At 56.0% G+C, this 55,104-nt stretch carries 55 protein-coding genes (1 of these 55 running past the window's edge); 26 read left to right on the forward strand and 29 right to left on the reverse strand.

Annotation, left to right across the window (positions count from 1 at the left end; genetic code table 11):
* Nucleotides 1-173 carry the final stretch of a LysR family transcriptional regulator gene (locus AC1RSM_RS18040; RefSeq protein ID WP_492933951.1) on the forward strand. Its footprint begins 712 nt before the window's first position, so the window shows 173 of its 885 coding nt (coding positions 713-885); its start codon lies beyond the left edge, outside the window; its stop codon occupies nt 171-173.
* 106 nt (nt 174-279) lie between these two features.
* Nucleotides 280-1,527, forward strand: coding sequence for a D-amino acid dehydrogenase (locus AC1RSM_RS18045; protein WP_492933952.1), 1,248 nt, complete (start codon nt 280-282; stop codon nt 1,525-1,527).
* A 76-nt stretch (nt 1,528-1,603) separates the two neighbouring features.
* Here AC1RSM_RS18045 and AC1RSM_RS18050 read toward each other — a convergent pair whose 3' ends face one another.
* On the reverse strand, nt 1,604-2,614 hold the full coding sequence (locus AC1RSM_RS18050; protein WP_492933953.1) for an acyltransferase: 1,011 nt from the start codon (nt 2,612-2,614) through the stop codon (nt 1,604-1,606).
* Nucleotides 2,615-2,875: 261 nt separating this feature from the next.
* Between AC1RSM_RS18050 and rmuC the strand changes: the two genes are divergently transcribed.
* Complete coding sequence (gene rmuC / locus AC1RSM_RS18055) at nt 2,876-4,243, forward strand: DNA recombination protein RmuC (protein WP_492933954.1); 1,368 nt, start codon at nt 2,876-2,878, stop codon at nt 4,241-4,243.
* Between the two features lie 7 nt (nt 4,244-4,250).
* Here the strand turns inward: rmuC and AC1RSM_RS18060 are convergent, their stop codons facing one another.
* Genes AC1RSM_RS18060 through AC1RSM_RS18070 form a run of 3 tightly spaced genes read right to left on the reverse strand, consistent with a single transcriptional unit; the run spans nt 4,251 to nt 7,553 of the window.
* Nucleotides 4,251-4,622 (reverse strand): helix-turn-helix domain-containing protein, encoded by a 372-nt coding sequence (locus AC1RSM_RS18060; protein WP_492933955.1) that lies wholly within the window; start codon nt 4,620-4,622, stop codon nt 4,251-4,253.
* 2 nt (nt 4,623-4,624) lie between these two features.
* Complete coding sequence (locus tag AC1RSM_RS18065) at nt 4,625-4,927, reverse strand: type II toxin-antitoxin system HigB family toxin (RefSeq protein ID WP_492933956.1); 303 nt, start codon at nt 4,925-4,927, stop codon at nt 4,625-4,627.
* Between the two features lie 43 nt (nt 4,928-4,970).
* Nucleotides 4,971-7,553: an EAL domain-containing protein gene (locus AC1RSM_RS18070; RefSeq protein ID WP_492933957.1), complete on the reverse strand. Its 2,583-nt coding sequence runs from the start codon at nt 7,551-7,553 to the stop codon at nt 4,971-4,973.
* 183 nt (nt 7,554-7,736) lie between these two features.
* Between AC1RSM_RS18070 and AC1RSM_RS18075 the strand changes: the two genes are divergently transcribed.
* Both AC1RSM_RS18075 and AC1RSM_RS18080 read left to right on the forward strand, forming a co-directional pair.
* Nucleotides 7,737-8,015, forward strand: a complete 279-nt coding sequence (locus AC1RSM_RS18075; RefSeq protein ID WP_492933958.1) for an acylphosphatase — start codon at nt 7,737-7,739, stop codon at nt 8,013-8,015.
* A gap of 170 nt (nt 8,016-8,185) precedes the next feature.
* The gene (locus AC1RSM_RS18080; RefSeq protein WP_492933959.1) at nt 8,186-9,127 is read left to right on the forward strand and encodes a pseudouridine synthase; all 942 of its coding nucleotides are present in this window, start codon (nt 8,186-8,188) and stop codon (nt 9,125-9,127) included.
* A gap of 176 nt (nt 9,128-9,303) precedes the next feature.
* Here AC1RSM_RS18080 and AC1RSM_RS18085 read toward each other — a convergent pair whose 3' ends face one another.
* From AC1RSM_RS18085 to AC1RSM_RS18110, 6 genes are all read right to left on the reverse strand, one after another.
* Entirely contained in the window at nt 9,304-10,293 is a 990-nt protein-coding gene (locus AC1RSM_RS18085) for an asparaginase (RefSeq protein ID WP_492933960.1), read from the reverse strand.
* 61 nt (nt 10,294-10,354) lie between these two features.
* On the reverse strand, nt 10,355-11,038 hold the full coding sequence (locus AC1RSM_RS18090; protein ID WP_492933961.1) for an ABC transporter permease: 684 nt from the start codon (nt 11,036-11,038) through the stop codon (nt 10,355-10,357).
* The gene (locus AC1RSM_RS18095; protein WP_492933962.1) at nt 11,035-11,748 is read right to left on the reverse strand and encodes an ABC transporter permease; all 714 of its coding nucleotides are present in this window, start codon (nt 11,746-11,748) and stop codon (nt 11,035-11,037) included. Before AC1RSM_RS18095 ends, AC1RSM_RS18090 begins: the two co-directional genes overlap by 4 nt.
* Before the next feature lie 18 nt (nt 11,749-11,766).
* A complete protein-coding gene (locus AC1RSM_RS18100; protein ID WP_492933963.1) occupies nt 11,767-12,576 on the reverse strand; it encodes a transporter substrate-binding domain-containing protein in 810 nt (269 codons plus the stop codon).
* An 89-nt stretch (nt 12,577-12,665) separates the two neighbouring features.
* Nucleotides 12,666-13,445: an ABC transporter ATP-binding protein gene (locus tag AC1RSM_RS18105; protein ID WP_492933964.1), complete on the reverse strand. Its 780-nt coding sequence runs from the start codon at nt 13,443-13,445 to the stop codon at nt 12,666-12,668.
* A 159-nt stretch (nt 13,446-13,604) separates the two neighbouring features.
* Nucleotides 13,605-14,894 carry a Glu/Leu/Phe/Val family dehydrogenase gene (locus AC1RSM_RS18110; RefSeq protein ID WP_492933965.1) on the reverse strand — a complete coding sequence of 430 codons (1,290 nt, stop codon included), beginning with the start codon at nt 14,892-14,894 and terminating at the stop codon, nt 13,605-13,607.
* 193 nt (nt 14,895-15,087) lie between these two features.
* Between AC1RSM_RS18110 and AC1RSM_RS18115 the strand changes: the two genes are divergently transcribed.
* Both AC1RSM_RS18115 and AC1RSM_RS18120 read left to right on the forward strand, forming a co-directional pair.
* A complete protein-coding gene (locus AC1RSM_RS18115) occupies nt 15,088-15,792 on the forward strand; it encodes a YggS family pyridoxal phosphate-dependent enzyme (RefSeq protein WP_492933966.1) in 705 nt (234 codons plus the stop codon).
* 133 nt (nt 15,793-15,925) lie between these two features.
* Entirely contained in the window at nt 15,926-16,894 is a 969-nt protein-coding gene (locus AC1RSM_RS18120; protein WP_492933967.1) for a Bug family tripartite tricarboxylate transporter substrate binding protein, read from the forward strand.
* A gap of 29 nt (nt 16,895-16,923) precedes the next feature.
* Here AC1RSM_RS18120 and AC1RSM_RS18125 read toward each other — a convergent pair whose 3' ends face one another.
* On the reverse strand, nt 16,924-17,610 hold the full coding sequence (locus AC1RSM_RS18125; RefSeq protein WP_492933968.1) for a Crp/Fnr family transcriptional regulator: 687 nt from the start codon (nt 17,608-17,610) through the stop codon (nt 16,924-16,926).
* Between the two features lie 176 nt (nt 17,611-17,786).
* On the opposite strand from AC1RSM_RS18125, the gene AC1RSM_RS18130 reads away from it, so the two are divergent.
* The 8 genes from AC1RSM_RS18130 (at nt 17,787) to AC1RSM_RS18165 (ending at nt 27,523) form a co-directional block, all read left to right on the forward strand.
* Nucleotides 17,787-19,754, forward strand: a complete 1,968-nt coding sequence (locus AC1RSM_RS18130; protein WP_492933969.1) for an AMP-dependent synthetase/ligase — start codon at nt 17,787-17,789, stop codon at nt 19,752-19,754.
* Nucleotides 19,754-20,554 (forward strand): ABC transporter ATP-binding protein, encoded by an 801-nt coding sequence (locus AC1RSM_RS18135; RefSeq protein ID WP_492933970.1) that lies wholly within the window; start codon nt 19,754-19,756, stop codon nt 20,552-20,554. Before AC1RSM_RS18130 ends, AC1RSM_RS18135 begins: the two co-directional genes overlap by 1 nt.
* An 11-nt stretch (nt 20,555-20,565) precedes the next feature.
* Nucleotides 20,566-21,495 carry a branched-chain amino acid ABC transporter permease gene (locus AC1RSM_RS18140; RefSeq protein WP_492933971.1) on the forward strand — a complete coding sequence of 310 codons (930 nt, stop codon included), beginning with the start codon at nt 20,566-20,568 and terminating at the stop codon, nt 21,493-21,495.
* Between the two features lie 12 nt (nt 21,496-21,507).
* Nucleotides 21,508-22,572, forward strand: coding sequence for a branched-chain amino acid ABC transporter permease (locus AC1RSM_RS18145; protein ID WP_492933972.1), 1,065 nt, complete (start codon nt 21,508-21,510; stop codon nt 22,570-22,572).
* 137 nt (nt 22,573-22,709) lie between these two features.
* Complete coding sequence (locus AC1RSM_RS18150) at nt 22,710-23,978, forward strand: ABC transporter substrate-binding protein (protein ID WP_492934012.1); 1,269 nt, start codon at nt 22,710-22,712, stop codon at nt 23,976-23,978.
* A 50-nt stretch (nt 23,979-24,028) separates the two neighbouring features.
* Complete coding sequence (locus AC1RSM_RS18155; protein ID WP_492933973.1) at nt 24,029-24,862, forward strand: ABC transporter ATP-binding protein; 834 nt, start codon at nt 24,029-24,031, stop codon at nt 24,860-24,862.
* A gap of 273 nt (nt 24,863-25,135) precedes the next feature.
* Nucleotides 25,136-26,416 carry a phenylacetate--CoA ligase family protein gene (locus tag AC1RSM_RS18160; RefSeq protein ID WP_492933974.1) on the forward strand — a complete coding sequence of 427 codons (1,281 nt, stop codon included), beginning with the start codon at nt 25,136-25,138 and terminating at the stop codon, nt 26,414-26,416.
* 90 nt (nt 26,417-26,506) lie between these two features.
* Nucleotides 26,507-27,523, forward strand: a complete 1,017-nt coding sequence (locus AC1RSM_RS18165; protein WP_492933975.1) for an amino acid ABC transporter substrate-binding protein — start codon at nt 26,507-26,509, stop codon at nt 27,521-27,523.
* Nucleotides 27,524-27,717: 194 nt separating this feature from the next.
* On the opposite strand, the gene AC1RSM_RS18170 is transcribed toward AC1RSM_RS18165, so the two are convergent.
* The 3 genes from AC1RSM_RS18170 to dprA form a co-directional block, all read right to left on the reverse strand.
* A complete protein-coding gene (locus AC1RSM_RS18170; RefSeq protein ID WP_492933976.1) occupies nt 27,718-28,185 on the reverse strand; it encodes a hypothetical protein in 468 nt (155 codons plus the stop codon).
* Nucleotides 28,185-29,105 carry a hydroxymethylglutaryl-CoA lyase gene (locus tag AC1RSM_RS18175; RefSeq protein ID WP_492933977.1) on the reverse strand — a complete coding sequence of 307 codons (921 nt, stop codon included), beginning with the start codon at nt 29,103-29,105 and terminating at the stop codon, nt 28,185-28,187. The genes AC1RSM_RS18170 and AC1RSM_RS18175 overlap by 1 nt, the downstream gene beginning before the upstream one ends.
* A 104-nt stretch (nt 29,106-29,209) precedes the next feature.
* Nucleotides 29,210-30,364 carry a DNA-processing protein DprA gene (gene dprA / locus AC1RSM_RS18180; protein ID WP_492933978.1) on the reverse strand — a complete coding sequence of 385 codons (1,155 nt, stop codon included), beginning with the start codon at nt 30,362-30,364 and terminating at the stop codon, nt 29,210-29,212.
* Nucleotides 30,365-30,531: 167 nt separating this feature from the next.
* On the opposite strand from dprA, the gene def reads away from it, so the two are divergent.
* Together def and fmt are read left to right on the forward strand one after the other, a co-directional pair.
* Entirely contained in the window at nt 30,532-31,050 is a 519-nt protein-coding gene (gene def / locus AC1RSM_RS18185) for a peptide deformylase (protein WP_492933979.1), read from the forward strand.
* Between the two features lie 5 nt (nt 31,051-31,055).
* Complete coding sequence (gene fmt / locus AC1RSM_RS18190) at nt 31,056-31,997, forward strand: methionyl-tRNA formyltransferase (protein WP_492933980.1); 942 nt, start codon at nt 31,056-31,058, stop codon at nt 31,995-31,997.
* Nucleotides 31,998-32,003: 6 nt separating this feature from the next.
* Here fmt and AC1RSM_RS18195 read toward each other — a convergent pair whose 3' ends face one another.
* From AC1RSM_RS18195 to AC1RSM_RS18230, 8 genes are all read right to left on the reverse strand, one after another.
* Nucleotides 32,004-32,942 carry a DMT family transporter gene (locus AC1RSM_RS18195; RefSeq protein WP_492933981.1) on the reverse strand — a complete coding sequence of 313 codons (939 nt, stop codon included), beginning with the start codon at nt 32,940-32,942 and terminating at the stop codon, nt 32,004-32,006.
* 69 nt (nt 32,943-33,011) lie between these two features.
* Complete coding sequence (locus AC1RSM_RS18200; protein WP_492933982.1) at nt 33,012-34,367, reverse strand: amidase; 1,356 nt, start codon at nt 34,365-34,367, stop codon at nt 33,012-33,014.
* 42 nt (nt 34,368-34,409) lie between these two features.
* Nucleotides 34,410-35,093: a DUF2848 domain-containing protein gene (locus AC1RSM_RS18205; protein ID WP_492933983.1), complete on the reverse strand. Its 684-nt coding sequence runs from the start codon at nt 35,091-35,093 to the stop codon at nt 34,410-34,412.
* 34 nt (nt 35,094-35,127) lie between these two features.
* A complete protein-coding gene (locus tag AC1RSM_RS18210) occupies nt 35,128-36,411 on the reverse strand; it encodes a TRAP transporter large permease (protein WP_492933984.1) in 1,284 nt (427 codons plus the stop codon).
* Entirely contained in the window at nt 36,408-37,028 is a 621-nt protein-coding gene (locus tag AC1RSM_RS18215; RefSeq protein ID WP_492933985.1) for a TRAP transporter small permease subunit, read from the reverse strand. Before AC1RSM_RS18215 ends, AC1RSM_RS18210 begins: the two co-directional genes overlap by 4 nt.
* A gap of 128 nt (nt 37,029-37,156) precedes the next feature.
* Nucleotides 37,157-38,203 carry a TRAP transporter substrate-binding protein gene (locus AC1RSM_RS18220; protein ID WP_492933986.1) on the reverse strand — a complete coding sequence of 349 codons (1,047 nt, stop codon included), beginning with the start codon at nt 38,201-38,203 and terminating at the stop codon, nt 37,157-37,159.
* A 115-nt stretch (nt 38,204-38,318) separates the two neighbouring features.
* A complete protein-coding gene (locus AC1RSM_RS18225) occupies nt 38,319-39,122 on the reverse strand; it encodes a putative hydro-lyase (RefSeq protein WP_492933987.1) in 804 nt (267 codons plus the stop codon).
* Between the two features lie 99 nt (nt 39,123-39,221).
* A complete protein-coding gene (locus AC1RSM_RS18230) occupies nt 39,222-40,121 on the reverse strand; it encodes a LysR family transcriptional regulator (protein WP_492933988.1) in 900 nt (299 codons plus the stop codon).
* Between the two features lie 124 nt (nt 40,122-40,245).
* Between AC1RSM_RS18230 and waaC the strand changes: the two genes are divergently transcribed.
* Both waaC and AC1RSM_RS18240 read left to right on the forward strand, forming a co-directional pair.
* Nucleotides 40,246-41,247, forward strand: coding sequence for a lipopolysaccharide heptosyltransferase I (gene waaC, locus AC1RSM_RS18235; RefSeq protein WP_492933989.1), 1,002 nt, complete (start codon nt 40,246-40,248; stop codon nt 41,245-41,247).
* A 198-nt stretch (nt 41,248-41,445) separates the two neighbouring features.
* On the forward strand, nt 41,446-42,771 hold the full coding sequence (locus tag AC1RSM_RS18240; RefSeq protein ID WP_492933990.1) for a 3-deoxy-D-manno-octulosonic acid transferase: 1,326 nt from the start codon (nt 41,446-41,448) through the stop codon (nt 42,769-42,771).
* A 150-nt stretch (nt 42,772-42,921) separates the two neighbouring features.
* On the opposite strand, the gene AC1RSM_RS18245 is transcribed toward AC1RSM_RS18240, so the two are convergent.
* The 4 genes from AC1RSM_RS18245 to AC1RSM_RS18260 form a co-directional block, all read right to left on the reverse strand.
* Nucleotides 42,922-43,131 carry a cold-shock protein gene (locus AC1RSM_RS18245; protein ID WP_026483779.1) on the reverse strand — a complete coding sequence of 70 codons (210 nt, stop codon included), beginning with the start codon at nt 43,129-43,131 and terminating at the stop codon, nt 42,922-42,924.
* A gap of 254 nt (nt 43,132-43,385) precedes the next feature.
* Complete coding sequence (gene galU / locus AC1RSM_RS18250; RefSeq protein WP_492933991.1) at nt 43,386-44,216, reverse strand: UTP--glucose-1-phosphate uridylyltransferase GalU; 831 nt, start codon at nt 44,214-44,216, stop codon at nt 43,386-43,388.
* Between the two features lie 334 nt (nt 44,217-44,550).
* Nucleotides 44,551-45,387, reverse strand: coding sequence for a type III pantothenate kinase (locus AC1RSM_RS18255; protein WP_492933992.1), 837 nt, complete (start codon nt 45,385-45,387; stop codon nt 44,551-44,553).
* A 38-nt stretch (nt 45,388-45,425) separates the two neighbouring features.
* The gene (locus AC1RSM_RS18260; RefSeq protein ID WP_492933993.1) at nt 45,426-46,295 is read right to left on the reverse strand and encodes a biotin--[acetyl-CoA-carboxylase] ligase; all 870 of its coding nucleotides are present in this window, start codon (nt 46,293-46,295) and stop codon (nt 45,426-45,428) included.
* 57 nt (nt 46,296-46,352) lie between these two features.
* Between AC1RSM_RS18260 and AC1RSM_RS18265 the strand changes: the two genes are divergently transcribed.
* The 6 genes from AC1RSM_RS18265 to AC1RSM_RS18290 all read left to right on the forward strand — a co-directional run bounded on the left by AC1RSM_RS18265 (nt 46,353) and on the right by AC1RSM_RS18290 (nt 50,774).
* Complete coding sequence (locus AC1RSM_RS18265) at nt 46,353-47,003, forward strand: alpha/beta hydrolase (protein ID WP_492933994.1); 651 nt, start codon at nt 46,353-46,355, stop codon at nt 47,001-47,003.
* Between the two features lie 125 nt (nt 47,004-47,128).
* The gene (locus AC1RSM_RS18270; RefSeq protein WP_492933995.1) at nt 47,129-48,358 is read left to right on the forward strand and encodes a D-alanyl-D-alanine carboxypeptidase family protein; all 1,230 of its coding nucleotides are present in this window, start codon (nt 47,129-47,131) and stop codon (nt 48,356-48,358) included.
* A 24-nt stretch (nt 48,359-48,382) separates the two neighbouring features.
* Nucleotides 48,383-49,255, forward strand: coding sequence for a D-amino acid aminotransferase (locus AC1RSM_RS18275; protein ID WP_492933996.1), 873 nt, complete (start codon nt 48,383-48,385; stop codon nt 49,253-49,255).
* Entirely contained in the window at nt 49,252-49,524 is a 273-nt protein-coding gene (locus tag AC1RSM_RS18280; RefSeq protein WP_492933997.1) for a DUF493 family protein, read from the forward strand. Before AC1RSM_RS18275 ends, AC1RSM_RS18280 begins: the two co-directional genes overlap by 4 nt.
* 17 nt (nt 49,525-49,541) lie before the next feature.
* Nucleotides 49,542-50,204, forward strand: a complete 663-nt coding sequence (gene lipB, locus AC1RSM_RS18285; RefSeq protein WP_492933998.1) for a lipoyl(octanoyl) transferase LipB — start codon at nt 49,542-49,544, stop codon at nt 50,202-50,204.
* Between the two features lie 330 nt (nt 50,205-50,534).
* Nucleotides 50,535-50,774 carry a TonB-dependent receptor domain-containing protein gene (locus tag AC1RSM_RS18290; RefSeq protein ID WP_492933999.1) on the forward strand — a complete coding sequence of 80 codons (240 nt, stop codon included), beginning with the start codon at nt 50,535-50,537 and terminating at the stop codon, nt 50,772-50,774.
* A 71-nt stretch (nt 50,775-50,845) separates the two neighbouring features.
* Here AC1RSM_RS18290 and AC1RSM_RS18295 read toward each other — a convergent pair whose 3' ends face one another.
* A complete protein-coding gene (locus AC1RSM_RS18295; RefSeq protein WP_492934000.1) occupies nt 50,846-51,637 on the reverse strand; it encodes an enoyl-CoA hydratase in 792 nt (263 codons plus the stop codon).
* Nucleotides 51,638-51,835: 198 nt separating this feature from the next.
* Here AC1RSM_RS18295 and lipA point away from each other — a divergent pair, with 198 nt between their 5' ends.
* Nucleotides 51,836-52,840 (forward strand): lipoyl synthase, encoded by a 1,005-nt coding sequence (lipA, locus tag AC1RSM_RS18300; protein ID WP_492934001.1) that lies wholly within the window; start codon nt 51,836-51,838, stop codon nt 52,838-52,840.
* Nucleotides 52,841-53,298: 458 nt separating this feature from the next.
* Here lipA and AC1RSM_RS18305 read toward each other — a convergent pair whose 3' ends face one another.
* Complete coding sequence (locus AC1RSM_RS18305; protein ID WP_492934002.1) at nt 53,299-53,652, reverse strand: hypothetical protein; 354 nt, start codon at nt 53,650-53,652, stop codon at nt 53,299-53,301.
* A gap of 29 nt (nt 53,653-53,681) precedes the next feature.
* Nucleotides 53,682-54,476 (reverse strand): uracil-DNA glycosylase, encoded by a 795-nt coding sequence (locus AC1RSM_RS18310; RefSeq protein WP_492934003.1) that lies wholly within the window; start codon nt 54,474-54,476, stop codon nt 53,682-53,684.
* Between the last annotated feature and the right edge of the window lie 628 nt (nt 54,477-55,104).

Consider the following 55,104-nt stretch of genomic DNA (forward strand, 5'->3'; position numbering starts at 1 on the left):
TGGTCACCGCCCGCGCCATGCAAGGGCGTGGCCTGTGCTTACATCGCTTGCCAGAACCTTTGCCTATCCCTGTCAGTATTTTGACGGCCCATGACGATGCCGGCTCCGGCTCGCGTGAGCGCGTGCTGGATCACATCCGCGAGGCGCTGCTGGAATGCCGTTTTCCCGATTGAACTGACCCTGAGTCCATAACCCAGGGTTATAGACTACACCAAGTATTCATTGGCGCACTGAGGCTGCCCCCAAGACAATAGAGCTTAGTTATTGGGGGTATGTTCCATGCATGTATGTATTATTGGCGCCGGTGTCATTGGCATGAGCACTGCGTTTATGTTGCGCCAGAAAGGGGTGAAGGTCACGGTTCTGGAGGCCGGTTCCCAAGTGGCCGGGCAGACCAGCTTTGCCAATGGCGGACAACTGAGCTACAGCTATGTGGCCCCCTTGGCCGATCCTGGCGTGTTCAAGGATTTGCCTCGCTGGTTACTGAAAAACGATTCACCTTTGCGGTTCAAACCTGCTTTAAGCCCGCAGCAATGGCGCTGGCTGCTGCATTTCCTGAAGGCCTGCCGTGGCGATGTGGTTCGCCGGACGACGGCCCAGATGTTGACGCTGTCCTATTTGAGCCGCGATATTCTGCACGACTGGCAAGAGCGCTTCAATCTGGAGTTTGCCCATCAAAGCAATGGCAAATTGATTGTGTTTCGTAGCCCCGGCCCCTTCCAGCATGCCCGTGAGCAGGCGCAGTTGCAGGCCGATATGGGTTCGTCACAGCAAGTGCTGGAGGCCGCACAGGTCTTGGAACTGGAACCCTCCTTGCAGTCTTTGGGTTCGCGTTTGCAAGGGGCGATCTACACGCCTAGCGAAGAAGCCGGGGATGCGTATTTGTTCTCGATGGCCTTGCATGAGCGTATGCAAAATGACAGCGGCTATCAGCTCAAACTGAATACGCCGGTGCAGCGCTTTGTGATGGAAGGTCGTGATATTCGCGCCGTGCAAACCCCGGAAGGCGAGATTCAGGCTGATCAGTTCGTGGTGGCCAGCGGCATGGGTACTGTGCCTTTGCTGCGCCAGCTAGGTGGCCGTCCGCTGATTTACCCTTTGAAAGGCTATAGCCTGAGTTTGCCACTGGAAGGTCTGAACCAAGCAGTGCCCGCTATCAGCGTGACCGATTACGAGCAGCGCATTGTCTATGCCCGATTGGGTGAGGTGCTGCGTATGGCGGCCATGGTGGATATTGGCTTTGATGGTCTGGATATTCCTGCTGCACGCATGGCGACCTTAAAGCAACAGGTGAAGGATTTGTTTCCAGGTCTGCCGCTGGAGCAGGCGCAAACGTGGGCGGGTTTGCGTCCCGCTACTCCGTCGGGCAAGCCTGTGGTGGGTGCCAGCAAGTTGGCGGGCCGTTTGTGGGTGAATGCAGGCCATGGCGCTTTGGGCTTTACCTTGGCTTGCGGTAGCGCCGCCATTTTGGCGGCTCATCTGACTGGTGAGGCCGTACCGATCGACGATACCCCGTTTCGTCCGTAAGTCCGGGCTACGCTCTGGGGCAAAACGATAAATAAGAAATGGGCAAGCTGTTGAAGCTTGCCCATTTTCTTGCGCGTCAGACCGTGGCGCGTAGGCCGGGAGTAGCCTTGAAACCCGCAGTCAGCAGCAAGGAGGCACCGTAAATGGCCGCAGCCAGCAAGGGAATGGACCACAGGGCATTGAAGTCCAGTGCGGTGAACAAGTAGCGATACATCAAGTCGATCAACCAGGGATGGATCAGATACACGCCCAAGGTCAGCTCGGCCAGATGGGCGCTGATGCGGGAGTTGATCAAAGGCTGGTTCCAGTCCCGCAGCAACAAAATCAGGGCGATGGACATGGGGATGACGGTGATGCTCAGGTAGTCATAAAAATACCCCGCCGTTTGTCTGTCATGCGATACGGCCAGCGCGTAAAAACCCCAGGCAGTAGCCGCAATGCTGGCTACCAGCACGCTAAGTAATAAGCTGCGCGGTAGATTGACCGGCACCTTGCGCAGCACATAGCCCAGCAAGAAATAGGGCAGGTAAGACAGAAACCAAGTAAAAAACGGTGCAGAGTGCGTATTCAAATCCGGATTGCTGAGTGTGCTCAGCGCTGACAGCACAAAGGCGGCGGCGGTTAAGGCACTTAGCTGCCGCAGATTGGTTGTCTGTACCATGCGCCGTAAAAAGGGCGTGAACAGGTACAGGAACACGATCATGTACAAGAACCACAAGTGGAAATAGGGCCTGCCTTGCAACAAGCGTTCCAGGTAAGGATAGGGGTCGGCCTCCGGCGTCCACCAATGTTGCTTGAAGGCGGTCCACCCCAGATAAAACGCAGTCCAAAACAGCAGGGGCAGCAAAACCCGAGAGGCACGTTTGCGATAAAAGAGCTTCATGCCTTCCTGGGGGCGTGGCTCCAGCAGCAGTGCTCCGCTGACCATCACAAATACGGGCACGCACCAGCGGGTGGCGGCATCGTACAGATTACCGCTCCACCAATTGGCGCTGCCCAATTCGGCATTCAGTACAGCGTAGGCGGCAATATGCAGGCAGACGACAGAGAAAATCGCCACGATCCGTGCATTGCTAATCCAGTTCATGACAAGCCATAAAAGTCGCAGACCTCCCCATCCTAACCAGTAGACGTTTCTGATTTGTCCCCCAAATACGGGATTTAGCGTCCAGTTTTGACGGGATGTGTCTGTAGGCGTGGAGAAGGTGGATGATCTTGTCTTGGCAGCTTTCAGGGCCAAGTGGAAAAGGGTGTATAAAATACCAGCGTTATACGGTTAAATAGCAGGCTTACCAAGTCAGATCAACCAGGGCACTCCTGGTTTGGCTGCTGGGCAGGAGTAGGGCGGATGGAGCTGGATTTGACGGGAATGGATGTGCTGATTGCCTTGGTCGCCTTGGCGCTGGGCTTGCTGCTCGGCCTATGGCTGCGGGGGCGCATGAATGCTCCCATCGAGCGGGCATGGGAAGATCGCTGCGCACGTCTGGAGCAGGATCTGGTTCAGGCTCAGGGCCACGCCCAGGATGCTCAGGACCGAGCGGTTGAACTGGACAAGGAGCTGATCCGTCGGGACGCCCAGCTACAGGCTCAGCAGACGCGTAATCAAGCCATACAAGAGGATTTGGAACACAGCCGCGAGCAAATGCGTTTGCAGTTTGAATCCCTGGCCCAGCAGATTCTGGAGTCCAAAGGGCAGACCTTGCGGCAAGATAGCCAACGCACCCTGGACGAAATGCTGCGGCCTTTCCGTGAGCAATTGGCTGGCTTTCAATTGCGCGTTAACCAAGTGCATGACGAGTCCCTAAAAGGGCAGACCGCCCTGAGTCTGGAATTGCAGCGTATGCAAGAGATGGGGCTACGCATGAGTGCTGAGGCCCACTCCCTGGCTGTCGCTTTGAAAGGCGACAAGAAAACCACCGGTAATTGGGGTGAAACCCAGCTGGAGAGAACACTTGAAGTAGCAGGCTTGGTGCGGGGTGTTCACTTTGACACGCAGTGGCAGGCGCGCGATGAGCAAGGTCGTCTGCGTTATCCCGACTTCGTTGTGCACTTGCCGCAGGACAAGCATCTGGTGCTCGACTGCAAAGTGTCTTTAGTCGATTACGATCGCGCCATTCGAGCCGAGACCGAGCAAGAGCATCAACAAAGTCTGCAAGCCCATGTGCAGGCGCTGCGCAATCATATTGATGATCTGGCCTCCAAGGATTACAGCGCCTTGCCGGGACTGAACAGCCCCGGCTTTGTATTCATGTACGTCCCCATTGAAGCCGCCTATATGCAGGCCTTGCAGCAACAGCATGGCTTGTTTGACTACGGCTTGGCAAAGAACGTCTTGATGGTTTCGCATACCACCTTGCTGCCTATTTTGCGTACCGTGGCCAATGTCTGGATGATGGTGCGCAGCAATGAGCAGGCCCACGAGTTAAGCCAGCGAGCCGGTGATATTTATAACCAGGTGTCCATTTTGGCGGAGCGCCTGAAAAAGCTGGGTGAAACCTTGGGGCAGGCCGGCAAGCACTACAACAGCACGGTCACCGCGCTGGCTGGGCAACAAGGCCTGTATGGCAAAGTCAGTCGCTTTGCCGAGTTATCAGCACGGGCCAAACGCACACAGCCCGGCATCGAGCCTTTGCACACCGATATCGAGCACGAACGGCTGGACTGGGTGTTGCCGGAGGAGTCAGAGCCGGCTCAAAACAAAGAGCCGGATGCGTGATGGTGACTTAAACCAGTGTTTGAGGACGGATCAGGCTTTCGGCTGGGATGCCGAGTCCGGTATGCAAGCGCCAGATCATGGGTAGCGTCAGGCTGCGCTTGCGATTAAGTACCTCATAGACGCGATTGCGTTTGCCGATCATCGGTTCCAGGTCTTTGGCGGTCAGGCCACCTTGTTCCATACGAAATTTGATGGCCTCGACTGGATCTGGCAAATCAATAGGGAAGTGTTTGGCCTCATAGGCCAATACCAGTGTGGTCAAAACATCCAGCCTATCGCCGTCAGGTGTGCCTAACTCGGGGTCAGACTCCATCAACCTGGAGATTTCTTTTAGAGCCGACTTGTAATCGGCCTCTGTATGTACGGGGCGGATTTCCATGTTTACTCCATTTCAATAGTTTCGGCATCGACCTTGTCGTACTCTGCATGAGTGCCTACAAATTTTATATAAACGATGCCAAGTTTGAATGCCACTGCAACAATCAGGCGATAGCTATTGCCCTTGATGTTGAAGACAACGCGCCGATTCTTCAGAATACTGGCGCTGCGATATTGAGCTTTGATATCAGCGGGTTGCGTCCATTGCGCTTTTACTGCTTCATCCACCCATGCTTTGATGGGCTGTTCTGCATCCGGGTGTTGTTCCCAGAATTGGCGAAGGGAGCTTAGGGCTATAACTCGCATAGGTTTATGTTAGTCCCAATTTGGGACTGGTGCAATGTTGCTCTTATTCAGTCTTGGGGCCCTTGTCGCTGGAGTCAGAATCCAGGTCCCGCTGAATAACCTCCAACCATTGCTCCACCAACTGCGGGGCACAGAACAGATAGCCTTGCAGCGCATGGCAACCACGACGCAGCAAAAACGCTTTCTGCTGCTCATTCTCTACCCCTTCCGCCACAACATGCAGGCCCAGTTGGCGGGCCATGGCCAGGACGGTGCGCACGATGGCGTTGGCCTCTTGCTCCAGGGGTACGCCCAGTATCAGACTGCGGTCCATTTTCAGTTCATACAGCGGCAAGCGGCGGATGGCCGCCAGGTTCGAATAGCCCGTACCAAAGTCATCCATGGAAAAGCGGATGCCCAGGTCCTTCAGTTCGCGCATCATGCTGTTGGCCGAGGCAAAGTCTTCCATCAACACGCCTTCGGTAATTTCAAAGATCAGGCGATGGGCAGGAGCGCCGCTGCTTTCCAGAATCTGCCGAGTGCGGCGGGCAAAGTCGGGCCGACGGAACTGAATCGGGCTGACATTAATGGAAATCGGAAAGTTGGAGTCCTGGGTTTGCAGTAGCAAATCGCAGACCGAGGCCATGATCCAGTCGCCCAGCGGGGTGATCAAATCCGTACTTTCGGCCAGAGGGATGAATAGATTCGGAGTCAGCATCCCGCGCGTGGGATGCAACCAGCGCAGCAAGATCTCTGCACCACAGATACGGTCTTGTTTATCGTATTGAGACTGAACGAACAGGCGTAATTGGTCCGACCCAATGGCAAAACGCAAGTCGTGCTGCAGGTTCAGATGTTCTTCCACAGCTTCTTGCATGCCGGGTTCGTACAAGGTGATCTGATTGCGGCCGTTTTCTTTGGAGCGGTACATGGCCGTATCAGCCTGACGCATCAAGTCTTCGGACGTCAGGGTGCTGTCGGTAATCAAAGCCAGCCCGATACTGCTGCTGCTCAGGTAGGAGTGGCCCTCGATGTTATAGGGCTCTTCCAGGCGCGTGCGTACCAGTTCGGCAAATTCCAGCGCCTCTTTGTAGCACTCCCGCACGGTGCCGGGATGCAGGATTTTCAGGATCACAAACTCATCGCCACCCAAACGGGCCACGATGTCTTGGGGGTCAATAATCAAGGACAAACGGCGTGCCACTTTGCGCAGCAAGGCGTCGCCAATAGCGTGGCCGCGGGCGTCATTGATGTGCTTGAAGCGGTCCAGATCCAGAAAGTACAGAGCACCTGGACGTTTGTAAGGCTCTATGGTCTGCAAGTGGCGCTCAAGGCGCTGGAGCAGCAGGCGGCGGTTGGGCAGTTCAGTCAGCGGATCGTAAAAGGCCAGCCGGTAATTTTCAGATTGGGTGGCTTTCAGAGCCGAGATATTGGTGGAAATACAGTACAGGCTGGTTTGACGTGTCTCGGGGTCTTTGACCGGCATCTTGATGGAAAAGAAGGTGGCGCGGACATCACCCTTGCGGTCCCGCACAACTTCTTCAACGGCCAGTCGCTCGCCGCTGTACAGCACTTGCTCGTCGTTACGACGGAATTCGTTGATGGTCTGCTTATTGGCGTACAGATCTTGGTCGGTTTTTCCCACAATGCTGACGGTGGAGTAGTTCAGGTCCTCGCACAGCTTGCGGTTCGCGTATTGATAGCGGAACTGGTCGTCCTTGATGAAGACGTAGGCATCAATCGCGTCCAGCACCGTATGCAGGTGGTGTTCGGTACGCACCAGTTTCTTGCGTTGGCGACGCAGCCCAATACGCATCAGGCTCACCGTCAGCAAGGCCATCGTTAATAGCACACCCAAGATCAGCAGCGCAGGGATAATCCACGGCTTGGTGGGCTTCTCGATCAGGCGCAAACCCCATTGGTTCAGCGTTTCGGTGTAAAAGGCGTCGTTATTGTCTTGCCACTTCTTGATATGGCTATCAATGGTGGCCAGCAGGTCAAGGTGACGGTCCTTGGCGGTAACGAAGTAGGAGTGGGTGGGTTCCAGACGGATGGGGGCGGTTTTTAAACCATGCTCGCCTGCGTGACGGACCCCAAATAAATGGCCCACCACCGCTGCGTCGGCCTGCCTGTTTTGTACCAGCTTTAAGGCGCTGTATTGCGAGTCGGTAATAACCAGCTTGGAGCCCAGCTCTAGTTTCTGCAAAATATTGTAGAGCTGGGTCAATTGCAGCGTGCCAGCCATCACGGCAATGCGTTTGCCGTTCAAGTCATTGAGTGCACCGATATGGGTGGTTTTGCCCGTGAAAATTTGCGACCAATCTTCCAGTACGGCTCGGCTATGAAAGCTGTAAAGCGTCGCGCGTTCAGGTGAATAGGCCAGGCCAGGCACCAAGTCCAGCAGATCATTTTGCAAGGCATTTAAGCATTGTTGCCAGTCGCACTGCACCGCTTCCAGGGTCCAGCCTTCACGCTTGGCGATCTCCAGCAGCAGCTCGCCCATAATGCCGCCAGGACGAGCTTGGCCATCCAGCAGAAGCTTGGGCGGGTTCTCGTAGATGCCGACTCGTACAATTTTTTGTTGGGAGTGGGGAGCGGCAAAAGAGGCCGGAGACAGAAACCCCAAGGCTGCCAGCATGCCTAGCATGTATAGTGCCCTGCGCAGCGATAAAGTAAGAAGGCGGGGCAAATTCATAGTAGGGGCGTGGCAGCAAACAGGGAGTCAGGGTCGGGTGCGGTCATGCAACAATGATGCGACTAATTTAACTGAATATCGAGAGGCGGGGCGCAAGCGCAGCGCATTTCGGGAATAAATAGCAGGAGCAGGCCAATGGCGGATTGTGAAACGGTAGAGGTGTGTGTTAAAGGCCGGGTGCAAGGTGTGGGATTCAGGGCCAGCACGTTGCGCCATGCCCATCTGTATGGAGTAAAGGGCTGGGTCAGCAATGCGGCTGATGGCTCGGTGGAATTGATATTGCAGGGCAGCCCGGATGCTATCGATAGCCTTGTCAGCTGGCTGTATATCGGCCCTGAACAGGCTGTGGTGGAACAGGTAGAGATACAGCGCTCCTATACCGATAAACGCTACGATTTTTTTGAAATTCGCTAGTCCGACTGGACGCAGCCTGCCTGAGTGCCGCTCGGCTGGTCGCACCCTGACTGAACGCAGCCCGACTGGCCGTCATGCTGCCGGGCATAATACGGCTTTTCGTGTAGAAGTCCATTGATCTGGATATGTGTCGGCCCTGTGCAAGGGCCGTTTTCTGTGTGGTTCCTGTTATGACATCGATGACCCATACTCCGCCCCTGCCTTCGCGCAACGGGGTCAGCCCTAGCAAAGTGTGGTGCCCGGGCGGCCCGTGGCGCTTGCTGGAGGAGTTTTTGCTGGAGCGTTTCCCCCACCTCAGTGCGCAGGTGCTGCTTGAGCGGCTGGGTCGTGGCGATATTCTGGATCACAACGGGGTGCCCCAGCAGGCCGGTGCGCTGTATGAGCCAGATCGTTGGCTGTGGTACTTCCGCATGGTTGAAAACGAGGCCACCGTACCTTTCGATATGCCGATTCTGTACGCGGATGAACGCCTGATTGCCGTGGATAAACCACATTTTCTGGCAACGACGCCGGGCGGGCGCTATTTGTACGAAACAGCCCTGACACGGCTGCGGCGTCATTTCGGGGAAGACGGTATTACCCCCATTCACAGGCTGGACCGCGAAACCGCCGGTATCTTGCTGTTTTGCCGCGACCCGGCGTCACGAGGTGCTTACCAGTCCCTGTTTCAGCAGGCTCGTATCCAGAAAGAATATGAAGCAGTGGCTCCTTTTCAAGAAAAGCTGGCTGATGGTTTGGTCTACCGCAGCCGCATGCAGGAACTGCCGGGCCGGTTTGTGATGCAGGAAGTGCCGGGTGAGGCGAATAGCTGTACCGAGATTCTGTGCGAGCATCGTTGGCAAAGTGAGCAGGGTCAGCCCTTGGCTCTATACCGTCTGCGGCCACAAACTGGCCGTAAGCATCAGTTGCGGGTCCATCTGAGCAGTCTGGGGGCACCCATCATCAACGATGTGTTTTATCCCGAGCTGCTGCCGGAGCGGCCAGCCGATGATTTCAGCCAGCCATTGCAGTTGTTGGCCCGGCACATCGCGTTCGAGGACCCGGTGACAGGGCAGCCAAGGCGTTTCAGCAGTGAGCGGCAGCTGGAGCTGGATAGAAGCCATTTAGGCTAGCTGAGCCTGATCTGAGATGGCCGCAGCATAGTTCCGACTGACTGCCCACGAAGATAGTAGAGTCTGCCGCTTACTTTCAGCGCGTATCGCTGCTATTTCACACTTTCCTGGCAGAAATCCTCTGTGTGTCCTTGTGATTTGCTCTGGCTAGGGACAGGGACAGTAGCTAGTGATGCCTAGTACGTGCGAAATACCGCCTCTATCTCGCTGTGTTCCATTTGGGCGGCCAGACACAGCATCAATAAGACCCGCGCTTTTTGAGCGGGCAGATAATGGGCTGCAATCGTGTGATGGTCCTGATCATAAGCACTATCGCTGACTGGTCCAGCATGAATGCGGGATGCTCGTACACACACCACGCCTAGCCTGTGCGCTCGGCTGACACCTTCCAGCGCTCCCGGAGTCAGGCTGCCGTTACCCGTAGCGGCCACCACAATTCCTTGCACACCACTTTGCGCAGCGTGGCGATAGAGCTCAGCCAGTGTGTCCGGGTGGTCATAGAAGACCTGGACTTTGGGCAGGTTGGAAATGTTCCGAACATCAAATTGGCTAGCCTGGGTATGCGGTAGCAGGCAGCGCATCATGAATCTAACTTGACCTGCCGCAAGCAGCCCCAGCGGGCCCGCATCGGGCGAGCCAAATGCATTGGTCAGGGTGGTGTGCTGCTTGCTTAAAAAGCGTGCGCTGTGGATCTGATCGTTCAAAAGAACCAAGACGCCTTGGCCCCGTGCCTGCGCGCAGCAAGCCACCTGCACTGCCTGGTACAGATTTAAAGGGCCGTCTGCGCTCAGAGCAGACGCAGGCCGCATGGCGGCGACCATGACTACGGGCTTGTCGGTTTTCAGGGTCAGGTGCAGGAAAAAGGCGCTTTCTTCCAGCGTATCGGTGCCGTGGGTGATGACGGCTCCGTCTATATCCGGGCGTGCCAGTAATTCATTCAGTTTTTGAGATAGTTCCAGCACCATGCGCGAACCCATGGCACGGCTGTCCACATTGAAAACCTGGTGGCATTCCAGATCAGCCAGTTCGGTAATGCCCGGCACCGCTTGCAGCAGGGTTTGCACCCCTTGGGTGATGTCGTAATCAGTCAGGCCAGTATTGGATTGGGTGGTGGCGGCAATCGTGCCGCCCGTACCTAACAGGGCCAGTTTGGGGCGTGTCGGCATGACAGTGCTCCGCGTCCAGTCGTTGCGCTATGGGGTGCAGAGAGTCTGGGATGAGGCCGTTTTAGCGGCGCACGTTCAACCAGCGCTCGACCAGATGCACCACCGACAGCAGGGTGAAGTTGATCAGCAGGTACAGCAGACCTGCGATGACAAAAGTCTCGATGATGGCGTAGTTCTGGTTCATCAAGCGCTTGGCATGGCCTGTCAGGTCCATGACGGCAATGGTGGAGGCCAGACTGGTGCCTTTGATGGCCAGCACGATTTCGTTGCTGTAGGCCGGCAGGGCCTGGCGGATTGCCAATGGAAAGGCGACGCGACGAAAGCGCATCCAGGCTGACATGCCTATAGATTTAGCCGCCTCAATCTGGCCGACGGGCACAGCCTGGAAACCGCCACGAAACACTTCGCTGACATACGCGCCGCTATTTAAGCCAATGGCCAGGATAGCGCAGCGCACTCCATCACTAAATAACCACCACAGCGTGGGTGATTCCCTTACAAAACCCAAGGTGCCTACGCCGTAATACAGCAGGAACAATTGCACCAGCAACGGCGTGCCACGAAAAACGGTGCTGTAGGTGAAGGCAAAGCTGCGCAAGGCACGGCTGTGGGACTGACGCATCAAGGCCAAAGACAGGCCGATGAACAGCGACAGCACAATGCCCCACAGGCCGATATACACACTTAAGCCAAACCCTTTGAACAGAGTTTCGACGGTGGTCTTGAACAATTCCAGATCAATCATGCCCGGGCTCTCATGCCTTTGCCGGTGTATCGTTCGGCCAGCAAAAACAGGGCCTGACTACAGGCACCAATCAGAAAATACAGTACCCCTGCAATCAGGTACATGGCCATGGGTTCGCGCGTATTGGCGGCACCCAGGGTGGCGGCACGCATGATCTCGACCAGACCTACCAAGGAGATCAGGGCCGTGTCTTTTAGCGCGGTCTGCCAGACATTATTAGCACCGGGCAGGGCGTACCAAAACATTTGTGGCAAGACGATCCGGCGCAGGCGTTGCCAAGGAGACATACCAATGGCTTTGGCGGCTTCGATCTGGCCTTCCGGAATAGCCTGTAAGGCGCCGCGAAAGACTTCCACGCTGTAGGAACCAGCAATCAGGCCAATGGCCAAAATGCCGACCAGGGCGGGAAACCAGCGGGTCATCACATCTTCCATGCGCAGCACATCGGCCAGATCCGAGACTATTTGCACGGAACCGAAAAACAGCAGATAGATGATGAGCAGCTCGGGGATACTGCGAACAACGGTGGTGTACAGGCTGACGGGGCCACGCAGCCAGCGTGGCCCGTTGGTCTTGATGCTGGCTCCTGTAATCCCAATGACTACGCCAAGGGCCATGCCCAAAACGGAGATCAGCAAGGTCATTGCTGCTCCGCGAAGGAACATCCAGCCCCAGCCTTCGCGCAGCACATTAAAAATGGTCTCTAGCATCAAGTGGTACTTCTCGACTTATTTCTTGCAGATCTCGTAGTTGGCGATGTCGATGTCAAACCACTTTTCGCTGGCGGTTTTGACAGTGCCGTCATCAATCAGCTTGCACAGGGCAGCGTCAACTTTGGCTTTCAGTTCTGCATTGTCTTTGTGGATACCGACGGCAATGCCATAACCCAGGGTTTCAGGGTCGGACGAGCCTTTGATGACCAGTTTGGACAAGGCGAAGTTGTCTTCACCCACTTTATGCAGGAACTTGGACTGGGAGGTCAGGTCGGCAAAGGTGCCGTTCAGACGACCGGCGTCCAGATCGATTTGCATCTGATCCAGCGTTTCGTAGTTTTTGACGGTGGTCTTGGGGGCTTTTTTGCTCAGGAAGGCGCCGTGGGTGGTGCCGCCTTGAACGCCAATGGTTTTACCGGCCAGGCCATCAAAAATCGTTTGTTCGTTGTCGGCGCCAACCAGATCGCTGCTCTTGGGCAGAACGAAAATGGCGTCTTCAACGGCGTAAGGAATACTGAAATTCACACGCTTGGCACGCTCGGGGGTGTAGGACATGCCCGAGATGATCAGGTCAAAGCGCTTGGCATCCAGCGAAGGAATCAGGCTGTCAAAGGCCTGCACGATGAATTTGCAGTCGCTGCCCAGCTCTTTGCACAGCGCGGCGCCCACGTCAGCATCAAAGCCGGTGACTTTACCGGCTGCGTCCACCATGCTCCATGGTGGGTAACCGCCTTCGGTACCAATTTTCAGGGTGTCTGCCATAGCAGCCTGGGAGCCCAACAGGGCCAGGCTGGCACAGATCAGGGTCTTGCTGATGAAACTCATGGTCTGGCTCTCCTTTGTGGATTGGCTGGTGAGGGTCGTCGTGGCCCTGCAGGGGTTCCAGCCTGTATCGTATTCACGAAGCGATGATCTTACTGCATTGGTTGTAGAAACTGCTGTAGACGCTCGGATTGTGGCTTATCGAACAGGTCTTTGGGGTGACCGCTTTCTTCAACCAGCCCGTTGTGCATGAAAATCGTCTCGGAAGAGACATCACGCGCAAAGTTCATTTCGTGCGTCACCAGAATCATGGTGCGTCCTTCCTGGGCCAGTTGGCGAATCACACGCAGCACTTCACCCACCATTTCCGGGTCCAGGGCCGAAGTAGGCTCGTCAAACAAGAGGACGTCCGGGTCCATGGCCAGCGCACGGGCAATGGCCACACGCTGTTGCTGGCCGCCTGACAGCTCGGCAGGATAGGCGTCGCATTTATTGCTCAGGCCCACTTTGCCCAGCAGTTCGCGTGCATAGTCGGCTGCTTCGCGAGCAGGGCGGCTTTTAACGTGAATCGGGCCTTCGGTGACGTTTTGCAGCACAGTACGGTGCGACCACAGATTGAAGTTCTGAAACACCATGCCCAGCCGCGCCCGAACTTGCTCCAGCAGGCGGGGGTTGTCAGTCTGGCAAATCCCTTTGCGATTGCGGTGGCTGCGCAAAATGTCTGCACCGATCTGGATCTCGCCCTGATCGGGGACGACCAGGTGATTAATGCAGCGCAGCAGGGTACTTTTACCCGATCCCGAAGCGCCGATAATCGAGAGCACATCGCCTTTGTGGGCTTGCAGGGAAATGCCTTTGAGCACCTCGTTGGTGCCAAAGCGTTTGTGGATGTCGCGAACCTGGACCGCCGCGTTCAGGTCATTGTTATTCACAGCAACGTCCTTGCGGTCAAAGAGAAGGGGGGTAAGGGTTTCATACGGGTGTCATATCTTGGATGCCCCGATTCTACCGCTTTCCCCCTGTTTTTTTTGCACAAGCGCTGTATTTTGCTCATAAAAAGCGGCATAAACCGAGTACGCCGCCTTACGAGCTTAGGGATACAGGCCGCGTACCTGACGAGATTCCAGAATGCGGGCGCAGCCCACAATAAAGGCAGCCGTGCGCAAGGTGACGTTGTGCTCTTTGGCAACCGCCGCCACTGTCGTGTAGGCCGAGCGCATCATCAGTTCCAGACGGTTGTTGATTTCGTCCTCGGTCCAGAAGAAGCTGGAGAAGTCCTGCACCCACTCGAAGTAGGACACAGTCACGCCGCCCGCATTGGCCACTACGTCCGGAACAATGGTCACGCCTTTGTTGTTCAGGATGTCATCGGCTTCCGGGGTGGTTGGGCCGTTGGCGCCTTCAATCACAATGCGAGCGCGGATGCGGTCCGCATTGTTCTTGTTGATCTGGCCTTCCAGGGCCGCAGGAATCAGCAGGTCGGTTTCGATATGCCAGAAGTCTTCGTTGGAGATGGCTTCTGTATTGGGCGCGCCGGCCAGGCCTTTGTGTTGTTCCATGTGGTTCAGCAAAGCCAGCACATCCAGACCGTTGGCGTTGTAAACCGTCCCTGTGTGATCTTGCACGGCCAATATCTTGGCTCCGGCTTCCTGGAACAGGCGGGCGGCGGTGCCACCCACATTACCGAAACCTTGCACGATCACGCGTGCACCATTCAGATCAATACCCGCGTCGCGAGCCGCTTCACAGCCCACGGTATAGACGCCGCGGCCGGTGGCTTCCACGCGGCCCAGGCTGCCGCCCAGAGAAACGGGCTTGCCGGTGACAACGCCAGTGCTGGTGCCGCCCACGTTCATGGAATAGGTATCCATCATCCAGGCCATGGTCTGGGCGTTGGTATTCACATCCGGGGCAGGAATGTCTTTATTAGGGCCGATGATCACACCGATCTCGCTGGTGTAGCGGCGTGTGATGCGCTCCAGCTCGGCCTGGGAGTGATTGCGTGGATCAATACGAATACCGCCCTTGGCACCGCCAAACGGCAGATTCACGGCAGCCGATTTAACGGACATCCAGGCAGCCAGTGCCATCACTTCGGACAGGGTGACGTCCTGGTGATAACGCACGCCGCCTTTGCCTGGGCCACGGGAAGTATTGTGCTGTACGCGGTAGCCCTCAAAGTGGGCGACGGTGCCGTTATCCAGTTCGATAGGAACATCGACAATCAGCGTGCGCTTGGGGCGCTTGAGTGTTTCAACCCATCGGGACAATTTGCCCAGATAAGGAGTGACTCGCTCCACTTGTTCTAGATAAATACCCCAGGGGCCGACGTCGTCGGCATTCAGGTATGACGGTAAAGCATGGGTGGGACGATCTGTCATGAGCTCCTCGATAAGGTTGGGAAACGGGATACGAGTACACAGTGAAGTCGCATGACTGCGTGCAGGCGCAGAACCCGGCAAACACGCTGCGGATTCGCTTAGCGGTGGCCGTGTGCACCAGTTATGCTATCGGAAATGGCCGCTGTTGTGTTTGCAGCGTTTGCGACGGTTTTATCTGGGTGCGTGTGCATTGATGGCTTCTTCTGACTCTTCCCTTTCTGGTCGTTTGGCGCAATTGCGCCACCGCATCGAACAGGCTTGCTTGCAAGCGGGCCGCCCTGCTGATGCAGTGGCCCTGTTACCAGTAAGCAAAACCTTTCCAGCGCCCGTGCTGGCGCAAGCCCTTGATCTGGGCCTGTCGCGAATGGGTGAAAACAAGGTTCAGGAAATTCGGGACAAGCAGGCTTTATTGGCCGATCGCGCGGTGCAGTGGGTGATGATAGGCCATCTACAGAGCAATAAGGCCAAAGACATCGCACGTCTGGCCAGTGAAGTTCAGTCTTTGGACCGTTTGTCTTTGGCCCAGGCCCTGGATCGGCACCTGCAAGCCGAGCAGCGCAGCCTGGATGTCTTGATTCAGGTGAAAACCTCGCCAGAGCCCAGCAAGTTTGGTTTATCACCGGATGATTTGCCCGCCTTTATGCAGTCTCTGCGCGCTTTGGATACCTTAAAAGTACGGGGGCTGATGACCATGGCCATCAATAGCGACGACCCCCAGGCGGTACGAGCCTGTTTCGCGCAGTTGCGTCAGTGGCGCGACCGCCTGGTGGAACTGGGCTATGAACAGGTGCAACGCCTGTCCATGGGCATGAGCGGGGATTTTGAGCTGGCTATTCTGGAAGGTTCCAATGAGGTGCGCGTCGGTTCGGCTTTGTTTGGCGCACGTGATTACGGCTGATCGGTATCCGCATCGTTACTAATGCCGCGCGCGGCACTGTCCGCGCATAATGTCTCTGCGCATTCCGCTCGGGATGCAAAAAACGTAAAAAAACAGCGCCACAAGCGTTGAACATACGCATGGAGGAGACATCATGCATTGGAAGAATTTTGGAGCCGGTGTGCTGTTGCTGAGCGCCAGCCTGACCGGGGCGGTGCAGGCAGCAGACTGGCCCCAGTCTGCGGTGACCTGGGTTGTGCCCTATCCCGCAGGAGGTGGTTCAGATGTGATCGCCCGACTGGTGGCCAAGCAGCTGGAAAGCAGCCTGGGCCAAACGCTGGTCGTAGAAAACAAGCCAGGTGCCGCCACTATTATTGGTGCTACCTACGTTAGCAATGCCAAGCCGGACGGCTATACGATCGGCACGGCGGACTCGGGCACCTTGGCCTTTAACTCATCTCTGTACAGCAAGCTGCAATATGACCCAGCCGCCTTCACCTATGTAGGTGGCTTGGCTCGTTTTCCCCTGATGTTGGCCGTCCCGCAGGAATCTCCTTACAAGACGGTGGCTGATCTTCTGGAAGCGGCCCGCGCGCAGCCCGAAAAGCTGACATCTTCATCTGCCGGAAGCGGCTCGCCGCATCATCTGGCATTGGAAATGTTCAAGCAGCTGACTGATAGCAAGATTGTTCATGTGCCCTACAAGGGAGCGGCTCCAGCCATCCAGGATTTGCTGGGCGGTCAGGTCGATATGTCTTTTGTGGATTCAGCCGCAGCTTTGCCCAACATCAAGGCGGGCAAGCTGCGTGTGCTGGCGGTGGCAACACCAGAGCGCAGCGGCCTCTTGCCCGATGTACCCACGATGGCTGAGGCGGGAGTGGGCAACTTTTCTGCCTACGCCTGGCAAGGTGTGGTGGGGCCCGCCAATATGGATGAAGCGGCTCGTCAGCGTTTGAGCCAGGACCTGATGCAGGCTTTGAAAGACCCGGCGCTGTCCCAGCGCATCCGCGATATGGGTGTGGAACCTATGCCCATGACGCCGGATGAATTCCAGGCTTACGCCCAGCGTGAACGGGCTGAATGGGCCACGGTGATCGAGCGGGCTGGCATACGTATGGATTGAGGCCTAGTCGGCAAGCAGTGGCCGCATAATCAGGTGGCATACTCATCGCCGTAACGCTTCAGGCCGTCCAGGTCCACAACCTGGACGCCACCATACTTGATCAAGAGCAAGCCTTCGTTTTCCAGTTGACGCAGGGCTTGGTTGGCACGCTGGCGCGACACTCGCGCCAGGTAGCCGATTTCTTCCTGAGTGATGTCCAAACGTAGACCTTTTCCAGGGTAGAGCAGCGGGTTGAACAGCTCTGCCAGACAACGTGCCACGCGTGCGTCGGGGGTAGACAGGCTGTTGTACTCAGCTTTGCCGATAAATTGCGCCACACGCTCATTGAGCTGATGCAGGAGATAGCGGTTGAAAGCAATGCTCTGGTCTAGCAAGTCGTTAAAGCTGTGGACGGGCAGGCGAGCCACCTGGCTGTCGCGCAAGGCGACCACATCGTATTTCCGTTCTTCGTTCTTCAGTAGCGAGCCCTCACCAATCCAGCCACCGGCGGGTACGCCGGTCATGGAGGCAATTTTGCCTTCGGAATTTCCTACCGACACTTTGAGCAGGCCTGACAGCACGCCAATCCAGGCCGTGGCGCGTTCTCCCTTGCGTTCCACGATGGCTCCGGCCTCGTATGCGGTGACCAATGTGTCGCGGCGCACACGCTCTTGCAGCTCTGGCGTCAACAGGCGAAACCAGGCGGCTCGCTCGGATAAAGCATCTACAACATGCATGAGGATTAACCCTCGATAAAGGTCGAATGTCATGTCCGTGACAATCTTCGGGACGGGCAGCCGATAACTTGGTTAATAACAGGCTGCAAATAGCTTGAAGGCGTAACAATCAGCCTTCTGCCGCAATCATAAGCAGCCTCCTGGACCATAACAAGCCGGGAAAATTCGGAGGAGACATGGTTGTGCGGATGGATAAAGAGCAGGTAGCGGGTTTACCCGGCACCTTCCCAGCCTGGATAGAACACCATGCCCAGGTGCGCGGCGACAAAGTTGCCATGCGCGAAAAGGATCTGGGAATCTGGCAGACCTGGACGTGGCGGGAGCTGGCCGAGCAGGCTGAGCAACTGGCTGCGGGCCTGGCCGAGCTGGGTGTCAAAGACGGTCAGCACGTCGCGGTGATCGGTGAAAACCGCCCGCGCCTGTATCTGGCCATGATGGCGGCGCAAATGCTGGGTGCCGTACCCGTACCACTGTATCAGGATGCGGTGGCCCAGGAAATGCTGCACGTGCTGCTGGATGCCAGTATTCGCGTGGCCGTGGTGGAAGATCAGGAGCAAGTCGACAAGTTGCTGGAAGTCTGGGACGAATGCCCGGATCTGGATGCGCTGATTTATGACGACCCCCGAGGTCTGCGCAACTACCAGCACGATCAGTTGCAATACATCGAACAAGTCATGGAGCAGGGCCGTTTGCAACTGGCTCGCGATCCGGACTATGTGCGCCGCATCTGGAAAGCCATTCCCCCGGATCAGGCGGCAGCCATGTTCTATACCTCCGGCACCACCGGCAAGCCCAAGGGCGTGGTACTGACCCACGCGGCCTTGGTGGACCGGGGCCTGGCCATTCAGGAATTGGAGTCGCTGACCGACGCCGAGGAAGTGCTGGCATATCTGCCACCCGCCTGGATTGGGCAGAACATGTTTTCCTACACGCAGTTTCTGGTCACAGGCTTTACGGTGAATCACCCTGAATCGCCAGAAACCGTGTCCATCGATCTGCACGACATTGGCCCAACTTACTATTTTGCGCCGCCACGCGTGCTGGAAGGCCTGCTCACGCAGGTGACCATTCGCATGGAAGATGCAGGTGCTTTGAAGCGCGGTTTGTACAAGCGCTTCATGTCCTTGGCGCACCGGGTAGGTGTGCAGGTTTTAGACAAAAGCCCTGATGTAAATCTGTGGGATCGCTTGTGCTATGCCGTGGGCAATGTCCTGATTTACGGTCCCTTGCGCAATGCGCTGGGCATGAGTCGGGTGCGTGTGGCCTACACCGCCGGTGAAGCCATTGGCCCGGATTTGTTCACGTTTTACCGCTCGATTGGCATCAACTTGAAGCAGTTGTACGGCGGCACAGAAACCTCCGTGTTTGTCTGCGTGCAGCAAGATGGCCAGGTGCGTGCCGATACCGTCGGGCCGCCGGTTAAAGGCGTGGAAATTCGCGTGGCCGAGAACGGTGAAATTCAGGTGCGCAGCCCGGGTCTGTTCAAAGAGTATTACCGCAACCCTGAATCCACAGCGGACTCCTTTACCGAGGACGGCTGGTATCACACCGGGGACGCAGGCTATCTGGATACCGATGGGCAGTTAAAGATCATCGACCGTGCCAAAGATGTGGGCAAGCTGGCTGACGGCTCTTTGTTTGCACCCAAGTACATCGAGAACAAGCTCAAGTTCTTCCCCTTCATCAAAGAAGCCGTGGCCTTTGGCGATGGGCAAAAAGAAGTGTGTGCCTTTATCAATATTGACTTGGAAGCGGTGGGTAACTGGGCAGAGCGGCGCAACCTGCCGTATGCCGGCTACACCGATCTGGCGGCCAAACCCGAGGTCTACGCTCTGATTCGTGATTGCGTGGCCCAGGTCAATGACGATCTGGCCTCCGATCCCAAGTTGGCGGGTTCTCGCATCAGCGCATTTTTGATTCTGCACAAAGAGCTGGACCCGGATGATGATGAATTGACACGTACCCGCAAAGTACGCCGTGGCTTCATCGCACAAAAGTACAAAATTTTGGTCGATGCCCTGTTCAATGGCCTGGACCGACAGTTTGTGGAGACAGAAGTGAAGTTCGAGGATGGGCGCAGCGGTCGCATTTCGGCAGACCTGCACATTGAGCGCATGACAGACGCAGCAGCAAGGAGCGCATGATGAGTGAGGCGCAAGTGCCGGGCCGTCGCATTGGCCCAGTGGTATTGGATTTGAAGAATATTTCGCTGTCTTTTGGTGGTGTAAAAGCGTTGACCGATATCTCGTTCAACATTCGAGAACACGAGATCCGCTCCATCATTGGCCCGAACGGTGCAGGCAAAAGCTCCATGCTGAACGTCATCAATGGCGTGTATGCACCACAACAAGGCGAGATTGTTTTACGCGGCCAAAGTCATGCACGTATGAACTCGCGCCACACGGCCGAGCAGGGCATTGCTCGAACCTTCCAGAACCTGGCCTTGTTCAAAGGCATGAGCGTGCTGGACAACATCATGACGGGCCGCAATCTGCATATGAAAAGCGGGGTGTTTGCCCAGGCTTTCCGACTGGGTGCAGCCGAACGCGAAGAGATCCGCAATCGTGAATATGTGGAAGGCATCATCGACTTTCTGGAAATCCAGGCCTATCGAAAAACACCGGTAGGACGCTTGCCCTATGGCCTGCAAAAGCGGGTTGACCTGGGGCGTGCCTTGGCGATGCAACCGAGCATTTTGCTGCTGGATGAGCCGATGGCAGGCATGAACATCGAGGAAAAGCAGGATATGTGCCGTTTCATTCTGGATGTGAATGAAGAATACGGCACCACGATTGTGTTGATTGAACATGATATGGGCGTGGTCATGGACATTTCGGACCGCGTGGTGGTCTTGGACTATGGCAAGAAAATTGGTGACGGGGTACCTGACGAAGTACGACAAAACCCGGACGTCATCCGCGCCTATCTCGGCGCTGGCCATTGAGGGGAACGGACATGGCATTTTTTCTTGAAACCTTGCTGGGCGGACTGATGAGCGGGATGTTGTACGCCCTGGTCGCCCTGGGCTTTGTCCTGATCTTCAAAGCATCAGGTGTCTTTAACTTTGCACAGGGGGCAATGGTGCTGGTGGCCGCACTGGCCATGGCTCGTCTGTCGCAGTGGATTCCGCAGTTGCTGGGTATGGAGCCTGGGCTGCTGGGCAATGTACTGGCCTTTATTGTCTCGGCCATCCTGATGTTTGTCTTGGCAGTTGTCATTGAGCGCTGGGTGCTGCGTTATCTGGTCAACCAGGAAGGCACAACCTTGCTGATGGCCACGATCGGTATCAGTTATCTGCTCGATGGCGCAGGGCAAATTGTGTTTGGCAGCTCGGTGTACTCCATTGATGTGGGTATGCCCAAAGACCCGGCATTCATTCTGGAGTCCATGTTTGAAGGCGGTGTGCTGGTCAGCCTGGAAGACTTGAGCTCTGCCGTGGTGGCAGCCTTGCTGGTCGCGGCTTTGGCGATCTTTTTCCAGTACACCAGCGTGGGCCGTGCCTTGCGGGCGGTGGCTGATGATCACCAGGCAGCGCAGTCCATCGGTATTCCTTTGAACCGTATCTGGGTGGTGGTCTGGACCGTAGCCGGTTTGGTAGCGCTGGTTGCCGGGATTATCTGGGGCTCCAAGTATGGGGTGCAGTTCACCTTGTCTACAGCGGCCTTGCGTGCTTTGCCTGTGGTGATTCTGGGTGGCCTGACCTCGGTTCCGGGTGCCATTGTGGGCGGCCTGATCATTGGTGTCGGTGAAAAAGTATCCGAGGTCTATCTGGGTCCTTATGTAGGCGGCGGCATCGAGATTTGGTTCGCTTATGTGCTGGCCCTGGTGTTCTTGCTGTTCCGGCCTCAAGGTCTGTTCGGCGAGAAGATTATTGATCGCGTCTGAGGTGGAGTCGATATGATTTACCGCGAAAATGGTCAGTTCAAAAGCAGTTATCGGGCTGACCAGCAAATTTTCCCCATCCGCCAGGATCGCTATGTCGTACTGGGTGTGTTGTTGGTGGCTTTCCTGTTGGTGCCAGCCATGGCATCCAACTACTTCCTGCAAGCTATTCTGATTCCCTTTTTGATCCTGTCTTTGGCAGCGATCGGCCTGAACATTCTGGTGGGTTATTGCGGGCAGATTTCCATCGGTTCAGGCGCTTTCATGGCCGTAGGCGCCTACGCCGCCTGGAACTTTGGTGTGCGCATTCCAGAACTGCCTTTGGTGCTGCAAATTCTGCTGGGGGGCGTGTTTGCGACCTTGGTTGGCGTTGCCTTCGGTATCCCCAGCTTGCGTATTCGGGGCCTTTATCTGGCGGTCACCACCTTGGCTGCGCAGTTCTTTGTGGATTGGGCTTTCCTGCGTATCGCCTTTTTCACGAACTACTCGCCTTCGGGCAACGTGTCTGTGCCTGCTTTGAGCGCCTTTGGTCTGCCTGTTCAGACGCCTCTGCAAAAGTACGTGTTTGTGCTGTTGTTTGTGGTGGTGTTCGCCTTGCTGGCTAAAAACCTGGTGCGTGGTGCGATTGGCCGCCAATGGATGGCGATTCGTGACATGGACGTGGCGGCTGAGGTCATTGGTATCCGCCCGGTCTACGCCAAGCTCACTGCCTTTGCGGTCAGCTCCTTCATCATCGGCGTGGCCGGTGCCTTGTGGGCCTTTGTGCACTTGGGTTCGTGGGAGCCACTGGCGTTTGACCTGAATCGCTCCTTGCAGTTGCTGTTCATTGTCATCATTGGTGGTCTGGGCTCGATCGTCGGCAGCTTTTTCGGGGCCGCCTTCATGGTCTTGCTGCCAGTGCTGCTGACCAATGTGCCGCACTGGTTTGGCATGTCTATCGGGGTGGATACTGCCTCGCATATCGAACACATGGTGTTCGGTGCCCTGATTGTATTTTTCTTGATTGTTGAGCCGCATGGTTTGGCGCGACTCTGGAGTATTGGTAAGGAAAAGCTGCGTTTGTGGCCCTTCCCCCATTAGTAGCAGTTAAGCAGTTCATTACAAAAACAGCCCCGCCCATCGGGACGGGGTATTTAGACAAATGGTACTTATCGGAGGACCAGGAGATGACAACACGACTGAAACGCGCTGTGCTCGGTTTGAGTGCTTGCGCTGCAATGTTGACCATGAGTACAGCCGCTTTGGCAGCCGAGGAACAGTACATTCCCCTGCTGACCTACCGCACCGGCTCGTTTGCGCCATTGGGTATTCCATGGGCGGATGGCAAGCTGGACTATCTGGCGTTGGTCAATGAACGTGACGGCGGTGTGAATGGCGTCAAGCTGGCATACGAGGAGTGTGAAACAGCGTATGCAACCGACCGTGGCGTAGAGTGCTACGAGCGCATGAAAGGCAAGAACGGTGGTGCGTCGGGTTTTGATACCCAGTCCACCGGCATTACGTTCGCTCTGACCGACAAGGCCTTTGTGGATGGTGTCACCATCGAAACGATGGGCTACGGGCTGTCGCATTCGGCTAACGGGGCAGTGTTTGAGTGGAACTTTCCCTTGCTGGGCACCTACTGGACCGCTGCGGACGTGATGATCCAGGACATCGCCAAGCAAGTGGGCGAAGACAAGCTGAAAGATCAGCGCATCGCCTTGGTCTACCACGACTCGCCATACGGTAAAGAGCCTATCGCCCTGCTGCAGGCACGTGCCAAAGAGCAAGGCTTCAAACTGGATCTGTACCCGGTGACAGCGCCCGGCGTGGAACAAAAATCCACCTGGCTGCAAGTGCGCAAGAATCGCCCTGACTTTGTTTTGCTGTGGAGTGCCGGGATCATGACCCCGACCGCCATCCGTGAAGCCCAAGCAGTGGGTTATCCACGCGACAGAATCTACGGTATCTGGTGGGCTGCTTCCGAGAGCGATGTGGTCGATCTGGGCCAGACCGCCAAGGGCTACAAAGGCATCACGATCCACAACAGTGCTGGCGATGGTCCGGTGCATGACGCTGTGCGCGAGCTGCATGCCAAAGGCAAAGGCGCTGAAAACCGTGACAAGCACGTCGGTTCCTTGGCTCACACACGCGGCATGATGATCTCCATGATGCAGGTAGAAGCTATCCGTACCGCACAAGAGAAGTACGGCAAGGGCAAGCAAATGACGCCCGAGCAAGTGCGTTGGGGCTTTGAGAACCTGGACCTGGACGAAGCACGTCTGAAAGAGCTGGGCTTTGAAGGCATCATGCGCCCCGTCAAGACCTCTTGCGCCAACCACATGGGCGACGATTGGGCTCGTATCGTGCAGTGGGACGGCAACAAGTTCGAGGTCGTGTCTGACTGGTATCAGTCCGACAAGAACTTCGTTGATCCTTTAGTCAAGGAAATGTCGGCCAAATACGCCGCTGAGAAGAAAATTACGCCTCGCACCTGCGAAGGCTAAACCCAGGCGCCCAGGGTTCGCCCTGGGCACTGCATTGCGTGGGGAAGATTATGAGTGAGACCGTAGGCCAAGTGGATGAGACGCCCATCTTGTTGGACGTCAATGGCATCGAAGTGATTTACAACCACGTCATTCTGGTGCTCAAGGGTGTGTCCTTGCGCGTGCCAGAGGGACGGATTGTTGCCTTGCTGGGCGCCAACGGTGCCGGTAAAACCACGACCTTGCGGGCCGTATCGAACTTGCTGCGCGCCGAGCGTGGTGATGTGACCAAAGGCCAGATCCATCTGCGTGGCGAACGTATTGACCAACTGACTCCGGCTGATCTGGTCAAGCGCGGCGTGGTGCAGGTGATGGAAGGGCGCCATTGTTTTGCGCACTTGAGCATTGAAGAGAACTTGCTGACTGGGGCTTATACCCGTTCCTTGTCGCGTGGCGATTTGGGTGCGGAGCTGGACAAGGTGTACCAGTACTTCCCGCGTCTGAAGCAGCGTCGCACCAGTCAGGCAGGCTATACCTCCGGCGGGGAGCAGCAAATGTGTGCCATTGGCCGTGCCTTGATGGCCGATCCGGGCATGATCTTGCTGGACGAACCCTCCATGGGTCTGGCGCCGCAGGTAGTAGAAGAAATTTTTGAAATCGTGCGTGACTTGAATCAGCGCGAGCGCGTCAGCTTCTTGCTGGCCGAGCAAAACACCAACGTGGCCCTGAAGTACGCCGACTACGGCTACATCCTGGAAAACGGCCGCGTCATGATGGACGGACCTTCCAAGGCCTTGGCCGAGAACGAGGACGTCAAGGAGTTCTATCTGGGCGTGTCAGGGGGCGAGCGCAAGAGCTTTCGCGACAATAAATTTTATCGGCGACGCAAGCGCTGGCTGGCCTAAGGCCCAAGGATTTTCAACACATTGTTCCGGTCAGGCTCGTACTGAACATACAGACAAGAGCTTGTTCAGTATGGGCGCAGACCAAGAGTCTGGACGCACTACCGGTGCCGTCCATTACCCCTTTTGACGTTTTTAGCTTTGTGCAGCTTCTGGCCGCATTGCTTGTTTGCGGCAGCAGAGCTTGGGATCGACGCGCGTCTGCCTAGGGGCGGAGAGTCGGACAAGGCTGGGCGCGGGAGCGTTTGAATGTCAATTCATCCCAGTGGAGGAGAGATGAGCCAATACTACGACGAGCGCGAAACCCTGGAGCCGGCAGAGCGCGAAGCCGATTTGATGACCCGTTTGCCGCAGGTACTGCAAGCGGCTGCCAAGGGGGCCCCGGCCATTGCCAAGCAGTTGCAGTCCGTTGATCTGGCCGCCGTGCGTAGCCGGGAAGATCTGCTGACCATTCCTGTATTTCGTAAAAGCGAGTTGTTGCAGGCCCAGCTTGAGGCCCGCGAACAGGCTCGTTCCAATGCGAATAGCGCTGCCTATGCACAATCTGTGTTCGGGGGCTTTTCCTCTATCGGCTGGGGCGCTGCCCGCAAGGTATTTGCCTCGCCTGGACCCATGTACGAACCCGAAAGCCGCCGTCCTGACTACTGGGGCTTTGCACGCGCCCTGTATGCGGCCGGTTTTCGACGCGAAGAACTGATTTTCAACTGTTTCTCCTACCACTTCACCCCTGCGGGTTCCATGATGGAAACCGCCGCCCATGCTTTGGATTGCACGGTGTTTCCCGGTGGCGTTGGTCAGACGGAACAGCAGGTGCAGGCCATGGCTGATCTGCGCCCCAGTGGCTATACCGGTACTCCCAGCTTTTTGAAGATCATCATGGAAAAAGCCCAGTCCATGCAGGTAGCCCTGCCCGGATTGAGCAAGGCTTTGTTTTCCGGCGAAGCCTATCCACCTTCATTGCAAAAGTGGTTCAGTGAACACGGCGTAGCGGGCTATCAAGCTTATGGCAGTGCCGACCTGGGCATGATTGCTTATGAAACAGAGGCTCGCGAGGGCTTGGTGCTGAACGAAAACTTGATTCTGGAAATTGTGCGCCCCGGTACCGGCCAGCCAGTGGAACCGGGCGAAGTGGGTGAAGTGGTGGTGACCTCTTTCAACCCCGATTACCCGTTGGTGCGCTTTGGTACGGGTGACTTGTCGGCAGTGATGCCTGGACAGTCCCCATGTGGCCGCAGCAATCAGCGCATTCGTGGCTGGATGGGGCGGGCAGACCAAACCACCAAGGTGCGTGGCATGTTTGTGCATCCGGGCCAAGTGGAGCAGATCCGCCTGCGACACAAGGAGCTGGGGCAGGCGCGCTTGCTGGTGCGTGGGGCTACTGGTCAGGACCAGATGGTATTTCAGGTGGAGGTCACATCCAAACCTGAGGGGCTGGAGCAGGCCTTGGCGGACTCCATCCGCGAAATCACCAAATTGCGTGCTCAAGTGGAATTTATGGAGCCGGGTGCTTTGCCCCGTGATGGTAAAGTCATCGAGGACCAACGCAGCTACGATTAATTAGCCATGTATATATGCGCACAAGTCGCAGTCGGGCTGCGGTACTATGCTGGAAAATAGTAAATACCTATACCTTTTGAGGAGAGCCCGATGCGCTTTGTGCCAGTTTCTGCAGTAGTCCTGGCCCTGATGGCCAGCATGCCCGCTGCCCAGGCCGCCACCCTGGACAACGTCAAACAGCGTGGCCACGTGCTGTGTGGCGTGACCACAGGTTTTGCCGGTTTTTCTGCCCCTGATGACAAGGGCAACTGGACTGGTCTGGATATTGATGTGTGCCGTTCGGTTGCGGCGGCAACCTTGGGTGATGCCAGCAAGTTCAAAGCCGTGCCTTTGAACTCGCAGCAGCGCTTTACCGCCCTGCAATCGGGCGAGATCGATTTGTTGGCACGCAACACGACGGTGACGCAGCAGCGTGATACGGCAGTGGGTGCCATCCATGCCGGCATCAACTTTTACGATGGTCAGGGCTTTCTGGTTTCCAAGAAGTTGGGCGTTTCCAGCGCCAAGGAACTGAACGGCGCCACTGTTTGTATGCAGACCGGGACTTCCAACGAAAACACGATGGCGGACTGGGCTCGTGCCAATAAGGTGGAATACAAGCCTGTTGTCATTGAACAGTTTAACGAGGTGGTCAACGCCTTTGTGGCTGGCCGCTGCGACGTGTTCTCCACGGACGCCTCGGGTCTGGCCTCCATCCGCATCTCCAAAATGGAGAATCCGGACGATTACCTGGTTCTGCCTGAAATCATCTCCAAAGAGCCTCTGGGCCCATTCGTTCGCCAAGGCGACGATGCCTGGTTGAACATTGTGAAGTGGTCCATTCAAGCCAGCTTCAATGCTGAAGAGCTGGATGTGACTGCCGCCAACGTGGATGAGAAGCTCAAGAGCAATAACCCCAACATTCAGCGTCTGCTGGGTGTGACGCCTGGTGCCGGTAAAAACCTGGGTCTGGACGAAAAATGGGCCTACAACATCATCAAGCAAGTGGGTAACTACGGTGAGTCCTTTGAGCGCAACGTCGGTAAAGGCAGCGCGCTGCAGATCGAACGTGGCTTGAATGCATTGTGGACTGACGGTGGTTTGATTTACGGTTTGCCTATCCGTTGATCTGAGCGCTTCAGACAGTAATAAAAAACAGCTCCCTTGGGGAGCTGTTTTTTATTGGGGCTTCATACCGCCGAATGCTGCGTATAGGCCGCGCATATGCCGTGCATAAATTTGCTTCCATGCCCCGGGCAGTGATGGCTGCCTCGATGCACTGCTGGTTTTCAAGACTGCATCTGTGCGGAGAAGTCGCCCGCTTAACTCTTGCGACGCAACACCAGCGAGATCTTGGCAAAGGCTACTTGCAGATCCTGCGTGGCCCCTTGAAAGATTACCGGGCGGCCACGTCGGGTAAAGCAAATCAGGCGCTTGGAGTTGAACAGCGGCACGAATTTGGCAAAGTGAATGTCTTGCCATTGGACTTCCCGCTTCATGATCCAGTTTTGGCGTATGCCGTTCTGATCAATGGTCGTGACGCCGTGCCACATGTGCCAGGCAATCAAAATCAAACCCGTAAACAGCAGTACCAAACAGCCCGCCAGTACAGGACTGATGGCCGCGCCTTGTGGCGAGCTGGCTACCAAGGCGAAACGCACACCAATCAGGGCCAGGACGACCCAGGCGCTGGCAGCCACCCACTTGGGCCAGGAGCGGCCTTGGATGGGTAAGGGGCCCAGGTCCTTCAGCATGGCATCAATTTCCTCTTGCGAGGGAGCTTGGCTCATCAGCACGCGGCGGCCCCTTGCTTGCGGGCAGCCAAGGCATTACCGGCGTTGCTGGCAGATTTGCGGTTCAGATGAGCCGAAATCCATTGGCCGGTATCCACCACGGCATTCAAATCAATGCCGGTTTCAATATCCAGGCCTTGCATTAGAAACAGCACGTCTTCGGTGGCGACGTTGCCGGTAGCGCCCTTGGCGTAAGGACAGCCACCCAGACCTGCGACAGAGCTGTGAAAAATGTGAATGCCCGCCTGCATGGAGGCCACGATATTGGCGATAGCTTGGCCGTAGGTGTCGTGGAAATGGCCCGATACATGGATTGGGTCAATGTGCTCGGTGACCATGCGCATTACGTCGTAGACCTGGCGGGCAGTGCCTACCCCAATCGTGTCAGCGACGTCGATTTCATCGCAGCCCAGTTCGATTAAGCGTTGACCTACTTTCAGCACATTGGCCGGCGCTACGGCACCTTCGTAGGGGCAGCCGAAGGCACAGCTGATGGAACCGCGCAGGCGCAAGCCCGCTTCTTTGGCGGCCTGGGCTACGGGTTCAAAGCGTTCCAGCGATTCTTCGATGCTGCAGTTGATATTGCGCTGCGAGAAAGCCTGACTGGCGGCAGCGAAAATCACTACTTCGTCCGCCTTGGCGGCCAGGGCAGCTTCAAAGCCACGCATATTGGGGGTCAGGGCAGAGTAAATCGTGCCGGGTCGGCGTTCGATAGCAGCCATCACGTCTGCGCCATCTGCCATTTGTGGCACCCATTTGGGCGATACAAATGAAGCGGCTTCCACGTTCGCAAAGCCGGCTTTGGACAGACGGTTGACCAGCTCAACTTTGATATCGGTGGCGATAAATTCTTTTTCGTTTTGCAGACCGTCCCGAGGGCCGACCTCCACAATCTTGACGCGTGATGGGTATGACATGCACTTTCCTGAAGGGATAAGGGGTTTGGGCCTAAGGACCCTTACGATTTCGTCATGATACCCCTTGACGGGTGGGGCTGGCGTCCTAGGAACAGCCCTATGCGCTAGGGCTTGATGCGCTGAAAGCGTCCGTCTGCCAAGGGTTCAATGCAGCCGGCCAATTCCAGTTCGGCCAGCACGGCGGGCAGCTCAGTGGCCAAAAGGCCCGTGCGACGCAGCAGTTGTTCGGGAGTCAGCGGGGCAAAGTCGATGCGCTCCAAAATAGGGCGGAGTTCGTCTGGCAAGGCTTCATAGTGGGCAAATGAGGGGCTGGATGGGCTGGACGCATCCAGGCTCAAGGGGTTCTGGGCGTTACCGAGCTCGTCCAGAATATCCTGGGCACTTTCCACCAGCTTGGCCCCTTGGCGGATCAGGGCGTGGCAACCGCGAGCCAGCGGCGAATGAATGGAACCGGGGATGGCAAAGACTTCACGTCCCAGCTCTCCAGCCAGACGTGCCGTAATCAAGGACCCGCTTTGACGGGCCGCTTCCACCACCAGCACGCCTTTAGCCAGCGCAGCCACAATGCGGTTGCGACGCGGAAAGTGATGCGGCAGTGCGCGAGTCCCCAAGGGGAATTCGCTGAGCAACAAACCGTGAGCACTGATCTGGTGAGCCAGATCGCGGTGGGCAGCGGGGTAGACCAAGTCCAGCCCGGTGCCCATCACAGCGATCGTGCCTGCTGACTGTGGCCCTGCCTTCAAGGCGCCTTGATGTGCTGCTTGGTCGATCCCGCTTGCCAACCCGCTGATGATGCACCAGCCTTTGGCGGCCAGGGTGTTGGCGAAGTCTTTGGCGGTTTCCAGGCCAGACTGTGTAGCGTTACGAGCCCCCACAATGGCAAGGCCTTTTCGCTGCAAAGCGCTCAGATCGCCATGTGCGTAGAGCAGCATGGGGGCATCATGCAGGTCCAGCAGGGCCGCCGGATAGCTTGGGTCTGCCAAAGTCAGCACATGGCGGCCTTCCTGCTTTAGCCAGTCTAGGGTTTGGTCTATCTGTGCCTGTACTTCCTCGCTGGCAGCGTGATTGAGCTGAGAGGCCAGATCGCCGGGAATATGTTTGGACAGGGTATGAGCCGAACTCTTGAAAATTTGGGGTGGCAGCCCGCAGGCGGCCAGCAATTGCCGGGCCTGAGCAGGGGTCAGCCCAGGCTCTAGCGACAGGCGCAGCCAGGCACACAATTCTTCCAGGTTTTCTTCCGAGCTAAAATGATGAGGCATAAGGCAGTGTGGCACGAAACCGATTGTTTTTCTGATTGGCGCAGACTGTTTTGTCCAGGGTGGATGCCGTTTTTCTGTTTGGGCTTCGTGTGCGGCCGCGGCAATCGGGTGCCGCCCTGAAACTTGTTTTATTATATCGACTTATCGCTTTTTCTTCGGACATGACAATGGCTTTGCTTCCCATCCTTAAATTTCCTGACCCACGTCTGCACACGGTGGCCAAACCCGTGCAGGAGGTCGATGACCGTATTCGAAAACTGGTCAAGGATATGGCCGAGACCATGTATGACGCCCCTGGGGTGGGTTTAGCGGCGACACAAGTGGATGTGCACGAACGGGTTGTGGTGATTGATGTGTCGGAAGGCGGCAATGAGCTGCTGGTCTTGATCAACCCGGAAATCACCTGGAAAAGTGAAGAGCTGCAGGTCTACGAAGAAGGCTGCTTGTCCGTGCCTGACATCTACGACAAGGTAGAACGTGCGGCGCGTATCCGCTTTAAAGCCTTGAACGAGAAAGGCGAGCAATACGAAAAAGAAGCCGATGGCTTGCTGGCGGTGTGTGTTCAGCACGAGCTGGATCACCTGGATGGCAAAGTCTTTGTGGAATACCTGTCTGTGCTCAAACGCGAGCGTATCCGCAGCCGTTTGCGCAAGCAGCAGCGTGAAGCCCTGAAGGTGGGGCAATAGTCTCCATGCGTATTGTTTTTGCTGGTACCCCGGATTTTGCTCGTATCGCCCTTGAAGCCCTGTTAAAGCAGGGCTTTGATGTTCCTTTGGTTATGACGCAGCCAGACCGTCCGTCAGGACGGGGCATGAAGTTAAGCCCGTCTCCCGTCAAGCAAGCGGCGCTTAACGCCAATATTCCGGTTCTGCAGCCACATAGCTTGCGTCTGGATGGCAAGTACCCTGAAGAGGCGGCCCAAGCCCGCCAAACCCTGCTGGATTTGCAGCCGGATTTGATGGTGGTGGCGGCTTACGGTTTGATTTTGCCCAAGTGGACTCTGGAGCTACCGCGTTTCGGCTGCTTCAATATCCACGCCAGCCTTTTGCCCCGTTGGCGCGGTGCGGCACCCATTCAACGTGCGATTCAGGCAGGCGATACAGCCACCGGCATCACCATCATGCAGATGGACGAAGGCCTGGATACGGGCGATATGTTGGTGCGCCGTGAGTTGCCTATCCGTGACGATCATAATGCGGCTGCCCTGCATGATGATTTGGCCCAACTGGGAGCGCAGGCCTTGCTGCAAGCCTTGGAGCAATTGCGTGATGGCAAGCTACAGCCTGTACCGCAGCCAGAAGAAGGGGTGAACTATGCAGAGAAATTGTCCAAGGCGGAGTCTGCTCTGGATTTTTCTTTGTCCGTGCAGGACTTGGAGCGCCGCATCCGTGCTTTTGATCCGGTGCCGGGCTCAACCTTATCCTTGCCCGGTTTGGATCAGCCAGTGAAAGTGTGGCGCGCACAGGTGCTGGATCAAAAACCCACGGCAGAGCCGGGGCAGATTTTGAATGTCAGTGCCGAAGGTATTGATGTGGCGTGCCGCGATGGCGTGCTGCGTTTGCTGGAACTGCAAAAAGCCGGTTCCAAGCGCCAGCCTGTAGCAGTATTTGTACAAGGCTGGCAGTCTCGTTAAGTGGGCTCAGGCGCCAGGTCTACTCTGGCGCCGCCATTCCAGGGCTCCGATCACAATGCCGCTGGTACACACCACGGCAATCCCTATCCAGGTAAAGACATCCGGGAACTGACCCCAGATCAGCCATCCCAGCGCCGCTGCGGCCACAATTTGTAGATAGACAAAGGGCGCCAGCAAAGACGCGGATGCGCGCTGATATGCCTGGATTTGCAGCAAGTGCCCCAAGCAACCCCATAAGCCGGTCGAGATCAAAATCAACCATTGGAAAAATGACAGCTCTTTAAGGGCGGGCAGGGCGGCGGGCAAGAGAAAGGGCAGGGCAATGGTCAGGCAGATGCTACCGACCGCACCGCTCCAGATCAGGGTGGTTAAAGAATTGTCCACGGCCACGCGGCGTGTTGCGATAAATTGCGTGGCGAACATACAGGCGGTTATCAGGCCAAACATCACGCCCAGCGGGTGCAGACCTGCTGTGGGCCGGATAATGATAAGCACGCCGATGAAACCCACGCCAGCGGCGATCCAGCGGCTGATGCGGGGTGGTTCTTTTAAGACCCAGGGGGCAACCGACAGGACCAGCAAGGGGGCCAGGAAATTAATGGAAGTGGCTTCGGCCTGGGGCAGGTAACTTAAGGCCGAGAAAAATGAGAAGGTGGACAGCATCATCACTGTGCCACGCAAAATTTGTGCTTTGGGCCGAGAGCTGCGCAGTATCTTGCGCCCTTTGACGGGCAGTACCAGAGCCAGTACCAAACCCAGATGGACGACGTAGCGGAACCAGCACATCACCAGCAGGGGCACGCCAAAGCCCATAATCCACTTGCCGCTGGCATCCAGACCGGACAGGGCCCAGGAAGACAGGATCAGAATGAGCACTCCGGCCAATGGAAAAGTGGCGGGAGACAGAGTGGTCCGTGAAGGTGAGGACGATTCGGCTGTGCTCATGACAGGCTCCTGACGAAAAGCACAAGGACGGCCGGGTGGCCGTCCTAGGGAGAACTCGATCTTACCGGATTAGCGCTTTTGCAGGGGCAATACACGCTCGATTGCGGAGCCTACCGCCAACAGGTGTTCGTCGTGGTAGGCAGGAGCCGCCACCATCAGGCCCACAGGGGCTTCATCTTGCGCGTGGCAGGGCAAAGACAGAGCGCAGCCGTCCAGGAAGTTGATCAGGGTGGGGTTACGCAGCACCAGGCCATTGGTAGCGAAGTAGACCTCGTCGGACTCTTTCAAGTCTGCGATACGGGGGGCTACGACGGGCACGGTGGGCATTAGGACGGCATCGTAGCGCTCCAGACGGCTTTCTACCGAACTGATCCAGGCTTGGCGAGTGTCTTGCAGCTCGATGTAGTCGGCGCAGTCGATATCTTTGCCACGCAAAATACGGGAGGCTACGCGCGGGTCGTACTCGTCGCCCTTGCTTTGCAGGGTGTCGCGGTGCACAGACCAGGCTTCAGCGCAGACAAAACCGCCTTTGCGATTAATTTGTGGCAACTGGTCGAACTCGGGCAGATCGATTTCTTCGACTACCGCGCCTTGCTCACGCAGCAGAGTGATGGCGCGGTCAAAGGCGGCGCGTACGGTGTCGTCGATGCCATCGAACACAAAGGTTTTCGGTACAGCCAGACGCAGAGTGTCCAGGGCTGGCGTTGCTACAGGCACGTAAGGCTGGTCGGTCAGGATGGAGTCCACAATGGCGCAGCATTCCACGGAGGCGGCCAAGGGACCATTGGAGTCCAGGCTACGCGACAAAGGCATGGTGCCTTCGCTGGGAACACGTTCAGCAGTGGGCTTGAAGCCTGTCAGACCGTTAAAGGCCGAGGGAATACGGATGGAACCGCCTGTGTCGGTACCGATGGAGAAAACCGACATGCCCTGGGCTACGGCGACGCCAGCACCCGAGGAAGAACCGCCAGGGATACGGGCATTGTCACGATCCCATACGGAACGAGGGGTGCCGTAATGGGGGTTGATGCCCAGACCGGAGAAGGCAAATTCGGTCATATTGGTCGAGCCAATCAAGATGGCGCCTGCGCGCAGCAGCCGCTCCACAATGGTGGCGTGCTGCTCGGCAGGTTCGGCATCTTTCAGAACAACCGACCCACCCAAGGTGATAGAGCCAGCGATATCGTGCAGGTTTTTGACCGACATGGGCAGGCCTTCGACCAGCGAACGGCTCAAACCGGCTGCACGCAGCAGATCGGAGGCCTTGGCCGCTGCCAGAGCCTGTTCGGCAAACACCTGAATGAACGTGGCGGCGCCGTCGCGGCTTTCGTCCTGGATGCGGTCCAGGGCTTTCTGGGTCAGTTCAACCGAGGTGGTTTCACCGCGATCAAGAGCACGTTGCAGTTCGGTAATAGTCGCTAGCATGGGTCACTCACAAAATAAATGGGTGGGTTGGGCTGTGCCAGTTTAGGCTACTTCGGGCAGCACTTCAGTCACGTAGGTATGACGGATGCTGCGTTCGCGGCGGGGGTCATACAGTTCCATGGTGAACTGGCTTGCTGGGCGAATGCCGCCAATGGCGCCAACCGTGCCGCAAGTCATGCCGTAACCTTCAGGCATGGTAGCGGACTGGAAGTAGCCTTCGATCAGTTCCAGCGGGTTCTTCAGGGTGGACAAAGGGCCGTCCTGATACAGGACTTCTTTGCCGTCTTCCTGAATGTAGGCACGGATGATCAGCTCGTCCCAGTAGTCAGCGACATCGCCGAACAACCAGGCTTCACGGGCGACGGGTTTGGCGCAGATTTGTTTGGACAAAGCCACGCTATGCGCTTCCAGCACGCGGTCGGTGTGATCCGATGCCAGGCTGACCAGCAAGCGACCCTGGTGATTGAAGACAAACACCTCTGTTTCGCCCGAAGAGCCCGAACCGACGACCTGGATGGCTTCATCCTGGATCATCTGGTTGGAGGCAACACGGTAGTACAGCGGCACTGAGCTTGGGCGGGGTACGCCCAGCTCGGCCAGCTCTTCGATGTGATGCTCGATGGCAGCCAGATCACGACCGGCCCAGCCGGCCACGATGCAGTGCTGCAAATCGGCTTCGATGATTTCAGTGTGGGTGGCCTGGGCCAGCTCAAAGGTCAGACGCATAGCAATACTCGTTTAATCAAGAGACACAAGGGGGTTAGCTGAACAGGCGTGGCAGCCACAGAGCCAGGTCAGGGACCACAGCCAGCAGAGCAACCATGACTAACAGCATCACAACAAAGGGCAGACTGCCAATCATCACATCGTTCATGCTGCCACTTGGGCGCAGGCTTTGGACCACGAACAGGTTCAGGCCCACAGGAGGAGTGATCAAAGCCACTTCCACCAGAATGATGATGACGATACCCAACCAGATTGGGTCAAAGCCCAAGGCAATCATGATGGGGGCCACAATCGGGATCGTGGTGATCATCATGGACAGGGTTTCCATGAAGCAGCCCAGCACCAGGTAGAACACCACCAGGACCAGCAACATGGTCATGGGAGGGACGCCCAGTTCGGTAATCGAGGATGTCAGTGCATTGGTCAGGCCCGTCGCGGACATGACAAAGTTCAGGAAGGACGAACCGATCACGATCAGCATGATCATGGCCGTGGCTTTCATGGAGCCTTCCATGACATCTTTCATCATGCGCCAGCTCATGCGGCCCGAGAAACATGCCAGAATCAGTGCACCCACCACGCCCAGAGCGGCGGCTTCAGTCGGAGTGGCAATACCGGCATAGATCGAACCGACCACCAGCAGGAAAATGCCCAAAGGTGGCAGCAAGTGCACCAGACTGCGCAGGCGCGGGCCCCAGCTGGATTTGGTCTTTTTGCCGTCCCATTGCGGTTTGATAATGCAAGCCAGTGCAATAGCCAGCATGAACAGCAAGGCCATGCCCAGACCCGGAATGATCCCGGCCAGATACAGCTTAGGTACGGAGGTGTTGGTCAGAACACCATAGATCACCAGGTTGATCGATGGGGGCAGCAAAATACCCAGCGTGCCACCGGCGGCCAAACTGCCCAGAAACAGGGACTCGTTGTAGCCGTATTTTTTGATCTGTGGAATTGCGACGGTACCCACGGTGGCGGCCGTAGCCACGCTGGAGCCGGAGGTCGCCGAGAACAGGGTGCTGGCACCGATGTTGGCGTGCATCAGACCACCGGGCAACCAGGACAGCCACAGGCTCATGGCGTTGTACATGCGCTCGGCCATGCCGGAGCGCAGCAGGATTTCGCCCAGCATGATGAACAGAGGGATGGCGACCAGCAAGAACTCAGTGCTGGTGCTCCAGGTAATTTCACCCAGAGCGCCCGTCAGGGGCAGCATGGAGTACAGCGGGTCCAAAATCATGCCCAAGGCACCCAAGGCGGCGCCTACGGGAATACTGAGTCCAATCAGGACCAGCAAAAGCGTCAGTGCAGTGGTAATCATTTGGCGTCTCCGTGAACCATGCGTTTGCCAGCCTCGGCTTCTTCAGAGGCTTCTTCCTGAGTGCTACGAATACCGCACAGGGACTGGATTCCGGCCAGATCGCCAGTAATCAGCGCCAGGCTGGAGCGCAGCAGCATCAGGGCCAATACCACGCACAACCAGACCAAACCGGCGACCCACAGGTATTGAGGAATCCACAAAGGGGTACCCAGCGCCGTGTTGGCGGTGGACTGGTTAGCCCAGGAGGTACCGGCGACATCAGAGGCATACATAGTCAGAAAGACAATGAAGACTCCCATTACGACCAGGGCCAGCCAGTCCAGGATGGCCGCGAGCCGCACGGGCAGATGCTGATAAATCACATCAATTCGAATATTGGCGCGCTGCAAGGTCGCAAAGGACAGGGCCCAGGAGATGCTGATGGCAAACGCGTAGCCAGACAGTTCATCCGAACCGCCCAACGAGCTGCCGGTGAATTTGCGGACCAGCACGTCGGCTGTGACATAAAGGGCGCTGAGCAGGGTCAGCGTGCCGGCGATCCAGATGGCGACGCGCGACAAAGTCGTTGCGCTGGCCAACAGTCGGTTCAGCATGGCGAATTTTTCGGTATTTTCCATGGTGTCTAACCCGTTCAGGGTTGAGGAGCAGATAAATGATGATTGACCCTGTAAACAGGGTTGGCCCGGATGGTGGGCCGCCGACCGGCGCGAGGGGTAGCGTCGGTCGGCATCAACAGCACTGAAGCTTACTTCTTGGCTTCAAAGCCCAAGATCGGGCTCAGGCTGGTGTTGAATGCAGCAACGGTTTCAGGAGACGTGCGCTGAGCCCACTTGGGCACCACGGTTTCGCTCATGACTTTTTTCAGCAGTTCACGGTCAGAATCGGTAGGTTTGACCAGAGTCATCTTGCCTTTTTGCTCTTGGGTGCAAGCGGCTGCGCCAGTATTGCAGTCATAACCTTCTTGCGTTTCCTTGGCAGCGGCTTCCCAGATTTCTTCGGTCATAGCCTTGATGTTGCTGGCCAGGAACTCTTGAACTTTGGGGTCCAGCTTGTTCCACGAACCCAGGTTGGCGGCGTGAATCTGCTGGTTCCAATTGATGGGCATTTCGTACAGGCTGGAGCTGACTTCGTACCATTTGGCCGAGTAGCCAGACATGGAGCCGGTAATCGCGCAATCCACCACGCCGTTTTGCAGAGCAGGAACCACTTCACCAAATGGGATGGTCACGCTGTTGCCGCCCAGAGCCTGGACGAATTCAGCTTGGGTGCGGCTGCTGGTACGGACTTTCTTGCCTTTCAGGTCGCTCAGGCCGTTAAAGGTGCCGTTGCAAAACAGAACCTGGGCAGGGTAGGTCGAAAAACCCAGCACCTTGACGTTGTTCTTGGCGTAGAACTGCTCGTAGGCAGGGGTGAAAGCGTCGGTCAGCTTTTTGGCTACGTCGATATCGGGAGCCAGACCGGCCAGGTCAATAGCTTCGTTAATCGAGTTGTCGCTGGCAAAGTAAGCCAGGGTAGCCGTACCGAAAGGAATCACACCTTGACCGATCAGGCGCATGATTTCTGGACCTTTCAGGCCCATTTCATTGAAGCCTTTGACGTCGGCCGTGATCTGACCACCGGACAGCTCAGGGACTTTCTTGGCCCAGAAGGGCTGCTCTGTGTTCTGGTAAGCGGTCAGGTTGCTCAAGCCACCGACAACTTTCAGGGAAGTCTTGGGCAGTTCCTGGGCCATGGCGGCAGAGCCCAGGGCCAGCGAGCCTAAAGCCAGGGAGGTCAGTACGATTTTTTTCATAAGGTGCTCCTAATAGCGGTCCAGCTGTATGGTTGATAGAGTGTGCGCCCCGCAATCGGGGAGCAGCATATTGAAACCAAAGGGGTGACCGGTTTGTGTGCCGGTCAAATCTTGCTTAAAGCGCGGCCAGCCGTGTGTTGGGCAGGTCGGTAATCAGCATGTGGCCTGGGGCGTGCGTGATACAAAACTGCGGCTTGGCCTGGGCAGCGACGGCTTGAGGAGTCACGCCGCAAGCCCAGAACACAGGTAATTCGTCGGGGCCGACTGGCACAGCATCGCCGTAGTCGGGCTTTTGCAAATCCTTGATTCCAATCAGGGATGGGTTCCCGATATGAACCGGCGCACCGTGCACAGACGGAAAGCGCGAGGTGATCTGAATGGCGCGGATGGCATCGGCAGCACGCATTGGGCGCATCGACACCACCAGCGGGCCGGACAGGCGTGCGGTGCCTTGAGTCTGGATGGAACTGCGGTACATGGGCACGTTCACACCCGCACTGATGTGGCGCACATCAATACCATCGGCCAGCAAAGCTTCCTCAAAGGAAAACGAGCAACCGATCAGAAAAGACACCAGATCTTCACGCCAGACATCGGCAATATTCAAGGGCTCAGCGCTCAGTTCGCCGTTTTGCCAGACACGGTAACGAGGGAAGTCCGTGCGCAAATCAATTGAGCCACCCAAGGTAGGAACCTGGAACTGTCCGGGTTCAGTCACTGCCAATAAAGGGCAAGGCTTGGGGTTGCGCTGGCAAAACAGCAAAAACTCATCGGCCCAGTCTTTGGGAAGAATCATCAGGTTGGCCTGGACATAGCCTGCCGCCAATCCTGCAGTAGGACCGGTGTGTGTTTCTTGACGGATCAGCTCGCGGCACTTTTGGGCCTCGGGAGCCAACGTAGGCAGGGTTTGCAGGTTCATGATGACCACTCGCACAAAGGGGGGTTGATCACAGCATCGGATTGCAACCGATCAGATAAAGTGTGTCCAATCGTATGTTTGAATCCAAGGCCATAACGATTACTTATCGGACTGCACGTATTGTTGGGCGATTGCTTGCGCATGATCGGCCACGACTCGGGCAATATGACTGTCCGGCGAGTCCATCCAACATGCGAAAAATTCGATCTCTGGCAGCGGCTGATCCACCTTCAAAAGACGCAGTTTTCCCTCGGAAAGCTCGTCTTTTATGACATCAGGCGCCAGGACGCTTGGGCCCATGGCATGACGTGTCATTTGCACGATCGTGCTCAGGGATGCGCTGCCAAAAATACGGGGGGATTTGACGCCGGCACGCAGCAGCGCTTCGCGTGTGGCAAGGTATGGAACGCTACCGGAGGGATAGGTGATTACAGGGTAAACCCCTAGCTCTGAAACACTGACTTTGCGCCCGTGCAGCTTGAGCGTGGGGCTGGCGACCCAACCTAACTGATAAGCACACAGTCTAATGCACTGCTCTTTGGGTTCCTGGCCTATGCCCACAATCATAGCCATATCAATCTGAAAGCTGGCCAACTGTTGGCGCAGCACGCTGGTGGTGTCCACGTGAATTTCAATCACCAGGGCGGGGTATTCCTGGTGCAGCTTATCAATGAGCTGATGCAGCCAGGTTTGCACAATGGTTTCAGCGACACCCAGCCGCAGCAGACCGCGAATGGCGTTCTGCTCTTTGGCAGCGCGCAGCATTTCGGTGCGCAGGTCCAGCATGCGCTGTGCGTGAGACAGTAGTTCCTGACCTTTGTCGGTCAGCTTGATTCCCCGGGCGCCCCGATCGAACAGGCGCAACTCCAGACTGGATTCCAGCCCGGCAATGCGCTGAGAAATAGACGGTTGGGTCGTGTTGAGTTTTTCGGCAGCTGCCCGGAAACCGCCAAGCTCGGCAACCCATACAAAGGCTTCGATCTGTTTGAGATCAATCATGTTTCCGGTCCAGAAAATAGGCAGTCTTATTATGCCTGATGCGTATTCAGGGTCAGAAGTAGAGCTAAAGGATATTTTTTGACGTGTTTGTTGGTTTGGCCTTGGCCCCCACTATAATTCGCCCATGACTTGCAAGATACTGATTGTGCGTACGTCCTCATTGGGAGATCTGGTGCATATGCTGCCGGCGATCTCGGACATTGCACGCCATGTGCCAGGCGCACAAATTGATTGGCTCGTAGAAGAAAGCTTTGCCCAAATTCCAGGCTGGCATCCGGCGGTAAACGATGTCATCGCGGTCGCTCACCGACGCTGGCGCAAGCAGTGGTGGTCCACCCAGACTCGCCAGGAACGCGCAGCACTGCGTGAACAATTGCAATCCCGCCAATATGATGTGGTTCTGGATATGCAGGCCTTGATGAAGTCTATCTGGCTGGTGCGCCAGACCAAAGGACGTCGTCACGGGCTGGATTGGAAGTCGGCGCGCGAACCGCTGGCTTCTCTCTTTTACGATGTACGCCATCGTGTCGGATTTTGGCAGCCTGCCGTGTTCCGTCAGCGCAGTTTGGCTGCATCGGCTTTCGGCTATCAGTTTGAAGGGCCGCCGGACTTTGGTTTGCAAGGCCTGGCCGCGCAAGCTCCGACTGATGGTGATCCGTATGCCATCATCATGCCTTCGGCTAGCCGGGACGATAAGCTTTGGGACCCCGATAACTGGCAACAAGTTTTCGATCGCTTGCAAGGCGAGGGCCTGGCACTGCGCTTGCTGGCAGGTAGCCCGGCTGAATCGGAACGGGCACAGGCGTTGATTGCCGGACGCGATCGTGCAGAAGTGTTGCCGCGCATGGGACTGACTCCGATTGCTCTGCAATTGGCAGGGGCCCGCGTCATGGTGGGGCTGGATAGCGGCTTGACGCACTTGTCGGCGGGCTTGGGGCGCCCGACTATTGGTATCTATAAAGCTTCTACGCCTGTACGTACGCCGCTGGAAGGTTCGGCCTACACGGCCAGCTTGGGTGAGCGTGGGCATCCGCCTTCGGCCGAGACAGTTCTCTGTGCGATCGATCAGGCGTTGGGAATGGCTAGCGCGCCTGAGGCCGCGGTCATGAGCTCGCAAAAAAGCTGATTTGGCCTTGACTGGCTAATTCGTTTTTTTGTGGGAGAGCTTTGTGCTTACAATACCCGGTGATTCAGGGCTCCGCCTTGCCACTCAAGAGGCAGGCCAGTATGGCTGGCTCTCTGCCGTATCCCCTTATCTGTGCCTACTTCCCAGCAGCGCTCTTTCTGCATGGGCCGTTCCTGATTTCGTAATGAGGCCAAACGGGTGAACCGATTTTTCTACACCGCCTCTATTCGCGTGTTGGCTCCAGCCTTGATGGCCTGGATGGGTTTACGCGCCCGTCGTGCAGGTGGGGAGTGGCAAGTTCTGTCGGGCCCACGATTTGGTTTCTATGGCTCTGAACCCGTTCCCAAAAAAGCTCCTGTCTGGGTCCATGCCGTTAGCTTGGGAGAAACGCGTGCGGCTCAGCCTCTGATCCGTGCCTTGCTGGACCAAGGCGAAACCGTTCTGTTGACGCATATGACGGTGACGGGTCGCAGTGAAGGCGCAGGTTCCTTTGCTGCCGAAATCGCCAGCGGTCAGCTTGTGCAGCAATGGCTGCCTTACGACTTCCCAGGCTCTGTGCGTCGTTTTTTTGCTCATTACCGCCCTTGTGCCGGTGTGTTGATTGAGCGAGAAGTCTGGCCCAATCTATTGGCGGCTGCACGTCGGCAAGATATCCCCATGATGCTGGCCAGCGCGCGCTTTTCCGAAAGCTCCCTGCGCACCAGTCTGAAAGCAGGCTCGGTCATGCGAGAAGCCTATCGTTCCTTCAAGCTTATTTACGCACAAAGTCTGGCCGATGCTCAGCGTCTGGAGCTGGCTGGGGCGCAAGGTGTGCGGGTATCCGGGAATTTAAAGTTTGATGTGGTCTTGCCTCAGGACAAGATTGCTCGTGGCCGTGGCTTTGCGAATGACTTAGGTCGGCGAGTCGTGGTGATCGCCAGTACGCGAGAGACCGAGCACGTCGATTTTATTGATGCGATCGCCCATTATCTGCGCCGCGAGCGTGAGCATGGCAATGAGTTGCATAGTCCTGTGCTGTTTGTCTTGATCCCGCGTCATCCTGAGCGTTTCAATGAAGCTGCGGATTATTTGAATCAGGTGGGTTTGCGCTCGGTGCGACGCAGCGAGTTGTTGGAGCAGGGCGATACCAGTACGAGTGCTATCCAAGCTTGTCGAGAAGTGGATGTGTTGTTGGGTGATACCGTGGGCGAAATGCATTGGTATTACGGCCTGGCACGGGTAGCGATTGTGGCTGGCAGCTTTCAGCCTTTGGGTGGGCAGAACTTTATCGAAGCGTGTGCGGTAGGCGTGCCGGTTATCGTCGGTCCCCATACGCATAACTTTGCCCAAGCAATGCAAGATGCCATGCAGGCAGGTGCTGCAATACGTGCCGGCACTCCGGCCTTGGCATTACAGCAGGCAATGGAGTTGGTGGATGATCCCGCGCGGCATCATAAGATGGCGGATGCCGGTTTGCATTGGGTTCAAATGCATGAGGGTGCGGTGCAGCGAGTTATTTCAGGACTGGCTCAGATTCGCCGTTAAATACTGACTCGATTATGAGTTAATAAGTATTGTTTCTTTAGCGTGTTCCAGGTTGTCGCTATTTGCACACATCTTGGCTCGAGTTAGATCAAGTTGAATAAAAAAAGCCCGCATTAAGCGGGCTTTTTTGAGATCTAAAAACTGTTCGATTTACAGCTTCTGGATGCTCTTAGCTTGAGGACCCTTTTGGCCTTCTGCCGACACGTACGAAACGCGTTGGTTTTCTTCCAAGGATTTAAAGCCTGTGCCCAAGATGTCGGAATGGTGAACGAAAAGATCTTTGCCACCGTTGTCGGGGGAGATAAAGCCGTAGCCTTTTTCGTTATTGAACCATTTCACGATACCGGTTTCTGTTTGCATTTCCTGCATTCCCTAAAAATGACGAGCAATCTGCTCAAAAAAGATTGTCAAGATGTAAAAATCAGGGCAATGAGTATTAGAAACAATACCGTATTGAACAAACTTCGACGAACTTGAAATCCTGCACCGCCAATCGTAGGGGCTATTTAACCTGTAAGTCAAGCTAAATCGCCCTCTGCGTGGTTTTCAGGCAGTGTTTGATCAACAATTACAACCAAGCTTGTTATTTGCTTCGGACCCCTCTGCGCCCCTCGTTAAAGTCCGTGGTATTTACGACCAAATTCAAGCGTAGCATGAAAGAAACCGGCCTTGCTACCACAGTCGTAACGCGTACCTTCATATTCATATGCATATACCGCGCGACTTTCCAAAAGACTGGCAATTCCATCCGTCAATTGAATCTCTCCACCTACTCCAGCTTGGGTGCGTCGCAGGTGCTCAAAGATTTCCGGTTCTAATACATAACGGCCTACAACGGCTTGTGTGGAAGGGGCTACTTCCGGTGCTGGTTTTTCAACTATTCCATTAAGCCGAGTGGCTCTGGAATCAACTGGAACACCCGACACAATTCCATATTTATTTGTTTCATTTCTATTTACATTTTGTGTTGCCACAATACTACCGTTGTATTGATGAGCGGCTTCAACCAGTTGTCGGGACACTGGCGTGGTGGCGTCAATCAAGTCGTCCGCCAACAGCACAAGGAAGGGCTCATTGCCCACAATAGGGGCCGCGCACAATACGGCATGACCCAGACCCAGCGCGCGGGGCTGGCGGGTGTAAATACAGCTCACATGGCTGGGAATGATGTTTCGGATGGCATCCAGCAGTTCTTGCTTGTTTTTGCCTTCCAGCTCTTGTTCCAGTTCAGGCAAGCTATCAAAGTGATCTTCAATAGCGCGCTTGTTGCGGCCCGTGATGAAAATCAGTTCCGTGACCCCGGCGGCAACAGCCTCCTCGACGGCATACTGAATCAGTGGTTTGTCGACAATAGGCAACATTTCTTTGGGCATCGCCTTGGTGGCGGGCAAGAAACGGGTGCCTAGACCGGCGACGGGAAAAACAGCTTTGCGGATGGGTTTCATTGTGTCGTCAATCAAGGATCAAGGGGAGGTTGGCGTCGGATGAGCCGGAACTCCGAGTTGGATGGCATCTTGATTGCGTTGCGAGAACTGTCGGGGTTCACGTCCTTGCTCACTAGGCGGTGTGCCAAAGAATCCTTGCCCAAAGGCCAGAAGGGCTACGTTAGCCAGCAGGATCAATATAAAAAGCAATCGCATCGCCGATGCCCTGAAAAATACAGTTCAACCCAAGATTGTACGGGCAGGCGGGTTTAAGTTCATCCGTTTTAATGCTAATCGTATCAATGGGTCACGCCCTTTGCGTAAGGGCGGCTGATGCTTGTAGGGCGCTATTGACTTAAGGGCGTGATGCGAACAGCGCCAGACCCTGTAGAGCGGGGGTTTCCAGCTCTTGAAGTATTGGTGGCTCTACACCCAGCAGGCGGCAATGGTGGTTTAACTGTTCTAACAGTTCTTGCTGCGCCAGGGCACGGCCTCCTCCAGCTAAAAAGACCAGGGGGCCATGTCCCAGGCTTTGGCGGCCTTTTTCCCACTGGCGCAGCACGGCTCCGGCTTGGGCAGCGGCTACCCCTGTGCTGATCGCTGCCTGTGTATTAGTTGGAAAGGAAGCCGTTTGTCCATGGGCTTCAGGAAGCTGAGCGGTATTTTGCTTGAGCGAGGCCAGCATCAAACTGGGGCCAGGCAAAATAGAGCCGCCCAGGAAATGACGTATGCCATCGTGCATGGGGCCCAGTAGATCAATCGTAGTGGCCGTGCCAAAGCTAATCAGCAAGGCACCTTGTTCATCTGGATAGTTGTGTGCCAGCAGATCGGACAAGCCCAGCAAAGACGCCCACCGATCCGCGCCCAGTTGGCTGGGCTGCTCATAATCATTATGTAGCCCAAACACCCGCGCTTGTGCCTGTAGCCAGCGTACCGGCCCTAGGCCCAAAAGACGGACCGCCTCTTCAATTTGAGCCTGGACTTGTGGACCAGCCACATTGACACCCAGCGCCTGCGTCCCTTTTTGACGGGCCATCTCTTTGAGCGGTGCCTGGCCAGCTTCCAGCCAGGTAGCCAATTGATCTAGTTGATCAGCGTGCAAGCTGACGGGCTGGCTTTCGCGTGCGCCGGTTTCAGGATGACACCACCCTAACTTGATACGGGTATTGCCAGAGTCGATGAGCAGGGTCATGCCGGGTCTTCAGAGCCAAGAAAGTGCCAGTATAGCGATCAGCGTTGGGCGCGAACGGAAACTTCGCCCACAGTGACAGCGCGTTCCGAACCGTCGGGGTGACGCAAAAGTAATTGTCCCGAGGTATTGATGCCGGTCACGATGCCTGTGTGCAGGATTTGACCGTTATCGATGATATGGACTTGTTGTCCTATCAACGCATCAACCTGTGCGTAGCGAGCGGGCAGATCTGCAAAACCTTGCGCTGTCACATGGTTCAGGCTCAAGTACAGGCTTTGGGCGATTTTGGCCACGATGTCAGAGCAGCGCACCAAAGACGCGGACTGGGAATGCTCTGCAATGCTGCTCCAGTCGGCGATGGGGCGTTGTGTATTTTTGCTGATGGTGGCCGCGTCGCGCAGATTCAGCCCTATACCAATAATCACGACGTGATGGTCGCTGGAGCTGGGGGCTGCACTGGCGCGCGTGGCTTCCACCAAAATGCCGGACAGCTTGGCTTGCTCCCAAAGAACATCATTCGGCCATTTCATGGCCAGTCGGTTGCGCAATGTCGGTTCCAGAAATTGGCGCAAGGCTTCTGTGGTGGCTAGGCCTGAAAGCGGCGACAGCGTGGGCAACTGCCGTGCCGGTAAGAAAATATCGAAGGCACAGGAGAACATCAGGTTGGCGCCTACGCTGTTTTCCCAGGTGCGTCCGGCACGGCCGCGGCCACGGCTTTGCAAGTGGGCACCCAAGAGCCAAGGGCGCACACGTGGGCCTGACTCCTGACGAGCTAAAGCGAGCAGATCTGCATTGGTCGACTCTGTGGAGTCCACCCAACGAATCTGTGGGAAATGCGGCAAGCGCGTACGCAGCTCAGCCACCATGTCGCGCGGGCTGGGCAATGTGAATGCAGAGGAGGTATTCATGACAATCCGGTACACTGGATGAGTTAAACGTAATCTTATGTGATATTTGATCTGAGCATGTCTGAACGCGTAGATACAATCCAATTTTCCGGCCAGGCCGGTGTCATTGACTGTGCTCTGGACTGGCCCGCGGGCGAGCCACGGGGCTGGGCTTTGCTCTTGCACCCTCATCCATTGCATGGTGGTGCACGCAATAACAAAGTCGTTACCACCTTATCGCGCAGCGCGACCCAATATGGTTTGTTGGCGGTTCGTCCGGACTTTCGTGGTGTCGGTCAATCCGCGGGTGAGTTCGATAACAGCCGAGGCGAGACTGCCGACATGCTGGCCCTGATCGAACAGTTCCCCTCCCATTTTCCACAATGGAGCTCCGGCCCTGCTATGTTGGCCGGTTTTTCATTTGGTACGGCGGTAGCTGCCCAAGTCTATGCCAGTTTGAAAGAGGCACAAGCCCCTTTGCCAAGCGCTTTCGTTTTGGCAGGTACTGCTGTGAATCGCTTCCGCTTCCAGGATGTCAGCCCTCCGGCCGATACCTTGCTGGTGCATGGGGAGACCGATGATGTGGTGCCCTTGTCGGAAGGCATGGACTTTGCGCGCGAGCATCAGTTGCCCATGGTGGTTTTGCCCGAGGCAGGCCACTTCTTTCATGGCAAGTTGATCCAGCTGCGTGAGTTGGTCAGTCGTCATTTGGCGGCGCTTGGAACCTAAGCTGGGTTTTGCTTTCAAATCGTTGCGTTTTCCTGCTCAGACTCAGGGGCTCTGCCCCTCCCAGGCCCGGATGGCTCTGCCATAATGGGCTCTTTCCGCCACTGTCAAAAGCAATCGATTCTCCCATGACTTCTATTCAAAAATTTGCATCTCCGGTCCTTTCCCGTTGTGTGGTGGCGCTGGCCTTGGCTCTGCCTATGGTGGCTCAGGCACAGACTCAAACACCCGCTCCGACAGAATCTACCCAAGCGGCTGGTGCGCAGGCTCCCGTACTGCCGGGCGATCTGGCCGTTGTCCCCGCACCGGGCTTGACTGCCCGCGCCTGGCTGACGATGGACGTCAACAGTGGTCAGGTGATTGCGGCCGAAGGCATGAATGAACGTGTAGAGCCTGCTTCCCTGACCAAGCTGATGACTGCGTATCTGGTCTTTGATGCTCTGGAAGCCGGTCGTTTGAAGCTGGACCAGACTGTCGTGATTTCCGATAAAGCGTGGCGTACTGAAGGCTCGCGCATGTTTGTGAAGGTCAACTCGCAAGTCTCGGTCAATGATTTGCTGCAAGGCGTGATTGTGCAGTCGGGTAATGATGCTTCGGTCGCTTTGGCTGAAGCGGTGGCTGGAAGCGAAGGTGCTTTCGCTGCCCTGATGAATGAAGAAGCAGGCAAACTGGGTTTGACCGCTACGCATTTTGTGAACTCTACCGGCTTGCCGGACCCCGAGCATTTGACCTCGGTGCGTGACCTGGGTTTGCTGTCTGCGGCACTGGTTGCCCGTTTCCCTCAATATCTGCACTACTACAGCCAAAAAGAATTCACCTACAACAATATCAAGCAGCCCAACCGCAATCGCTTGCTGTGGCTGGATAACACCGTGGATGGTTTAAAGACCGGCCACACTCAATCCGCAGGTTACTGCCTGGTGTCCACCGCTTTGCGTGATGGCCGCCGTGTTGTGTCGGTAGTCGTGGGTACAGCCAATGATGCTGCCCGTACTGAAAACAGCTTGAAATTGTTGAACTGGAGCTTCCAGAACTTTGAGACAGTCAAACTGTACGATGCAAGCAATCCTGCGGTAACCGCCCGTGTTTGGGAAGGTGAAGTTGAGAACGTCGGCCTGGGTACTGCCGACGCCTTGTGGCTGACGGTGCCACGCGGCAAGTCCTCCGAAATCAAGCCTGTTGCCAACTACACCCAGCCTCTGCTGGCGCCGTTGAGCAAGGGTGACAAGGTCGGTACACTGACTTTGTCCCTGGATGGCAAAATCTTGGCCGAGCAGCCTTTGCTGGTGCTGGAAGACGTACCAGAGGCCGGTTTCTTCGGTCGCATGGCCGACAAAGTCCGCTTGATGTTTGAATAAAGTCTTTGTGCGAGACCCAAGCTTATGATTTCCGGCATTGATCCCGATAGCGTTGTGTATCTGAATGGAGACTTCGTGCGTTTAGGCGAGGCGAAGATTTCCGTTCTGGATCGTGGCTTCATTTTTGGCGATGGCATTTATGATGTTGTCCCGGCCTACCACGGCAAGCCCTTTCGCATTGATGGACATCTGAATCGTTTGGAGCGCAGCCTGGCAAAAGTGGGCATCAGCAATCCTTTCTCGCGCCGCGAGTGGGAGAAGCTGGTGCTGGATATGCTGGCTCGTTCAGGGCGCGGTGCGGACTGCATGGTCTATATCCAGGTTACACGTGGCGTCGCCAAGCGCGATCACGCGTTCCCGGACAAGGTCGATCCCAGCGTCTTTATCATGGTCTCGCCCTTTAAGCGTGTGCAGCAAGAGCGCGAAACCGGCTTGAAGGCTATCGCCATCGAGGACGAACGCTGGCTGCGATGCGATATCAAGTCGGTGTCGCTCTTGGGTAATGTGATGGCCAAGCAGCAAGCGCTGGAGGCGGGCGTGGATGAAGTCATTCAGTTTCGTGACGGCTTTCTGACCGAAGGCGCATCTTGCAATATCTGGATCGTGCGCGATGGCACCTTGCTGGCGCCCATGCGCAATAATCTGATCCTGGAAGGCATTCGCTACAGTTTGATGGAAGAGCTGGCCGCGCAAGCGGGCATTGCTTTTCAGGCGCGTCAGATCTCTCGTGAAGAGGTCGATAGCGCCGACGAAATTATGATGACGGCAGCCACCAAAGAGGTACTGCCCATCGTTGTATTTAATGGTCAGCCCGTCGGTGATGGGCGACCTGGACCTGTCTTTGCCAAATTACGTGAAGGCTATGACAAGGCCATTAAGGCTGCGGAGCAAGCATGACAATTTCCCCCGAAGAATCTCTGATTGAATACCCCAGTGACTTTCCAATCAAAGTCATGGGCCAGGCACATGAAACCCTGCAAGAGGAGTTGCTGGCCATTGTGCTGGAGTACGACCCCGACTTTGACGCTGCCACTATTGAAGTGCGTCCTAGCAAAGCGGGTAATTACACCGGCCTGACCTTTACAGTGCGCGCGGTATCGCGCGAGCAGCTGGATAATCTGTATCGTGCCCTGCATGCGCATCATCTTGTGCGCGTCGTGATGTAAGCCGGGATCAGGCGCTTATGTCCGACTCAGTTCGTATCAAGTGGTTTGAGCGGCCTAGCGCCTATGAACCTCTCTGGCAGGCAATGCGCGATTTTACCGAGCAGCGCGGGCCAGAGACCCCCGATGAAATCTGGCTTGTCGAGCATTCACCGGTCTATACCCAAGGGCAGGCTGGCAAGCCGGAACATTTGCTCAACCCTGGTGGTATTCCTGTGGTGCAAACCGATAGGGGCGGGCAAATTACTTATCATGGTCCAGGGCAATTGATGGTGTATTGCCTGTTCGATCTGCGCCGTGCAGGCCTTTACGTCAAAGAATATGTTCGCCTGCTGGAAGAGGCGGTCATTGCCTGTCTGACGCAATTTGGCGTGCAGGGAGCATGTTGCAAACCAGGTGCGCCCGGTGTCTATGTGCCCCAAGGCCCGGATACCCAGGAGTTGGCCAAGATTTCTGCTTTGGGCATCAAAATTCGTAATGGCCGTTCTTATCATGGACTGGCCTTGAATATCGCGATGGATTTAAGCCCTTTTGAGGGTATCAATCCTTGCGGTTATGAAGGTCTGCAAACGACAGACATGCGTTCACACGGCGTATCGGCCGATATGGACCAGGTGGCGCACTATGTGTGCCGCTATCTCAGTCAGGCATTGGCTCAACGCAATCAGCTGGTAGCGGCTTAAGTTAGTCAGACACGAATCAGGGCAGCAATCCAGTTTTTGTAATGAGAATTGCTTGCGATAATGCCAAGCACTTTAACTGTTCTGCTGCGCCTGTATGCCGTCGTCCCCAAAACCTCCCAAGTCGTGGCTCGCTCCTTATAGCGGGCTAATGGGCGGCTGGGTTGGTACAGAGCCAGGGTTGGGAAGTGGAGTTGGTGGGCAGTCCCGCGTCCGGCAGGAATGTGGGCATGGCCCACACCTATACCGATGTCCGCACGCGACGTGATGCTGTGCAGGCGAATGAAGGCCAGGGCTTTAATGCCAACTTGGGGCTAAACACTTGTTCCGCTTATGGACGCACTATCGCTTCCAGCCGCAGGATTGGGATGGGGTCGCCTAAATGGTTGGTCCACGGGGGCGGGCGTACAAGCCCAAAGCAATTTGTCCAGCCAGGATGTCTATCAAGGTGGCTACGCTACCGTGTCTGCCAAGATAAGCTACAAACCTAATGAGCGCTGGGAAGCCTCGCTGGCGGTCAATAACTTGTTTGACCGCCGTTACCTGTCTAGTGTGGGCTACATACTTTCCTGAATATTTACGGTGCCCCACGCAATGCCTTGCTTAGTGTGAAGTACCGCTATTAGGTGAATGAGCGCGCCGCATCAGGTTCCGCGCCACTGGGGTGCGCGTTTTTCGATAAAAGCATCAATGCCTTCGCAGGCATCATTGCTCATCATATTGTCGGCCATGACTTGGCCAGCATAGTCGTAGGCCTGTTCGATGGCCAAGCTGCGCTGACGATAGAACATGGCTTTGCCGGCACGGACGGCAACTGGGCTCTTGGCCAGAATGCTTTTGGCCAGCTTCTCCACGGTTTGGTCTAGTTCAGCTTCCGATACGGCATAGTTGATCAGCCCCAGCTCCTGCGCGCGCTGGGCGCTGATGAATTCACCGGTCATCAGCATTTCCATTGCGGCTTTGGGAGGCACGCAGCGGGATAGCGCCACGGCGGGTGTAGAGCAGAACAGACCGACATTGATCCCCGACACGGCAAAGCGAGCCGAATCAAGGGCTACTGCCATGTCGCAGGTAGCGACCAGTTGGCAGCCAGCAGCGGTGGCTAGACCTTGTACCCGCGCAATCACGGGAACAGGCAGGGCCAGCACACCTTGCATGACACGGCTACACCGGCTAAAGAGATCCCGATAATAGTCATGTTCTGGATTGGCACGCATTTGCTTCAGGTCGTGCCCGGCGCAAAAGGCTTTGCCTTCTGCTTGAATAATCACGCATTGCAAACTGGGGTCTTGCGCCAGTTTGTCCAGAATGTGTTGTAAAGAGTCCAACACCTCTTCGGACAAGGCGTTGTACTGCGTAGGCCGGTTCAAGGTAATACGGGCCAGCCCCTGGTGCTGTTCTAGCAGGACGGGATCGGCGGGGTGTTCATGTGACATGCAAGTCTCCGTACTTATAGTATGTGCAGGTTTTATTCTCGGGTGTTGCTGCATCGTTAACACGACCTCTATATTAGAGGGGTCTGGCACAAACTATCGCCCTTGTTCTAGGCGCTTGTAAAGTGAAGGGCTACAATTAGCCACTGCGCCCATCGTTTAGTGTTGGTGCCCGCACGCTGTTTTTCTATTTAGACGCCTATGACCACCCCTACTGATACGTCCATCGATTCCAAACCTACTGTTCGTCCTCGCGTTGTCGAATACGATGCAACGCAAAAGCAGAAGGCCGAGGCCAAAACCTCGCGCATTCCGATCAAGGTCGTGCAGGCAGAGCGTTTGAAAAAGCCTGATTGGATTCGGGTGAAGGCAGCTGCACCGAATTCTCGTTTTTACGAGATCAAGGAAACCCTGCGTGAGCACAAGCTGTTCTCGGTGTGCGAAGAGGCTTCCTGTCCAAATATTGGTGAATGTTTTGGCAAGGGCACCGCAACTTTCATGATTATGGGCGACAAGTGCACACGCCGTTGCCCATTCTGTGATGTAGGCCACGGACGCCCTGATCCTCTGGACGAAAATGAGCCGGCCAATCTGGCCAAGGCCATTGGTGCCATGAAGTTGTCTTACGTGGTTATTACCTCTGTAGACCGTGATGACCTGCGCGATGGTGGTGCTGCTCACTTTGTGGAGTGCATTCGTCAGGTGCGTGAGCACTCGCCGACCACGACGATTGAAGTCCTGGTACCTGACTTCCGCGCTCGTCTGGACCGTGCCTTGGGGATATTGAACGCCTGCCCTCCGGATGTCATGAACCACAACCTGGAAACGGTGCCACGTTTGTACAAACAGGCACGTCCCGGCTCGGACTACCATCATTCTTTGAAGCTCTTGCAAGAGTTCAAGAAGCTGCATCCTGATGTTCCGACCAAGTCTGGTTTGATGGTTGGCCTGGGTGAAACCAACGAAGAAATTCTGGAAGTGATGCGCGATATGCGCGCTCACGACATTGATATGCTGACTATTGGTCAGTATCTGCAGCCATCGGGGCATCACCTGCCTGTGTTGCGCTACGTCACGCCTGATGAATTCCTGATGTTTGAACGTGAAGCCTACGCCATGGGCTTTACCCACGCCGCTGTTGGTGCCATGGTGCGCTCTTCGTATCATGCGGATCAGCAGGCTCACGCAGCAGGCGTGCAGCCTTAACGATAAGCAAGTTGGGCTTTTTTTGGCCCTGTCTTTGATCTGAAAAACCCGGCTTTTTAGCCGGGTTTTTCATGTCTCTCTATATAAGAGCGGGAAGGCTCTGGCAGTTGAGGGTGGGCTGAAGCTGTAAATCGTCTGGGAAGGGGGGGGGTGTAGAAGCTGTAGTCAGTGCGGCTACGATGGTACCGACCGACCGACCGACCGACCGACCGACCTAGCATGAGTTGACTCGACTGGGCATCGCATAATTCTGCTCACCTCACCTCACCTCACCTCACCTCACCTCACCTCACCTCACCTCACCTCACCTTCAGCCAACCACTGCCCCTTTTATTCCATACCGTGCCCTCTGCCTAGGATTAGCTTATCGCTCGTCCATGAATGCAACTGTCGCAAAAAGTTGAAGGGGCCACATTAGCCCCTTCGGAAATACTCTTAACGCGAGTGTCAGCCCTCTATTAGTTAGAGGCAGGAGGTGGTGCCGCATCTGTTAACGTCAGCGCACGTGCAGACAGGCTTTCTATATAGGGCTCCAAAACTTCGTCATAGTCCTCCACGCCCAGATACCAGGCCGTCAGGCCTTTGCTATCTTGCTTCAGGTCAGTCCAGCAGAATAAAGAACGGTCAAACGAATCCTTGATGGTTTCATTCACAAACGAAAACAGCTCGTCCAACAGCGGCAGAGAGCTTAGAGGTACGGCGAAGGGCGTATCACCCTGGAATTGCCAGCTGTATTGTTCACATAGTTCGCTCGACCAAAGAGCATGTTGTTCTTGAGAGCTTAGTTCTGAATTGGCAGGGCTTAAAGGCATGGTTCTTGACTAAATAAAGGGGACGGTTTTTAGGGGCCAGTGGACAGCCATTGTATGGGGGCGACACCTTGCTCCTGGAGCCAGGCGTTGGCTTGCTGGAAATGACCACAACCAATAAAAGGGACTGGGGGGCGGCGAGCCGCCAGGGGCGAAGGGTGGTTTGCCTTCAAGATAAGGTAGGGCTGTTGGGAGTGCTGCTGTATCAACGCTTCTTTAGCCTGAGCATGGGTGCCCCACAACATATAGACAATAGGGCGCGTGCTCTGTTGAGCCAGACTCATTAATAAAGCGTCGGTCACTTGTTCCCAACCTCGCTTAGCATGAGAGGCGGGTAAACCATCTTCCACCGTTAGCGATGTGTTAAGCAGCAAGACGCCTTGTCGGCCCCAATTACTTAAATCATGGCTGGGAGGCGCAGAGGAGTCAGAGTATTCGAGTTCCAGCTCTTTAAAGATGTTGCGCAGACTGGGCGGGGCCGGGCAGGTGTCGGGAACAGAAAACGATAGGCCCTGTGCCTGGTTGGGACCGTGATACGGGTCCTGACCCAAAATCACAACGCTAACTTTCTGCAAGGGCAGAAGCTCCAGGGCGCGGAAAGGGGCCGTTGGATAAATAGAGGCGCCGTCCTGACATTCTTTATCCAGCCATTTGGCCAGCGTCGCCAAGATGTTCTTCAGATCGGGACTTTCCAGCGTTGCGCGCCAGTCGCTGGGCAGACGGGCAATCTGCGTCAGGATATTCTCGGTCAAGAGATTGCTGGACAGCAGGTCCTCGCCAATCAGGCTGAGTTGTTCTGCAGGAGCTTGAGAGGATGAACGGGCCATAGTCTGCATACAGAGTTAGTTGTGCGCTTATTGTAATAGCGGACGTACAGCCGACCTACCTGGTATGCCGAGCATGCTCTATATATAGAGCACTCATAGGACCGGCTGTTCGGCGTGTCTCTATATAGAGGTGCCTGCGAGCGGGCCATATTGGTAGTGGAGGGCGAAGTGTGGAGGCCGTGAGATACCAACTGCTCTCTATATAGCAGCACCTTCGTATAGAAGAGGGCTAGGACGTATCTTGCTGTCTTGGTCTGAGGGCCTGGCAGGTACGGATCCAACTCAGTTTCTGTCTATGTCCCTTCGTTCTATATAGATAGGGCTGCGAAGTGAGTACCCGTTCCATGCAGGCTGGCTTGCAGGAAGTTGATTTCATGCCCTATCTGAATGAGATTGGGGCGAAACTCCAATGGGTAGAGATCAACAAAAAGCCCAAGGCGGATCTGTATCATTTGGTTTCATTTAAGTTTATTTATATATAACAATGCTTTAAGGTATTTTTGGGTCAAAATTGCTATTTCCGCTTGAAATATCTTGGCCAAAAACTTGCGCATCCGAATTTCATCGTGCTATAGTTCTTTTCTCGCTGCAGCACACACAGGGTTTTCCCTCTAAGCGCTACAGCAAG

It is taken from the genome of Alcaligenes sp. GW821-FHT11D07 (assembly GCF_058808495.1).

Coding starts and splice junctions, on each gene's coding strand:
- AC1RSM_RS18080 (WP_492933959.1), top strand. CDS start 8,186: ATGACATCGATGACCCATACTCCGCCCCTGCCTTCGCGCAACGGGGTC.
- rmuC (WP_492933954.1), top strand. CDS start 2,876: ATGGAGCTGGATTTGACGGGAATGGATGTGCTGATTGCCTTGGTCGCC.
- AC1RSM_RS18270 (WP_492933995.1), top strand. CDS start 47,129: ATGACTTCTATTCAAAAATTTGCATCTCCGGTCCTTTCCCGTTGTGTG.
- AC1RSM_RS18095 (WP_492933962.1), bottom strand. CDS start 11,748: ATGCTAGAGACCATTTTTAATGTGCTGCGCGAAGGCTGGGGCTGGATG.
- AC1RSM_RS18145 (WP_492933972.1), top strand. CDS start 21,508: ATGATTTACCGCGAAAATGGTCAGTTCAAAAGCAGTTATCGGGCTGAC.
- AC1RSM_RS18135 (WP_492933970.1), top strand. CDS start 19,754: ATGAGTGAGGCGCAAGTGCCGGGCCGTCGCATTGGCCCAGTGGTATTG.
- AC1RSM_RS18165 (WP_492933975.1), top strand. CDS start 26,507: ATGCGCTTTGTGCCAGTTTCTGCAGTAGTCCTGGCCCTGATGGCCAGC.
- AC1RSM_RS18225 (WP_492933987.1), bottom strand. CDS start 39,122: ATGAACCTGCAAACCCTGCCTACGTTGGCTCCCGAGGCCCAAAAGTGC.
- AC1RSM_RS18085 (WP_492933960.1), bottom strand. CDS start 10,293: ATGCCGACACGCCCCAAACTGGCCCTGTTAGGTACGGGCGGCACGATT.
- AC1RSM_RS18305 (WP_492934002.1), bottom strand. CDS start 53,652: ATGCCTTTAAGCCCTGCCAATTCAGAACTAAGCTCTCAAGAACAACAT.
- AC1RSM_RS18160 (WP_492933974.1), top strand. CDS start 25,136: ATGAGCCAATACTACGACGAGCGCGAAACCCTGGAGCCGGCAGAGCGC.
- AC1RSM_RS18275 (WP_492933996.1), top strand. CDS start 48,383: ATGATTTCCGGCATTGATCCCGATAGCGTTGTGTATCTGAATGGAGAC.
- AC1RSM_RS18170 (WP_492933976.1), bottom strand. CDS start 28,185: ATGAGCCAAGCTCCCTCGCAAGAGGAAATTGATGCCATGCTGAAGGAC.
- AC1RSM_RS18150 (WP_492934012.1), top strand. CDS start 22,710: ATGTTGACCATGAGTACAGCCGCTTTGGCAGCCGAGGAACAGTACATT.
- AC1RSM_RS18115 (WP_492933966.1), top strand. CDS start 15,088: ATGGCTTCTTCTGACTCTTCCCTTTCTGGTCGTTTGGCGCAATTGCGC.
- AC1RSM_RS18140 (WP_492933971.1), top strand. CDS start 20,566: ATGGCATTTTTTCTTGAAACCTTGCTGGGCGGACTGATGAGCGGGATG.
- AC1RSM_RS18155 (WP_492933973.1), top strand. CDS start 24,029: ATGAGTGAGACCGTAGGCCAAGTGGATGAGACGCCCATCTTGTTGGAC.
- AC1RSM_RS18075 (WP_492933958.1), top strand. CDS start 7,737: ATGGCGGATTGTGAAACGGTAGAGGTGTGTGTTAAAGGCCGGGTGCAA.
- AC1RSM_RS18060 (WP_492933955.1), bottom strand. CDS start 4,622: ATGGAAATCCGCCCCGTACATACAGAGGCCGATTACAAGTCGGCTCTA.
- AC1RSM_RS18215 (WP_492933985.1), bottom strand. CDS start 37,028: ATGGAAAATACCGAAAAATTCGCCATGCTGAACCGACTGTTGGCCAGC.
- lipB (WP_492933998.1), top strand. CDS start 49,542: ATGTCCGACTCAGTTCGTATCAAGTGGTTTGAGCGGCCTAGCGCCTAT.
- AC1RSM_RS18245 (WP_026483779.1), bottom strand. CDS start 43,131: ATGCAAACAGAAACCGGTATCGTGAAATGGTTCAATAACGAAAAAGGC.
- AC1RSM_RS18195 (WP_492933981.1), bottom strand. CDS start 32,942: ATGAGCACAGCCGAATCGTCCTCACCTTCACGGACCACTCTGTCTCCC.
- AC1RSM_RS18280 (WP_492933997.1), top strand. CDS start 49,252: ATGACAATTTCCCCCGAAGAATCTCTGATTGAATACCCCAGTGACTTT.
- AC1RSM_RS18255 (WP_492933992.1), bottom strand. CDS start 45,387: ATGACCCTGCTCATCGACTCTGGCAATACCCGTATCAAGTTAGGGTGG.
- AC1RSM_RS18310 (WP_492934003.1), bottom strand. CDS start 54,476: ATGGCCCGTTCATCCTCTCAAGCTCCTGCAGAACAACTCAGCCTGATT.
- AC1RSM_RS18130 (WP_492933969.1), top strand. CDS start 17,787: ATGGTTGTGCGGATGGATAAAGAGCAGGTAGCGGGTTTACCCGGCACC.
- AC1RSM_RS18125 (WP_492933968.1), bottom strand. CDS start 17,610: ATGCATGTTGTAGATGCTTTATCCGAGCGAGCCGCCTGGTTTCGCCTG.
- fmt (WP_492933980.1), top strand. CDS start 31,056: ATGCGTATTGTTTTTGCTGGTACCCCGGATTTTGCTCGTATCGCCCTT.
- AC1RSM_RS18260 (WP_492933993.1), bottom strand. CDS start 46,295: ATGAATACCTCCTCTGCATTCACATTGCCCAGCCCGCGCGACATGGTG.
- AC1RSM_RS18070 (WP_492933957.1), bottom strand. CDS start 7,553: ATGCTAGGCATGCTGGCAGCCTTGGGGTTTCTGTCTCCGGCCTCTTTT.
- AC1RSM_RS18065 (WP_492933956.1), bottom strand. CDS start 4,927: ATGCGAGTTATAGCCCTAAGCTCCCTTCGCCAATTCTGGGAACAACAC.
- AC1RSM_RS18220 (WP_492933986.1), bottom strand. CDS start 38,203: ATGAAAAAAATCGTACTGACCTCCCTGGCTTTAGGCTCGCTGGCCCTG.
- AC1RSM_RS18230 (WP_492933988.1), bottom strand. CDS start 40,121: ATGATTGATCTCAAACAGATCGAAGCCTTTGTATGGGTTGCCGAGCTT.
- AC1RSM_RS18120 (WP_492933967.1), top strand. CDS start 15,926: ATGCATTGGAAGAATTTTGGAGCCGGTGTGCTGTTGCTGAGCGCCAGC.
- waaC (WP_492933989.1), top strand. CDS start 40,246: ATGACTTGCAAGATACTGATTGTGCGTACGTCCTCATTGGGAGATCTG.
- def (WP_492933979.1), top strand. CDS start 30,532: ATGGCTTTGCTTCCCATCCTTAAATTTCCTGACCCACGTCTGCACACG.
- AC1RSM_RS18050 (WP_492933953.1), bottom strand. CDS start 2,614: ATGAACTGGATTAGCAATGCACGGATCGTGGCGATTTTCTCTGTCGTC.
- AC1RSM_RS18090 (WP_492933961.1), bottom strand. CDS start 11,038: ATGATTGATCTGGAATTGTTCAAGACCACCGTCGAAACTCTGTTCAAA.
- AC1RSM_RS18210 (WP_492933984.1), bottom strand. CDS start 36,411: ATGATTACCACTGCACTGACGCTTTTGCTGGTCCTGATTGGACTCAGT.
- AC1RSM_RS18200 (WP_492933982.1), bottom strand. CDS start 34,367: ATGCTAGCGACTATTACCGAACTGCAACGTGCTCTTGATCGCGGTGAA.
- AC1RSM_RS18110 (WP_492933965.1), bottom strand. CDS start 14,894: ATGACAGATCGTCCCACCCATGCTTTACCGTCATACCTGAATGCCGAC.
- AC1RSM_RS18295 (WP_492934000.1), bottom strand. CDS start 51,637: ATGTCACATGAACACCCCGCCGATCCCGTCCTGCTAGAACAGCACCAG.
- AC1RSM_RS18045 (WP_492933952.1), top strand. CDS start 280: ATGCATGTATGTATTATTGGCGCCGGTGTCATTGGCATGAGCACTGCG.
- AC1RSM_RS18290 (WP_492933999.1), top strand. CDS start 50,535: ATGGACGCACTATCGCTTCCAGCCGCAGGATTGGGATGGGGTCGCCTA.
- AC1RSM_RS18175 (WP_492933977.1), bottom strand. CDS start 29,105: ATGTCATACCCATCACGCGTCAAGATTGTGGAGGTCGGCCCTCGGGAC.
- AC1RSM_RS18100 (WP_492933963.1), bottom strand. CDS start 12,576: ATGAGTTTCATCAGCAAGACCCTGATCTGTGCCAGCCTGGCCCTGTTG.
- AC1RSM_RS18205 (WP_492933983.1), bottom strand. CDS start 35,093: ATGCGTCTGACCTTTGAGCTGGCCCAGGCCACCCACACTGAAATCATC.
- AC1RSM_RS18265 (WP_492933994.1), top strand. CDS start 46,353: ATGTCTGAACGCGTAGATACAATCCAATTTTCCGGCCAGGCCGGTGTC.
- dprA (WP_492933978.1), bottom strand. CDS start 30,364: ATGCCTCATCATTTTAGCTCGGAAGAAAACCTGGAAGAATTGTGTGCC.
- lipA (WP_492934001.1), top strand. CDS start 51,836: ATGACCACCCCTACTGATACGTCCATCGATTCCAAACCTACTGTTCGT.
- galU (WP_492933991.1), bottom strand. CDS start 44,216: ATGAAACCCATCCGCAAAGCTGTTTTTCCCGTCGCCGGTCTAGGCACC.